Source organism: Actinomadura meyerae, assembly GCF_900188445.1.
GTDB classification, from domain to species: domain Bacteria; phylum Actinomycetota; class Actinomycetes; order Streptosporangiales; family Streptosporangiaceae; genus Spirillospora; species Spirillospora meyerae.
On the sequence record NZ_FZOR01000008.1, the window covers coordinates 55,008 to 111,390 of the forward strand.

The following is a 56,383-nucleotide window of genomic DNA, read 5'->3' on the forward strand; positions in this document are numbered from 1 at the left end:
CCGCCCGGGGCGTCCCGCGACGTGCTGGTCAGCGGCCCCGCCCGGTACGCGCTGCGGACCATCGGCGCCTGGGACGACGCGGTCGCGCGCCCGGTCGGAACGCTCGACCTGCGGTTCGGTGCCCGCACCCGGCGCGTGATCGACGACGCCGGGATGGCCGTGTGCGATCGCGACCGGCTGGCGGGCCTCCTGCACCGCGCGGCGACCGAGGCGGGCGCCGTCGCGCTGACCGGGCGGGTGGCGGACCTGCGCCGCGACGAGGACGGGCACCGCGCGACCCTCGCCGACGGGACGGCCGTCACCGCCCGCCACGCCGTCATCGCCACCGGCGCCGATCCCGGCCGCGCGCGGGCACGCGGTGAGGCCGGAGGTGAGGGCGCCGCCTCGGGCGCGCGGTTGCAGTGCGCGCAGCGCTTCACCGGTGTGGCGCCCGGCGACCGGATCACGCTCCAGATGGTCACCCCCGCCGGCAGCGACCCGAAGGCCCAGCCGTCCTGCGTCTGGGTGCTGCCCGGCTCCGGCGGCGCCTGCACGGTCGCCGTCACCGGCGCCGGGCCGGACGCCGGAGCCCTGATGGCCGGGGCGGTCGCCGGGCTCGCCGAGGCCGATCCCCGCTTCGCCGGGGCGCGGCCGGACGGCCCGCTCGCGTGGGGGCCGGTCGACAGCGGGTTCGCCCCGGAGCGCGCGGCGGCCGGCGGGCGCCTCGCGGTCGGCGACGCCGCCGGCCTGGTCAACCCGTTCACGGGCGAAGGGCTGAGCTACGCGGTGCAGAGCGGCCTGCTGGCCGCCGAGTCCATCGCCCGCCACCCCGGCGACCCCGAGCGGGCGGCGCGGTCCTACCGCCGGGCGCTCAGCCGGGCGTTCGTGGGCTACTTCGAGACCGCCCGGCACGCGGCGCGCCGCTACCACCTCGCCTGGCGGGTGCTCGCGGCGACCGCCGAGAGCGACCATCCGTTCTTCGCCAAGGGCCGCCGCGCCGTGCTGCTGCCCGAGGGCATCGCGGGCGTGACCGCCGCCGAGCCCTTCGACCCCGGCCCCCGCGAGTCCCTACTGCTCCGGCCGTTCCTCGCGGGCTGCGACGAGGTGTCGGTCGCCTCCGTGCGGAGCGAATGGCCGTTCATCGCGCGGATGCTCATCACCGGGGCCGGGCCCACGCGGCGCGGGCTGCGGCCGGCGGTGCTGCTGTGCGCCGGGCTCATGAGCACCGGCGCCCACCCCGACATCGGGCACGCCATGACCGGCTCGGCCATCGAGCTCGCGTCGCTGGGCGGGCTGGCCTTCCTCGGCCCCGCGGCGCCCGCGCCGCCCGGCGGGCGGGGCGTCGACTGGGCGTCGGCCACCACCGTCCTCGCCGGGGACTTCCTGCTCGCCCAGGCGTGCGCGCTGGTCGCCGAGCACGCGCCGGAGCTGTCGTGGTCGTTCTCGGACTGGCTCGCCGAGCTGACGGTGCTGCGGGCCCGCTACCTGGACGCGGCACCGGGCACCTCGTCCACCGACGTGTTCGCCGCGATGTTCGAGTACCCGCTGCGGGCCGGCGCGCTGCTGGCGGACGCCCCGCCGGCCACCGTCGCCGCGCTCCGCGAGTTCGGCCGGCACTGCGGTCGCTCCTTCGTCCACGCCGAGGACGTCCTCGCGCTGCGCGGCCTGCGCACCCGGCTCGACACGTCGCTGGACACGCTGATCGAGGGGCGGGTCTCGGCGCTGCCCGAACTGCTCGGCGCGCCCGGCCTCACCGCGGGCCGGCTCGGCGCCGACCCGCGGCTGCGCGCCGAGGCGCTCGCCGCCGCGACCGCCGCCTGCCGGGAGGAGCTGGAACTCGCGCGGAAGGCGGCGGCGGAGGTGGCGGAGGAGATGCCCGCGCGCATCCTGCGCGGCTTCGCCGAGGCGATGGCCGGGCACGTCCTGGACGGGACGCCCCCATGACGGCCGCGTTCGACGCGCCGCACGCGCTCCGCGCGTCCACGTCCGCGGCATGAGCGGCTTCACGACACGGAAGAGACGCCCTCCCGGTGGCCGGGGTCCTGCTCGGGGCGCTCCAGGGCGACCCGGGGCAGGCGCCTGGCCAGCGCCGCCGGGAGCCACCAGGCGTGCCGGCCGAGGAGCCGCATGACGGCCGGGACGATCAGGCAGCGGATGACCACGGCGTCCAGCAGGACGGCGACCGCGAGGCCGAGGCCGAACTGCTGGAGCATGCGGTCCGGGCTCAGGATGAACGCCGCGAACACGACGATCATGATGGCGGCCGCGGCCGTGATGACCCCGCCGGTGGCGGCCAGGCCCTCCCGGACGGCGCGGGACGGGTCCCGGGTGCGCTCCCACTCCTCGTGGATCCGGGAGACGAGGAACACCTCGTAGTCCATGGACAGGCCGAACACGATCGCGAAGATCATCACCGGGATGAACGCCTCGATGGGGCCGCTCTGCGCGCCGAACCGGCCGTCCTGGAACACCAGCGTGATCGCGCCGAGCGCCGCCGAGATGGACAGCAGGTTCAGCAGCGCCGCCTTGACCGGGATGAGCACCGAGCGGAACACCACCATCAGCAGCAGCGCCGACATGCCGACGACGATCGCGACGAACAGCGGCATCCGCGCGGAGACGGCGTCGGAGAAGTCCTGGGTGGCGGCGGTCGGGCCGCCGACCAGGTACTCGGTGCCGGTCCGGGCCGACAGCCCCGGCAGCACGTCGTCGCGCAGGTCGTGCACGAGCGCGGTGGTCGCCGCGTCCTGCGGCGCCGTCTCCGGGTAGGCGATGACGGCGGACACCGCGCCGTCGCGGGACGGGATCGGCGGGCTCGCGTCGGCGATGCCCTCGGTCCCCGTCAGCGTCGCGCGCAGCGGCCCGGCGTCGCCCTTGGCGACCACGATGAGCGGACCGTTGAAGCCGGGCCCGAAGCCCTCGGCCAGCAGGTCGTACGCCTGGCGGCTGGTGGTGGAGGGGGCGTCGTTGCCGGCGTCGGCGAAGCCGAGGCGCATGCCGAGGGCCGGGGCCGACAGGGCGAGCAGGGCCAGCACGGCGACGACCAGCGCGGGGACGGGGCGGCGCTGGACGGCCGCGGCCAGCCGGTGCCAGCGGTCCGGTCCGGTCCGGGCCCTGGCCGCCCGCTTGCGGACCTGCCGCTCGATGCGGCCGCCGAACACGCCGAGCAGCGCGGGCAGCAGCGTCAGCGACGCGGCCATGGTGACCAGCACGGTCAGCGCCACGGCGAGCGCCACGCCCTGCAGGGAGCCGAGGCCGAGCGCGATGAGGCCGAGCAGCGCGATGATCACGGTGCAGCCGGCGAAGAAGACGGTCCGCCCGGCGGCGTCCAGGGCCCGCCGGGTCGCGGTGGCCGGATCGGCGCCCGCGCGCAGCTCCTGCCGGTACCGGTAGAAGATCAGCAGCGCGTAGTCGACGCCGACGCCGAGGCCGATCAGCATCATGATCGGCGGGGTGAAGTCGGCGACGGTGAACGCGTGCGAGGCCAGCGCGATCAGCCCGACCGCGCCGCCCACCGCGAACAGGGCGGTGACCAGGGGCAGCGCCGCGGCGACGAGGGACCCGAACAGCAGCACCAGGATGACCAGGGCGGCCAGCATCCCGGCGCCCTCGGCGCCGCCGCCCCCGCCCTCCTCGGCGCCGCGCACCGGGTCGCCGCCGAGCTCGACCCGCAGCCCGTCCCCGGACGCGGCCCGCGCCGTTTCGATGATCTTCGTGACGTGCTCCGCGGGCACGTCCTCCGCCGACGCGTCGAGGGTGACGGTGGCGTAGCCGATGGTGCCCGCCTTCGACACCGCCAGGTCGCCGACGCCGGCCACCGAGGGCAGGTCCCGGACCCGGTCCAGCATCCGCCCGATGTCCGGGCGGTCGGCGGCGAGGCCGCCGCCGTCCTGCACGACGATCTGGACGGTCGCGCCGGCCTGCTGGGAGCCGTGCTCGGCCATCAGGTCGGCGGCGGCCTGCGAACCGGTGCCGGGCAGCGAGAAGTCGTTGTGGTAGGCGCTGCCGGCGGCCTGCGAGCCCACGGTGATCGCCGCGACCACGGCGGCCCACAGCAGGAGGGCGGCCCAGCGGTGGCGCTGCGACCACGCGGCGAGGCGGCCGAAGCGGCCGGAGGGAGAGGGGCCGGAGGGAGAGGGGCCGGAGGGAGAGAGGCCGGAGGGAGAGGGGACGGTCACGTCAACCTCGGTTCATCCGGCGGGCGCCCACGATGGCGCCCGCGAGGGCGGACAGGACGGGCACGACGACGAAGGCGGCCAGCAGGACGGGCGTGCCGTCCACGTCGAGCGTGCGGTCGAGGACGAAGGTGAAGAACGCGCCCACGGTCTCGGTCAGCAGGAAGCCCGCGGCCCCGCCGCAGACCAGCCCGATGAAGGCGCCTGGAATGCTCATGCCTCCAGCGTCGGCGGAGGGCGCCCCGCCCGGCATCGGCCGGGAGATCGCACCCGGCCCACCCCGGAGGTTGCGGGCCAGGCGGCGCGGCTACGTCCCGGGTCGCATCCAGCGGGGGCTGACCATGCCCGACTCGTAGGCCATGACGACCAGCTGCGCGCGGTCGCGCGCCCCCACCTTCGCCATGATGCGGCTGACGTGCGACTTGACGGTGGCGGTGCTGAGCACGAGCCGCTCGGCGATCTCGTCGTTGCTCCGCCCCGCGGCGACGAGCAGCATGACCTCGCGCTCGCGGCCGGTGAGCGAGCGCAGCCGGGGGCCGGGCTCGGGGGTGTCGACCCGCCCGGCGAACTCGCCGATCAGCCGCCGGGTGACCGACGGGGTGATCAGCGCGTCGCCGCGCGCCGCGACCCGCACGGCGCGGATCATCTCGGCCGGCTCGGTGTCCTTCAGCAGGAAGCCGGTGGCGCCCGCGCGCAGCGCGCCGTACACGTACTCGTCCAGGTCGAACGTGGTGAGGATGACGACGTGCACGCCGTCGAGCCGCGGGTCGGCGGTGATCTCCCGGGCGGCCTCCAGGCCGTCCATCCCCGGCATCCGCACGTCCAGCAGCGCCACGTCGGGGCGCAGCGCGCGGCAGGCGGCGACGGCCTGCTCGCCGTCGGCGGCCTCCCCGGTCACCGTGATGTCGTCCTCGTCGTCGAGGATGGAGCGGAACCCGGCCCGCACGAGGCCCTGGTCGTCCGCGAGCAGCACCTCGATCATCGGCCGGACGCTCCGTTCCCGTAGGGCAGCCGGGCCCGGACGACGAAGCCGCCGTCCGGGCCGGGACCGGCGGTCAGCTCGCCGCCGAGGGCGCGGGCCCGCTCCCGCATGCCGTCCAGCCCGCTGCCCGGCGCGCCGCCCGGCGCCGCCGCGCGGCCGGGGCCGTCGTCGGCGACCTCGACGCGGAGCTCGCCCGCGCCGCGCTCGACGCTGACGGCGACCTCCGCGCCGGCCGCGTGCCGCGTCGCGTTGGTGAGGGACTCCTGGACGATCCGGTAGGCGGCCAGCCCGACCTCGGTGGGCGGGTCGGCGGCGCCGGAGACGCTGCTGCGCACGGTGAGCCCCGCCGCCCGCGCCGACGCGACCAGCTCGCCGATGCGGTCCAGGCCGGGCGCGGGCGCGGTCGGCGCCTCCTCGTCGGCCTGCCGCAGCACGCCGAGCGTCGCGCGCAGGTCGCGCAGCGCCTCCCCGCTGGACTGCTTGATGGCGGCGAGGGCCGCCTCGCCCTGCGCCGGGTCGCGGTGGAAGCGGTGCAGGGACGTCCCGGCCTGGACGTTGATGAGCGAGAGGTGGTGGCCGACGACGTCGTGGACCTCGCGGGCGATGCGCAGCCGCTCCTCGGTCGCGGCCTGCCGCCCGGCCTCCCGCAGGAACTCCGCGCGGCTGTGCCGGACCCAGCCGAGCGCGACCATCGCCACCACCCATCCCGTCAGCATGAACACGGCGATGCCGTTGACGTCGTCGTTGCCGAGCAGCGTCCCGGTGCCGGTGGCGATCACGGTGATCGCGGCCAGCGCCACGGCCGCCTCGATCCGCCCCTCCGCCGCGACCACGTACAGCGCCACGATCACCGCGATCATCAGGCCGCCGTCGTGGACGCTGGTGACGTAGTACACGCCGGTCGCGACGAGGACGAAGGCGGCGACGGCCACCGGGAACCGCCGGGCGAGGTACAGCGACCCGCACGTGAGCAGGATCAGCGCCCAGCCGGCCGCCGTGCGCGCCCACGGCTCCCGCCAGGCGTCGCCGATGACCGAGTTCAGGCTGCTGACCGAGACCACCGCCAGCACGCCGCCGGCGAGGGCGGCGTCGCGGAGCCGGCCGCTCGGCCCGCGGGGACTGCGCAGACCACCCATGCGAGCACCCTAACCGGGCCGCCGCCCCGGCCCCGTCCGCCGCGCGGCCGAAGCCGACCGGACGGGCCCGCAACCGCGGGTGTAGGCCCGGGGCGCCGGGATGCGACCGGGGGATGACCCCGGTCCCGCCGCGGGACTCGGTCGCCGCCGCGGGACTCAGCCGTCGTAGCCGTGCACGAAGCGGGCGAGGAGGCGGGCGAACTCGGCGCGCTCGGCGTCCGTCCAGTCGCCCATGGCCTTGGCGAAGTGCTCCTGGCGGGTCTGCCGGGTGGCCTCGACGACGCGCCGCCCGGCGTCGGTGAGCTCGAGGTGGATGCGGCGGCCGTCCTCCTGGGACGCGACGCGCCGCACGTAGCCGGACTTGACCGCCTCGGCGACGATGCGGCTGCCGCGCGAGGCGTCCACGCCCAGGCGGGCGGCGACCAGGCCGACGCTCATCTCCTGGCCGGGGTCGTCGGGGCCCTCGTCGATCACGTCCACGACGTGCAGGACCTGCACGTCCACGGGCAGGTTGTGCTCCCGGACGGCGGCCTTCCCGAGCCGCTGCCGCGACATGCCCCGGCGCAGCCTCACCATGCTCCGCTCGACCGAGTCGAGTGCGTCCTCGCCCATGCCGCCCCAGTCTAGTTGGCTTGCACAGCGCAACCATGTGCTCTTAGCATTCATTTGCTCAAAGCAGATGAATGTGAGGTGCACATGGTTGCGACGATCGCGCCGATGGCCCGCCGGCACCGGCTGGCGGTGTTCGGCGGGCTGCTGCTCGCCGGGCTGATGTCCTCGCTGGACGCGACGGTGCTCGGCACCGCGCTGCCGGCCATCGTCGGGGACCTCGGCGGGCTCGACCGGATCGCCTGGGTGTCCACGGCCTACGTGCTGGCCACCAGCGTCACCGTCCCGCTGTCGGGCCGCCTCGGCGACCTGTTCGGCCGCCGCGCGGTCCTGCTGACCGGGCTCCTCGGCTTCCTGGCCGGGTCGGCGGCCTGCGGGGCCGCCCCCACCATGACCTGGCTGATCGCGTTCCGGGCGGTGCAGGGCGCCGCCGCCGGCTGCCTGATGAGCTCGATGTTCGCGCTCACCGGCGACCTGTTCGAGCCGCGCGAGCGCGCGAAGTACCAGGGCTACTCGGCGGTGGTCTTCGCGGTGTCGAGCATCGCGGGGCCGCTGCTCGGCGGGTTCCTCACCGACCACGCCTCGTGGCGGTGGGTGTTCTACGTCAACCTGCCCCTCGGCCTCGCCGCAACGGCCACCACCGTGCTGTTCCTGCGGCTGCCCCGGCCCGGGGGCAGGCCGCGCGTCGACTACCCCGGCATCGTGCTGCTCGGCGCGGCCGTCACCTGCTTCACCCTGTTCACCAGCTGGGCCGGGACGCGGTACACCTGGGACTCGCCGGCCGTGCTCGCGCCGGCGGCCGGCTCGGCCGCGCTGTTCGCCGCGTGGGTGCTCGCCGAGCGGCGCGCCGCCGAGCCGATCGTCCCGCCGCGCCTGTTCCGCGACCGGTCGTTCGCCGTCGCGAGCGCCGTGGCGGCCGTCGGCGGCGCCACCGGTTTCGGGCTCGCCACGTACCTGCCGATGTTCTTCCAGGTCGTCGGGGGAGTGGACGCCACCCGCTCGGGACTGCTGCTCCTGCCGATGATGGGCGCGCTGCTGGCCGCCTCGGTCGCCGCGGGCCGCTACATCCACCGCACCGGCCGCTACCACCGGCTGCCGGCGGCGAGCATGGCGGTCAGCGGGGCGGGCATCGCGCTGCTCGCCACCATGGACACCGGGACGGGAGTGGCGACAGCCGGCTGCTACATGGCCGTCCTCGGCTTCGGTGCCGGGCTGTCGCAGCAGGTCGTGATGCTGATCGCGCAGAACGCGGCGCCGCGCCGCGACCTCGGCGCGGCGAGCTCCGGGGTGTTCGCCGCCCGGATGCTCGGCACCGCCGCCGGGATGGCCGTCTTCGGTGCGATCGTGGCGAACCGGTTCGCCGAGGAGGTCGTCCGGCGCGCCCCGGACGGGCGGGTCCCCGCGTTCGCCGACGCCGTCCGCCCCGAGGTCCTGGCCGCCCTCCCCGCGCCCGTGCGGGGCGCCGTCGCCGCCGCCTTCGCGGACGCGTTCTCCACCGTGTTCCTCGCCGCGCTCCCCGTCGTCGCGGTGGGGCTGGCGGCGGCGCTGGCGCTGCGGCACGTCCCGCTGGCGCCGCGCGGCCCCCGGCCCGCCGGCGATGAGGAGCCCGGTGCCGGTGAGCGGGGCGGCGAACGCTAGTCGTCGAGGGCGGCGTCGTGGACGAGGAGCGCGATCTGCACCCGGTTGTTCAGGTCGAGCTTGGTCAGCAGCCGCGACACGTACGCCTTCACCGTGGCGACGCTGAGCGACAGCTCCCGGCCGATCTCGCTGTTGGTCCGGCCCTGCCCGACGAGCGCCGCCACGGCCCGCTCGCCGTCGGTGAGCCGGGCCAGCAGCTCGCGGGCGCGGTCGCGGCGCGGGTCGCCGCCGCGCTCGGCCAGGTACGCCATCATCTTGCGCAGCACCGCCGGCGACATCATCGGCTCGCCCGCCGCGACCTGCCGGATCGCCCGGACGATCTCCGGCGGCGGGGTGTGCTTCAGCAGGAAGCCGCTCGCGCCCGCCCGCATCGCCCGCAGGATGTGGTCGTCGGTGTCGAACGTCGTCAGGATGATGATCTCCGGCGGCTCGCGCCGGGAGCGCAGCAGCTCCGTGGCCGCGAGCCCGTCCACCCGCGGCATCCGGATGTCCATCAGGACGACGTCGGGCCGGTGCTCGTTGACGGCGGAGACGACCTCGGCGCCGTCGGCGACGTCGGCGACCACCTCGACGCCGGCGGCGCTCGCCAGCATCATCGACAGGCCGGCCCGGACGAGCGCGTCGTCGTCGACGATCAGCACCCGGATGGGAGGGGAGTCCATCCGATCACCCTATTGGCCGGTCAGGGCCGGCGCAGGCGGCGCCCGCTGACCTCGTGGGCCGACAGCCGGAACCACTCGTCGCGGTCGCCGCCCGGCCACGGCCGCACCTGGGCGGTCTCCGCCCGCTCCTGCTCGGTCAGGTGGTGGGTGCCGCCGCGCAGCAGCACGCTCCACCCGAGGTGGTCGGTCTCGTCGAAGCGGTCGACCTGGAACGCCGCCCGGACCTCCCCGCCCACCACCGAGGTCAGCAGGCTGCGGTTCATCCGGCCGGACGACGACGTCCGGAAGACCACCGCGTCGCCGTCGACGGCGTAGTTCACCGGGATCACCGTGGGACCCTCGCCGTCGTCGAACGCGACCCGGCCGATGACGCCGCCCTCGAGGAGCCGCATGCACTCGTCGCGGTCGAGTTCTTCCAGGACGGGCTGGTCAGAGGAGTTGGCTGCCATGCACCTCACCCTTCCCGCCGGCCTCGGCGGCATGCGCGGCCCGGAGCGGCAGCCGGGCGCGCAGCCGGAACCGGCCGTCGCCGGTGCGGCCGTGCTCCAGCGTCCCGCCGAGCAGCGCCACCCGCTCGGCGAGGCCGACGAGGCCCGCCCCCGCGCCCGGCAGCGCCCGCGGCAGCGCCGCCGGAGGCGGCCCCGGCGGGAGTCCGTTGACGATCTCGATGTCCAGGTCGTCGCCGGCGGCGAGGACGACCCGGACGTCCGCGCCCGGCGCGTGCTTGCGCGCGTTGGTCAGCCCCTCCTGGACGATCCGGTAGGCGTGCCGCCCGACCCGGTCGGGGACCGCCCCGGGGTCGGGGACGCCGTCCTCCAGCACCACGCGGGCACCGGCGCGCCGCGACTCGCGGACGAGCTCCGCCACGTCGGCGAGCGTCGGCTGCGGCCGGTCGGGCTCGGCGCCGGCCGCGTCGTCGCGCAGCACGCCGATCACCTGCCGCAGGTCCTCCATCGCCTCGTAGGCGCCGCGGCGGATGATCCCGGCGGCCTCGCGCTGGTCGGCGGGCGCGTCCGGGCGGTACTCCAGCGCCCCCGCGTGCACGGCCAGCAGCGAGATGCGGTGCGCGAGGACGTCGTGCATCTCCCGGGCGATCCGCTCCCGCTCCAGCAGCCGGGCCTCCTCCACCCGCAGCCGCTGCTCGGTCTCCGCGGCGCGGGCCCGCTCCTCCATCGACGCGATGAGCTGCCGCCGGGACCGCACCAGCATCCCCGCCGTGATCAGCACCGCGTACATCAGCGCGAACGTGACGATGCCCTCGCGGAACTGGTGCCAGGTGGAGGTGACCCAGAACAGCGCGGCGATGACCGCCATGTTCGCGGCGGCGATCGGCAGGGCCTTCTGCCACGGGCGCAGCATCGCCAGCGAGTACACCGCGATCGCGGCCGCGCCGAGCGCCGACGTCGCCGTCCACTGGGCGAAGATCATCGTGACCGCGACGCCGACCGGGTGGCGGCGCCGGAACAGCAGCAGGAACAGCAGGGAGAGCGAGCCGACCGCGAGGTCCCGGGGCACCGAGATCTCCGCCTCGGGGGGCGGGTCGTCCACCGTGCCGAGGAGCAGCAGGACGCCCAGCACGGCCGCGGCGGCGGTCAGGCCCGCGTCGCCCAGCCATTCGCCCCTTGAGCGCCGGAACAGATTCACCCGGCCCACGGTAGCCGCGCCGCCCGCCCGCGGCGTTCGCCTAGTATTTACATGTAACATTGTCAGAAATAGATGCCGGGGGCGAGTGGAGACGAGGAGCGCGCCGTGACCTATGTGATCGCCGAACCGTGCGTCGACGTCAAGGACCGGGCGTGCGTCGACGAGTGCCCGGTCGACTGCATCTACGAGGGGCGGCGGTCCCTGTACATCCATCCGGACGAATGCGTCGACTGCGGCGCGTGCGAACCGGTGTGCCCGGTCGAGGCGATCTACTACGAGGACGACGTCCCGGACCGCTGGAAGGACTTCACCCGGGCCAACGCCGAGTTCTTCGACGACCTCGGCTCGCCCGGCGGCGCGGCCAAGCTCGGCGCGCTGGACCGCGACCATCCGCTGGTCGCCGCGCTGCCGCCGGCGGGAGAGGGCTGAGATGAGCGCTGAACGCTCCCGCCGCGAGGAGGTCCTGGACATCCTGCGCGACGCCGGTACCGCGCTGGGCGTCGCGGAGGTCGCCGAGCGGCTCGGCGTCCACGCCAACACCGCGCGCTTCCACCTGGACGCCCTGACCGCCGAGGGCGCCGTCGAGCGCACCGCCGAGCAGCCGTCCGGTCCCGGCCGCCCCCGCACCGTCTACGCCCCGCGCCCCGGCATGGACCGCGGCGGAGCCCGCGGCTACCGCCTGCTCGCCCAGATCCTGCTCAGTCGGCTCGCCTCGGAGGGGCCCGCCGCCCGCGAGAGCGCCACGCGCGCGGGCCGCGAGTGGGGCCGCTACCTGGTCGACCGGCCGCCGCCGTTCCAGCGGCTGAGCGCCGAGGAGGCGACCGACCGGCTCACCGCCCTGCTGGACGACCTGGACTTCGCCCCCCGGCAGGGCGGCGACCTCATCCGGCTGCGGCACTGCCCGTTCCTGGAGCTCGCCGAGGAGTACGGGCCCCTGGTCTGCGACGTCCACCTCGGCCTCATGCAGGGCGCGCTGAAGGAGCTGGACGCGCCGGTCGAGGCCGACCGGCTGGAGCCCTTCGCCGAGCCCGGCGCCTGCCTCGCGCACCTGCGCCGCGACTGACCCGGGGCCCGGGGCGCGGGCGTCAGCCCACCTTGGCGACGGTGAGCAGGACCGCCGCGTCCTCCACCGCCTCCAGGCTGTGCCGCTCGTCCGGGACGATCAGCAGGTCGCCGGACATCCCGTCCCACGAGTTCTCCCCGGCGATCAGCCGGACCCGCCCGTGCAGGACGTGGATGGTCGCCTCGCCGGGGTTCTCGTGCTCCGACAGGGTGGTGCCCGCCGTCAGGGCCACCAGCGTCTGGCGCAGGACGCGCTCATGGCCGCCGTAGACGGTGTCCGCGCTGCGCCCGGTCGAGCCGGCCGCGGCCCGCTTCAGATGGTCACGTACCTGTGCGTCCAACGAGAGCTTCTGCATGGCCTCAAGTCTGCCCCTGATCGCGCCGGGCACACGGGACGCGGGGCATCTGAGACGCCGCGCACACGGGCCTTCGCGCCCACGGGACCACACGGGCGCGCGGTCAGCCGAGCGGGAGGCCCGTCACCGGCTTGCCGGTCGCGCTGCCCGCCAGCCAGCCGTCCCAGTCCTTCGCCCACGGCGTCGGGCCGTTGCCGAACTGGAGCTGCCGGGACGTGCCGGTCACCTTCACGATGTCGCCCCGGTTCGTGAAGTTGTAGAACCACTTGGCGTCGGACGGGGAGGCGTTCACGCACCCGTGGCTGACGTTGTCGTTGCCCTGCGCGTCGGTCGACCACGGCGCCGAGTGGACGAACGTCCCGCTGTAGGTGAGGCGGACGTTCCACTTCGTCGGGATCCGGTACTCGCCGGGGTCGCCGGTCGTCGCCGAGTCCATGACGATGTCGGCGTTCTTCTCCTGCGCGATCATCGTCCCGCTGTAGCTGTCGTGGCCCGGCTTGCCGAGGCTGACCCTCATCGTCCGGACGGTCCGGCCGCCGTCGGTCACCGTCGCCCTGTGCTTCTTGGCGTCGATCGTGGTGACGTGCCGCGCGCCCACGGTGAAGCTCGCGCTGCGGTCCTTCGCCCCGTAGACGCCCTCGCCGACCTTCAGCCCCGCCAGGTGCGCGATGACCTTCACCTTCTGCCCGGACGGCCAGTACTCGCGGGGCCGGAAGTCGACCTCCTTGTCGCTGATCCAGTACCAGGCGCCCTCGACCGGCTTGGACATCCGCACTTCGAGTGCCTTCTCGACCGCGACCCTGCCCGCCTTGGTGCTCACCGGCCGGGACAGCAGCAGCTGCACCGGCATGCCGACGCCGACGGTCTCGCCGTCCAGCGGCGACATGCCCGCCGTCAGCTTCTTCCGCGGCGTCAGCGTCGTGAACGTCGACGTCGCCGTGACGGTCTTGCCGTCCTTGCCGGTGCCCGTCGCGGTGACCGTGTACGTCGTGGACGGCCGCAGCGTCCACGACGACTTCCACGACGTGCCGTCCGCGGCGAGCTTCCCCTCGGCCTTGGCGTTCTTCTTGCCGTAGGTGAGCGTGACGCCGGTGAGCCTGCCGTTGCCGGCGGTGACGGTTACGGGCTGGTCGGGCGGCGCCTGACGCGTCCCGGTGGCGGGCGTGATCGCCAGCTTCACCGCGTCCGCGTCCTTGCCGCCGCCGTCTCCGCCCTTGCCGCCGTCGCCGCCGGAGGAGCAGCCGGCGACGGCGACGAGCACCGCCCCGGCGACCGCCGCGATCGCCGTCCGGGTCCGACCCTTGCGCACCAGAGAACTCCTCACGCTCGCCTGCCGAGCCCGTTGCGCGGGTCATCCCGCGTTCAAGGCCCGCACAAGGTATTCACGTGCTCAGGTTATGCGCGGTTCAGTGCGACCCATGAGGCGACGCGGACAGTCTTCGGTGTTCTCTCAGCCGGGCAGTTCCGCCGCGGCGGCCGTGTCCAGCAGGAACAGGGTCCGGTCCCGGCCGCGCGCGCCGGCCGCCGGGGCGCGGGCGACGTCGGTCCCCTCCGCGAGCGCGAACCGGACGGCCTCCGCCTTCGACGCGCCCGCCGCCAGCACCCACACCTCGCGGGCGGCGCGCAGCGACGGGAACGTCAGCGAGATCCGGGTCGGCGGCGGTTTGGGGGAGTCCCGCACCGCGACCGCGGGGCGCTCGTCGCGCAGCCCCGGCATGCCGGGGAACAGCGACGCGACGTGCGCGTCCGGGCCGATGCCGAGCATCAGCACGTCGAACTCCGGGACCGCGCCGCCCGTCCCGGCGGCGGCGCGCAGCTCCGCGGCGTACCGCTCGGCCGCCGCGTCGGGGTCGTCGCCGTCCGGGCCGTCCGGGCCGGGCATCACGTGCACCCGCGCCGGGTCGACCGGGACGTGGTCGAGCAGCGCCGCCCGCGCCCCGGTCTCGTTGCGCTCGGGGTCGCCGGCGGGGCGGAACCGCTCGTCGCCCCACCACACCTCCACGCGGGCCCAGTCGACCGCGTCGCGGGCGGGGGAGGCGGCGACGGCCGCCAGCACCGCGGTGCCGGCCCCGCCGCCGGTCAGCACGACCGACGCCGTGCCGCGCGCCGCCTGGGCGTCGGCGATCCGGGTCAGCAGCCGCGCCGCCGCGGCGGCGGCGAGCAGGTCCTGGTCGCGGTGGACCAGGACCACGGGGCCGCTCACGCCTGCCCCTCGGCGTCGTGTCCCTCGGCCTCGCGCCCTTCGGCCGCGCGCCGCTCGGCCTCGTGCCGCTCCGCCGCGTGCCGCTTGGCGGGGCCGGTCGTCGCCGCCGCGTCCGTCGCCGACACCGGCTCGTCCGCCACGCCCGGCCGCGCCGTCCCGTGGGCGAGGTCCTTGGCGAACCGGGACGCGGCCTCGCGGTACACCTCGTCGGGATCGAGCCGGCGCAGCTCCTCGGCCAGCAGGTCGGCCATCGGGCGGCGCAGCAGCGACACCTGCCGGTCGGGCTGCCCCGGCCGGCACAGCGTCGCGACCCGCCCGTCCGGGCGGTCGATGACGATGTCGCCGCCGGTCGTCGTCAGCCGGACGCCGGTGATCCCGGGCCCCTCGGACACGGTCCGGTGCAGCGGCACGCCGAGCCGGACCGACAGCCACGCCGCCAGCAGCTCCGCGCTCGGGCTGTCGGGCTCGGCGGACACCTCGCCGGACACGATGTCGTCGTGCTCCTGGTCGAGCGCGGCGGCCAGCAGCGACCGCCACGACGTCAGCCGCGTCCAGGTGAAGTCGGTGTCGCCCGGCCGGTAGCCGTGCGCGAGCTGGGCGAGGGTGCCGAGCCGGTCGCGGGCCGCGTAGGCGTCGGTCACCCGGCGCTGCGCCAGCGCGCCGAGCGGGTCCTTCGCCGGCACCTTCGGCACCTTGCCGCCCGGCCACCACGTCACCACGGGGGTGTCGGGCATCAGCAGCGGGACGACCACGGAGTCGGCGTGCTCGGCGAGCGGCCCGTACATGCGCAGCAGCACGGTCTCGCCCGGCCCGGTCTCGCCCATCCGGATCTCGGCGTCCAGCCGCGACGAGCCGCCGCGCGGGTCGCGGGAGATGACGGTGAGCACCCGGCAGGGGTGCTCGCGCGCCGCCTCCGTCGCGGCGCGGACCGCGTCGTACTGCGCCGACTCGTCGGTCACGATGATCAGCGTCAGCACCATGCCGACCGCCGGACCGCCCATCAGGTGCCGGGACTGCGTCAGCGCGTCCTGGATCTTGCGGGTGGTGGTCCCGGTGAGATCGATGTTCATCAGAGCCGCCTCCAGGTGCGCCCGTCCCGCGCCATCAGCTCGTCGGCGCTGTCGGGCCCGTAGCCGCCGGACTTGTACTGGTCGAGGCCGCCGCGGCTCGCCCAGAACTCGGTGATCGGGTCGAGGATCCGCCAGGACAGCTCGACCTCCTCCTGCCGGGGGAACAGCGGGGGGTCGCCGATCAGCACGTCCAGCAGCAGCCGCTCGTAGGCCTCGGGGGAGGTCTCGGTGAACGACTCGCCGTAGGCGAAGTCCATGTTGACGTCGCGGATCTCCATCGAGGTGCCGGGCACCTTCGAGCCGAACCGGACCGTGATGCCCTCGTCCGGCTGCACCCGCATCACCAGGGCGTTCTGCCCGAGCTCCTCGGTGTCGGTCTGCGAGAACGGCAGGTGCGGCGCCTTCTGGAACACCATCGCGACCTCGGTCACGCGGCGGCTGAGCCGCTTGCCGGTGCGCAGGTAGAACGGGACGCCCGCCCAGCGCCGGTTCTCGATCTCCAGCTTGACCGCCGCGTAGGTCTCGGTACGGGAGTCGGCGGGGATGCCGTCCTCCTCCAGGTACCCGCGGACGCTCACGCCGCCCTGCCAGCCCGCCGCGTACTGGCCGCGCGCGGTCGACTCGGCGAGGTCGCCCGGCACCCGCACCGAGGACAGGATCTTGGCCTTCTCGGCGCGGACCGCCTCGGCGCGGAACGAGGTCGGCTCCTCCATCGCCGTCAGCGCGAGCAGCTGCAGCAGGTGGTTCTGGATGACGTCGCGGGCGGCGCCGATGCCGTCGTAGTAGCCGGCCCGGCCGCCGATCCCGATGTCCTCGGCCATCGTGATCTGCACGTGGTCGACGAACGAGCGGTTCCAGATCGGCTCGAACATCGTGTTGGCGAACCGCAGCGCCAGGATGTTCTGCACCGTCTCCTTGCCGAGGTAGTGGTCGATCCGGAAGATCGACTCCTCGGGGAAGACGCGGTGCACGGTGTCGTTCAGCTCCAGCGCCGTCTTCAGGTCCCGGCCGAACGGCTTCTCGATCACCACCCGGCGCCAGGCGCCCTCCTTGCGGTCGGCCAGCCCGCTGCGCTGCAGCTGCTCGACGACCTGCGGGAAGAACTTCGGCGGGATCGACAGGTAGAAGGCGTAGTTGCCGCCGGTGCCGCGGGACGCGTCCAGCTCCTTGACCGCCATCGACAGCGCGTCGAACGCGCCCGGGTCGGAGAACTCGCCGGGGACGAAGTGCATGCCCTCCGACAGGTGCGTCCAGACGTCCTCGCGGAACGGGGTCCGCGCGTGCGCCTTCACCGACTCGTAGGCGATCTGCCGGAAGTCCTCGTTCTCCCAGTCCCGGCGCGCGAAGCCGACCAGCGCGAAGCCCGGCGGCAGCAGCCCCCGGTTCGCCAGGTCGTAGATCGCAGGGAGCAGCTTCTTGCGGGACAGGTCGCCGGTGACCCCGAACAGCACGAGCACGCACGGCCCGGCCACCCGCGGCAGGCGCTTGTCCCGCGGGTCGCGGAGCGGATTGGCTGGGTTGGTCACGTGGCCCCCTCTGCTTGGACTGCGCCTTCTCGTCTTACCGCTGCAACTCGTCTTACCGCTGCAAGCATCCTGCCCCCACTCGTGTCACGGGCCCCCACTTCCTGGAACGGGCGCCGTCCGCGCGGGGCCTCATCGCCCCGCGCCGGCGGCGTCGAGCAGCCGGGCGAGCCCCGCCCAGCGGTTCTGCAGGTGCAGCCGCACCACCGCGCGCCCCGCCGCGCGCGCGTCGCGGGCGTCCCCGAGCGCCCGCGCGAGCTGCAGCATGGCCAGCCGGTGGTGCCGGCCCGGGACCGGGACGTCGCGGACGACGTTCCCGGTCACCAACAGGTATACGCCTCCGCCGGATTGATCATTCCCGGCCGCGCGGGGCCGTCCCGCCCAGCCGGTCCGCACCGGCCGGCCGCAGCGCGCGGCGAGCAGCGCGGCGAGGCGGCGCACCTGCGCGCCCTGCCCGCGCGCCTCGTCGGGGTCGAGGTGGGCGGCGAGGTCGAGGTGCCCGGCCGGGCCGACCTCGGCGGCCATCGCGTCCAGCAGCGCGGGCAGGCCGGACGCGCCGAGCAGCGCGGGCACCGTCGTGTGCGCCTCCACCGCGCGGCCGGGGTCGCCGTCGGCGAACAGCGGGTCGCCGGTCCCGTCGTCCACCGTCATCGCGGCGGGCCGCGCGGGCGGGGCGAGCGGGTCGGCCTCCAGCAGGTAGGCGGCGACGGCCGCGGCGTACTCCCACACCACGAGCTGCGCGGCGAGCGGCCCCGCGACCGTGGCGTCGTCCTGGTGCGGGCGGCCCCCGAAGGTGACCAGGAACAGGTCGGGGGCGGGCGCCAGCGGCAGGCCGCCGTCCTGGACGACCGGGACCAGCCGCCCGCCGGTCGCGTCGTCCAGCAGGTCCGCCGCCCAGCGGGCGAGGCCCGGCAGGCCGGCCGCGTAGCCGCCGAGGACCGCCGTGCGGCGGCCCGCGCGGGCCGCCCCGCCGAGGACGGCGCCGAGGACGAGCCCCGGGTTGTCCTCCGGCCGGGTCAGCGCGGGCAGCACCGCGGTGGCCTCCTCCAGCAGGGCCCGGACGTCGGCGCCGGCGAGCGCGGCGGGCACCAGCGCGTACGGCGACAGCGCCCCGAACGCGGTCGCGGCCGGCGCCTCCACCAGCGGGTGCCCCGCCTCGCCGGCGTGCTTGGCCGCGGCGGTGCCCGGCTCGGCGACGGCGACGAACCGCCGCGCGGTCTCGGCGGGGGACAGGCCGGAGTCCGCCAGCGTCCCGGCGAGCACCGACCGCAGCGTCTCGGTGTCCGGGTCGTCGCCGGTGACGGCGACCAGCGTCCGGCCGAGCCGCTCGGCGTCGTCGCGCAGGCGCAGCAGCGGGCCGGGCTCCAGGCCGTCCAGGACGGTCAGCGGCGCCCCGCCGGCCGCGGCGATCAGCCCGGCGGCGCGGGCGGGCGGGCCGCCGCCCAGCAGCACGACCTCGGTCAGCCCGTCGGCGCGGGCCGCGGCGCGCAGTTCCTCGGCACGGTCCAGGACGGCGCGGCCCGGCCCGGGCTGGCCGGGCCAGCACAGGGGCCGGCCCGCCAACCCCGCGGTGGCCGCGGACGGCCACAGCGACGCGTCCTCGGACGCCAGCCGGACCGGCACCTGGTCGATCCACAGCCGGCCGAGGACCCGCTCGGCGGCCTCCTTCAGCGGGCCGCGGGCGGTGATGGCCGTCTCCCCCGAGACGACGGCGGTGAAGCTCACGGCCTGCGCGCCCCCGCCACCGCGCGGACCGCCTCGGTCAGCCGGCCGGCGCCGTCGACCGGGTCGCGCAGGTGCAGCCGGATCACCGGCAGGCGGCGCTGCCGCAGCGCCCGCAACTCGCCGAGCGCGCGCGCCAGCCGCAGTTGCGCCAGGCTGTAGGGGCGGCCGGGCACCGGGTGCGCGGCCAGCTCGTCGCCCGGCGCCGGGTCGCCGGTGATGATGAGGAACGCGCCGTTGCCGGGGCCGTCCTTGTGCACCGGGCCGGTCGCGTGCGGGTAGCCGGGGCCCGGCCCGTAGGCGACGGGGCGCCCGGACGCCCGCGCCAGCGACGGCGCAAGGTACCGCCCGGAGAAGTCGCCCGACAGGTACGTCATCACCGACAGGTAGCCGTCGGAGGGCACCGAGGCGACCAGCCCGCCGAGGACGGTCCGCAACTCCGCGCCGGGCGGCCACGGGAAGTCGGCGTGCACCTCGATGCCGTCCTCGACGTACACCGGCTGCTCGGCCGTCAGCGACCCCGACGCCGCGCCGCGCAGCAGCATCGCCGCGTCGTCCTCCGCCTCCTGCACGACCGTGCTGCCGGCCTCGAACGGGTTCACGCCGAGCAGCCACCCGGCGACGGCCGTCGCGTACTCCCACAGCAGGAACTGCGCGCCGAGCGGCGCCCACACCGAGGTGTCGGCGTCGTCCTGCGCCGCCGACCGCGGGTTGATCGACACGCCGTGCACGTCGGGGAACTCGCCGCGCCCGCCGGACGGCTCGAACGCCAGCACCCCGCGGCCCCGCTTGCCGGTGCCGACGGCCAGCAGCTGGGAGATCCACGCGCTCAGCGCGCCCGGGCCGCCGGGCTCGCGCAGCAGCACCTTGTCGCGGGCGAGGCCGCCCTCCGGCTGCTGCGCGCAGCCGCCGATGACCGCGCCGAGCAGCAGGCCCGGGTTGTCCTCGTCCTTGGACAGCGACGGCACCAGCGACGCCGCCTCGTCCAGCAGCCGGTCGGCGTCCGCGCCCGCCAGCACCGCCGGGACCAGCCCGTACGCCGACAGCGCGCCGTAGTGCCCCGGCAGGTAGGGGTCGGTCAGCCCGATCCGGTAGCCGCACTGCCGGGCGAAGTCGTGCAGCGGGCTCCCGTGGTCGGTGATGACCAGGAACCGGCCCGCGATCTCCCGCTCCGACATGCCCCGCTCGCGGAACGCCGCGGCGAAGATGCGCCGGTAGGCGTCGCCCTCCAGCGACACGCCCGCCTTGCTCGCCAGGACGACCAGCGTCCGGTCGAGCCGCTCCATCGCGAACGCCAGCGCGGCGGTGTCGCCGCCGTCCAGCACGGTCAGCTCGCCGGTCGTGCGCTCGCCGCCGGCCGGGGGCGCGGCGGCGGGACCGCCGGCGCCGGCCAGCGCCGGCGCGTGCGCCTCCACGATCGCCTGCGCGGCGAGGCTCTCCGCGCCGACCCCGATCAGCACGATGTGGTCGAGGCCCGAGTAGCGCGCCTCCGACACGAGCCCGCCGACCTGGTTCAGCAGCCCGCGGGAGGCGAACGGCAGGTCGAGCCAGCCGAGCCTGCTGTGGTCCACCGCGCGCCGCCCCCACAGCCGCGGGTCCTTGGCGGCCAGCGCGCCGGGGACGCCGCAGCTCACGAGGTAGTCCCGTGCCTGCAGCGCCGAGTCCAGCACGTCGCCGCGCGTCAGTACGTCGAATCCGGACACCGTTCCCTCCTGCCCCCCATCGTTTCAGGAGAGAACGGGCATTCGCGACCATCTCCATCGATCTTCTTTGTCGCGTCCCGGATTCGCGCCGTCGCCCTGCGTCCCGGCGGGGTGGGACCGGCGGGACGCAGGGACCCGGCGGCGGGCCGTCAGCCGAGCGCGGCGGCGAGCTGCGCGATGCCCTCGGCCCGGTCCCGCAGGTGCAGCCGGACCGCCGGGCGGCCGAGCGAGCGCAGCACCCGCAGGTCGCCGAACGCCTGCGCGAGCTGCAGCTCGCCCAGCGTGTACGGCTTGCCCGGCACCGGCACGTCCGTCTCGACCGCCCCGGTCATCTGCAGGAACACCCCGTTCAGCGGCCCGCCCTTGTGGTACTGGCCGGCCGTGTGCAGGTAGCGCGGGCCCCAGCCGAACGTGACCGGCGCCGGGGTCCGGCGGACGGCGTCGCCGCGCGCGGCCAGCAGCGGCCGCAGCCCCGCCGCCGCCGCGTCGCCGGAGCGGTCAAGGTAGGCGAGCACCGCGAGGTAGCCGCCGCCGGGGACGTCCGCGAGGACGTTCTCCAGCGCCTCGGCGAGGGTCCTGGCGCCGCGCAGGGCGTCCTCGGGGGCGTGGACCTCGACCGCGCCCTCGACCAGCTCCGGCGGGCGCCGCACCACCGTCGGAGCGGTGCCCTCCTCCGAGCGCAGCAGCGCGGCCGTGCTCTCCTCGGACTGGCCCGTGTCCGGCTCCCCGAACGGGTTCACCCCGATCACCCGGGCCGCGACCGCGACCGCGTACTCCCACAGCAGGAACTGCGCCCCGAGCGGGCCCGCGACGCTCACCCCCGCCTCGCGGCCGGGGCCCGGCTCGTCCGGGCGGCGGCCCAGGATGACCCGCCGCAGGTCGCCGGCCAGCGCGAAGCCGGGCGCGTCGACGCCCTCCACCACGACCGGCAGCAGCCCCTTGCCGTCCTTGCCGAGCGCGCCGCCGACCAGCTGCTCCGCCCATCCGGCGAAGCCGTCCAGGCCGGAGCCGTGGTCGGCGATCACCAGCTTGTCGCGGACGCCGAGCGCCGACGAGCCGAGCGCCGCGCCGAGCGCCAGCGCGGGATTGTCGTAGGGCTGCCGCAGCGCGGCGGCGAGCGCGGACGCCTCGTCCAGCAGCGCCCCCGCGTCCGCGCCCGCGAGCACCGCCGGGACCAGCGCGCGGGCCCCGAGCGCCCCGAACCGGTCGTCGGTGTCGGGCTCGGCCGGGACGAGGTGGTGGCCGACCTCCGCGGCGGCGCGGGCGGGCGCGGAGCCTTCCTCGGCCACCACGACGAACCGGCGCGCCAGCTCCGCGCCCTTCAGACCGGCCTCGGCGAACGCCCGCCCGAACACCCGGCGCAGCGACTCGGCCTCCATGCTCTCGCCGGCCACGACCACGAGCGTCCGCTCCAGGCCGCCGGCCAGCACGCGCCCCACCTCGTGCGGGTCGGTGGTGTCGAGGACGGTCAGGCCGGCGCCGGCGACCCGGCACATCGCCTCGGCGGCGAGCGCCGTGCCCCCGGTGGCGACCAGCACGACCCGGTCGAGCCCGGCGTCGCGGGCGGCGCCCGCCGGGCCGGCCAGCCGGCCCGGCAGGGACCGCGAGGTCTCCGGCAGGTCCAGCCAGCCGAGCCGGCGGGCGGCCAGCGGGGCCGCGTCGGGCCCCCACAGCTTGGCGCTCCCGGACGCGAGCGAGCCCGGCACGCCGTCGGAGACGAGACGGTCCAGGACCGTCTCGCCCTCGTCGACGACGGCGCCGCGGATGGTGACCGAGATCCCCCCGGCGGTCACCACCGAGGTCACGCGCCGGCCCTCTTGGACTCCAGCTCGCCGGTGATGGTGTCGAGCAGGCCCTTCCACGAGGCCGCGAACTTCTCCACGCCCTCGTCCTCCAGGACGCGCACGACGTCGTCGTAGTCCACGCCGACCTCCTTCAGCGCCGCCATGTGCGCGCGGGCGTCGTCGTAGGAGCCCCGGACGGTGTCGCCGCGGACCTGGCCGTGGTCGGCCTCGGCCACGAGCGTCGCCTCCGGCATCGTGTTGACCGTGCCGGGCGCGACCAGCTCGTCCACGTACAGCGTGTCGTTGAGGTTCGGGTCCTTCACGCCGGTGGACGCCCACAGCGGCCGCTGGGGACGGGCCCCGGCGTCCTTGAGCGCCTTCCACCGGTCGGTGGCGAACTTCTCCTCGTACAGCGCGTACGCGAGCCGGGCGTTGGCGAGCCCCGCCTTGGAGCGCAGCGCCTTCGCCTCGTCCGAGCCGATCTTGTCGAGCCGCTTGTCGATCTCGGTGTCCACCCGGCTGACGAAGAACGAGGCCACCGACGCCAGCGTCGACAGGTCGTGGCCGTTCTCGCGCGCCCGCTCCAGGCCGGCGAAGAACGCGTCGATCACCTCGCCGTAGCGCTCCAGCGAGAAGATCAGCGTCACGTTCACGCTGATGCCCTGCGCCAGCGTCTCGGTGATCGCGGCCAGCCCCTCCCGCGTCGCGGGGATCTTGATGAACAGGTTGGGCCGGTCCACCAGCCACCACAGCATCCGCGCCTCGGCGACCGTCTTGGCCGTCTCGCGGGCCAGCCGCGGGTCGACCTCGATCGACACGCGCCCGTCGACGCCGTCGGTCCGGTCGTAGACCGGGCGCAGCACGTCGCAGCCCCACCGGATGTCGCGGGTGGTGATCGCGCGGGACGCCTCCTCGACGTCCACGCCCAGCAGGGCCAGGTCGCGGACCTGGTCGTCGTAGGCGTCGCCCTTGCTCAGCGCCTTGGCGAAGATCGTCGGGTTGGAGGTGACGCCCACCACGTGGCGCTCCTTGACCAGCTCGGCCAGGTTGCCCGTGCGCAGCCGCTCCCGGCTGATGTCGTCCAGCCAGATCGACACGCCCTCGTCCGAGAGCTCCTTCAGGATGTCGCTCATCGCTCTCCTCCTAGTTGCCGGTGGTCTCGCCGCGCCCGGCGCCGTGCACGCCGGCCTTGATCAGGCTCGCCTTGGCGGCCGCGACGACCCGCTCCGCGGTGATGCCGAACTGCAGGAACAGCGTCTTGTAGTCGGCGGACGCGCCGAAGTGCTCCAGGCTCACCGACTCGCCGTCGTCGCCGACGTAGTTCCGCCAGCCGAGCGCGACGCCCGCCTCGACCGACACGCGGGCCTTCACGCCGCGCGGGAGGACCTCCTGCCGGTAGGCGTCGGTCTGCTGCTCGAACCACTCCACGCACGGCATCGACACCACCCGGGTCGGCGTGCCCTCGGCCTGCAGCGCGGTCCGCGCCTCCAGGGCGAGCTGGACCTCGCTGCCGGTCGCGATGATGATGACCTCGGGCCGCCCGCCGTCGGCGTCGGCCAGCACGTAGCCGCCCTTGGCGGTGCCCTCCGCGGACGCCAGCTCGCCGCCGCGCTCCAGCGTCGGCAGCTTCTGCCGGGTCAGCGCCAGGCCCGCCGGCCGGTCGGTGTGCTGCAGGATCGTCCGCCACGCCACGGCCGTCTCGTTGGCGTCGGCCGGCCGGACGACGTCCAGGCCCGGGATGGCGCGCAGCGCCCACAGGTGCTCGACCGGCTGGTGCGTCGGGCCGTCCTCGCCGAGGCCGATCGAGTCGTGCGTCCACACGTAGGTGACCGGCAGCTTCATCAGCGCCGCCAGCCGGACCGCCGGGCGCATGTAGTCGCTGAAGATCAGGAACGTGCCGCCGTAGGGCCGGGTGCCGCCGTGCAGCGCGATGCCGTTGCAGATCGCGCCCATCGCGTGCTCGCGGACGCCGAAGTGCAGCGTCCGGCCGTAGCGGTGCCCGGGGAACTCCTTGGTCTGGAACTCCTCGGGGATGAAGGACGGCTCGCCCTTCATCGTGGTGTTGTTGCTCTCGGCGAGGTCGGCGGAACCGCCCCACAGCTCCGGCAGCACCGGCGCCAGCGACGCCAGGATCTCGCCGGACGCGGCGCGGGTGGCGATGTCCTTGCCGGCCTCGAACGACGGCAGCGCCTCCTCCCAGCCGGGCGGGGGCGTGCGCGTGGAGATCCGGTCGTACTCGGCGGCGCGGGCGGGGTTCGCCGACCGCCACGCCTCGAACGCCTCGTCCCAGGCGGCGTGCTCGGCGCGGCCCCGCTCCGACACGTGCCGCGCGTGCGCCAGCACGTCCTCGGGGACGTGGAAGGTCTCCGCCGGGTCCAGGCCGAGGATCCGCTTGGTCGCGGCGACCTCGTCGGCGCCGAGCGCCGAGCCGTGGATCTTTCCGGTGTTCTTCTTGTTCGGCGCCGGCCAGCCGATGATCGTGCGCAGCGCGATGAACGACGGGCGGGACGTCTCGGCCTTCGCCGCGGCGAACGCCGCCGCGAGCGCTTCGACGTTCTCCTCGTAGTCGCCGTTCTCGGTCCAGTCGACGTGGTGGACGTCCCAGCCGTAGGCCGCGTACCGGGCCCGCACGTCCTCCGACAGCGCGATCGCGGTGTCGTCCTCGATCGAGATCTTGTTGTCGTCGTAGAGCAGCACGAGGTTGCCGAGGCGCTGGTGGCCCGCCAGGGCGGACGCCTCGTGGCTGATGCCCTCCTCGATGTCGCCGTCCGACGCGAACGCCCAGATGGTGTGGTCGAACGGGGAGGCGCCCTCGGGCGCGTCCGGGTCGAACAGGCCGCGCTCGCGGCGCGCCGCCATCGCCATGCCGACCGCGTTGGCGATGCCCTGCCCGAGCGGCCCCGTGGTGGTCTCCACCCCGGCGGTGTGCCCGTGCTCCGGGTGCCCGGGGGTGAGGCTGCCCCACTTGCGCAGCGCCTTCAGGTCGTCCAGCGTCATCGGGTAGCCCGACAGGTACAGCTGGATGTAGAGGGTCAGGCTGGAGTGGCCGCAGGAGAGCACGAACCTGTCGCGCCCGGCCCAGTTCGGGTCCGTCGGGTCGTGCCGGAGGAAGCGCTGGAAGAGAAGGTAGGCGGCGGGCGCGAGGCTCATCGCCGTGCCGGGGTGGCCCGAGCCCGCCTCCTCGACCGCGTCCATGGCGAGGGCGCGGATCACGTCCACCGCGCGCCGGTCCTGGTCGGACCACTCAAACGTGCTGTTGTCCCTGCTCACGGAACGCCAGGCTCCTCTCGAACCGATGTCAAGATGACTGTGCAGATGTCGTGCGCCGCAGCCCCGCGCCGCCCGGCCACGGGCCCCGATGGCCGTAACGCCGGGCGGCCCGGCGCGCTTCCCCGTGCCCCGTTCCGCCGCCGGCCGGCGGCGGGCGAAGATCATGTCGCGCCCCAGGCGAGCCTATCGCGCGGGAGGGCCGCCGCAGGCGGGGACGGGAGCGCGCCGGGGGACGCGCGTCCGGGGCCCGCACCGCGTGCGGCGCCTTCATGCACCCTTGCCCGGACGCCTCCCGGACTAACCCCCCACGCGGGGGAACCGGGGGGTGATCCCGGACGCGTCCGGGCGGGGGTGCGCCGGGGGTGCGCGGCCGGGAGGCGAGGCGTCCGCCGCGGCCGGGCGGTCCCGTCCGCCGGGCCCGGCGATCACGGCCCCGGCGCGTCCGGCGACCCGGTGCACGGCCTCGGGAGGGGTCGGACTACAGTGATGGCGCGGCCGACGGAAAGCGGCCGCCGCAACAAGACCAGCCGAAGTCGCATCAACCGGAGGCCGGCCCGGAACGCGGGGGCACCGCCGAGGTGGACCGATTTCTCATCCCTAGTTGGACGTGGACCCGATTGTGACGGTGCTCAGCAACAAGCGCGGGATCGAGCTCGACGAGGTGCCGGGGGCGCTCGCGCCCGCCCTCCTGCCGGACCCCGCCGAAAGCGCCGCCCGCCGCTCGGTGGGGGCGAGCGTGCGCGCCTACGTGGCGCTCACGAAGCCACGCGTCATCGAACTGCTGTTGATCACCACGATCCCGGTGATGTTCCTGGCGGCCGGCGGCGTCCCGCCGCTGTCCACCGTGCTGCTCACGCTGGCGTTCGGGACGATGTCCGCCGGATCCGCCAACGCGATCAACTGCTACATCGACCGCGACATCGACGCCAAGATGCGCCGCACCCGGCGCCGCCCGCTGGCCCGCCACCAGGTCACCCCGGCCCGCGCCCTGGTCTTCGGGGTGACGCTGGCCGTGCTGTCCACGGCCGGGTTCCTGCTCGCGGTCAACCCCGTCGCGGCCGCCGGGTCGCTGTTCGCGATCCTGTTCTACGTCTTCGTGTACTCGCTGCTGCTCAAGCGGCGCACCTCGCAGAACGTCGTGTGGGGCGGCATCGCCGGGTGCATGCCCGTCCTCATCGGCTGGGCCGCGATCACCGGCTCCGTCGCCTGGACGCCGTTCGTGCTGTTCATGGTGGTGTTCCTGTGGACGCCTCCGCACACGTGGACGCTCGCGATGCGCTACCGCGAGGACTACGCCGTCGCCAAGGTCCCGATGCTGCCGGTCGTCGCGTCCGAGCGCCGCGTCGTCACCGAGAGCCTCGCCTACACCTACGCCACCGTCGCGGCCTCGCTGGCGCTGTGGCCGGTCGCCGGGATGAGCCCGGTGTACGGCGCCGTCGCCGTCGTGCTCGGCCTGGTGTTCCTCGCCGAGGGCCACCGGCTGCTGAAGGCCGTCCGGGCCGGCGTCACCGGCGTCCACCTGCGGCCGATGCGCTTCTTCCACCTGTCCAACGTGTACCTGGCGCTGCTGTTCACCGCCGTGGCGATCGACCCGCTGCTGCACTGACGCGCCCCGTGCGGTCACGCTCCGCGACACTCCCGGCTTAGCGGTTCGCCCGACCTGCCGTTACCCTCACGACATGGCGCGCATGGACCCGAAGGCGGTGCTCGAAGGCAGGGTGCCCGGACGCCCCCCGGTCGGCCTCATCGTCGGGCTGACCGTGTCCGGGCTCTGCATCCTGGTCGCGTTCGGCGCCGACGCCGCGTTCGGCGGCGCGGGCTTCTGGGTCGGCGTGGTGCTCGCCATCCTGCCGATCCCGGTGCTGGTGGCCCTCGCGCTCACCCTCGACCGGCTGGAGCCCGAGCCGCCGCGCGCGCTCGTGTTCTCGTTCATGTGGGGCGCCGGGATCGCGGTGCTCGGCGCGCTCGTCCTCAACACCGCCGGGCTGCTCTACGTCACCGTGCCCATCTTCGGGGAGACCGAGGGCCACTTCGTCAGCGCCACCTTCGGCGCGCCGGTCATCGAGGAGACGCTGAAGGGCGCCGTCCTGTTCGGGATGCTGTGGTTCCGCCGCAACGAGATCGACGGGTTCGCCGACGGCATCATCTACGCCGCCATGGTCGGCCTCGGCTTCGCCATGATGGAGAACATCACCTACTACATGCGGGCGTTCGAGGACGGCGGTGCCCAGCAGTTGCAGGCGGTGTTCATCCTGCGCGGCCTCATCGCCCCGCTCAGCCACCCGCTGTTCACCTCCATGACCGGCCTCGGCGTCGCCTACGCCGCCACCCACCGGCGCGGCCAGGTCGCCGCGCCGCTGCTCGGGCTGCTCGGCGCGATGGTCCTGCACGGGCTGTGGAACGGCGCCGCCGGCGCGTTCGGCCTCCCCGGGCTCGGCATCGTCTACCTGCTGGACTTCGGCGTCCTGGTGGCGCTGATCGTCATCGTCTTCGTCGAGCGGCGCGGCACCGTCCGCCGCATCGAGACGTACCTGCCGCGGTACGCCGGGACGGGCCTGGTGACGCCGCAGGACGTGCGGATGCTGCGCTCCATCCCGTCCCGCCGGGCCGCCCGCCGGTGGGCCCGGTCCGTCGGCGGCCCGGCCGCCGCGCGCGCCATGACCGACTACCAGCTCGCCGCGACCGAGCTGGCGCTGCTGCACAAGCGCGCCGACCGGGGGGTGGCCGACGAGCGCTGGTTCGTCGCCCGCCGCGACGCGCTGCTGGGGCTGATGGCGCTGGCCCGGCAGGCGTTCCTGCGCACCCCGCCGCGCCCCGGGTCGAACTGGCCCGCGGGCCCGCCCTGGGCGGCGCAGGGGCCGTCGGGGTTCCTGCCGCCGCGCCCGCCCGGCCCCTACGGCCCCTACGGCCCCTACGGCGGGTAACCGGGGGGCGGGTCCGGGCGTCCGGGACCCGGCCATACGATGGGGCCGTGGCAGAGCGACCCTCGTCCAACCTCCCGGCCCGGGCCTGGAACGCCGTATGGCGTCCCACCCCCGGTTCGCTGCGGCTGCTCGCGCTGCTCGGCGTCCTCGGCAACGTGCTGATCGTCGTCAGCGGCGGGGCCGTGCGGGTCACCGAGTCCGGGCTCGGCTGCCCCGACTGGCCGCGCTGCAGCGGCGACAGCCTCGTCCCCACGCACAACCCCGAGCACCACTGGCTGAACATGTCGATCGAGTTCGGCAACCGGCTGATCACCTTCGTGGTGCTCGGCGTCGGCGTCCTGGTGTTCGTCGCGGCACTGCGGCTCGTCCCGCGCCGCAAGGACCTCGTGTGGTGGGCGCTCGCGCAGCCGATGAGCGTGGTCGCGCAGGCCGTCATCGGCGGCATCGTCGTCCTCACCGAGCTGCACCCGGCCGCGGTGTCGCTGCACTTCCTCGTCTCGCCCGCGCTGCTGGTCTTCTGCGTGGCCCTGTGGGTCCGCGCGGGCGAGGGCGACGCGCCGCCGCGCCGGCTCACCGGGCCGTGGACGCGCGGCCTCGCCGCCGCGCTGCTGGCCGCGTCCGCCGCCGTGCTCGTCGCGGGCACCGTCGTCACCGGCACCGGCCCCCACGCGGGCGACGCCGAGTCCCGCCGCTACGGCTTCGACATCACCGACGTCGCCCGCATCCACGGCGAGCTGGCCTGGCTCACCATCGCGCTGACGGTGGCCGTCATCATCGCCCTCTACCGCGCCGGCGGCCCCGGCCTGCGGCGCGCGCGCCTGCGTGCGCTGGAGCTGGTGGGGCTCCTCGTCGTCCAGGGCGCGATCGGCTACACCCAGTACTTCCTCGGCGTCCCCGCCTGGCTGGTGCTCCTGCACATGCTCGGCGCGGTGCTGATGTGGATCGCGGCGTTCCGGCTCTTCTTCGCCCTCCGCGACCGCGGCCCCGTCCCCGCCGCGGCGGCGCCCGCCCCGGCCGCCGTGGCCCAGAGCGAGGCGCCGCAACCCGCCTGACCGGCCCGCGCCGCTACGGCTTCTTCTTGAGGAACTCGCGCAGGCGGGGCAGCGGCCAGGTGTTGATGACGTCGTCGGGCGTCAGCCAGCCGCGCTGGGCGGTGCCGATCCCGTAGCGGATGTTGCGGTGGTGCGCGAGGGAGTGCGCGTCGGTGTCGACGGAGAACTTCACGCCGAACCGCTTCGCGCGGCGGATCAGGTCGGCGGGCAGGTCGAGCCGGTCGGGGAAGGAGTCGATCTCCATCGCGGTGCCGGTGCGGGCGGCGGCGCGGAACACCTCGTCCCAGTCGGCGTCCACCGGCGGGCGGCGGCCGATGCTGCGCGCCGTCGGGTGGCCGATCACGTGCACGTGCGGGTTCTCGCAGGCCCGGACGAGCCGCCGGGTCATGGCCGCCTGGTCCTGGGTGAAGTGGGAGTGGATCGAGGCGACGCACACGTCGAAGCCGGACAGGAAGTCGGCGTCCCAGTCGACGCCGCCGTCGGGGTCGATGTTCAGCTCGGTGCCGTGCAGGAGGACGAGGTCGTCGTAGCGCTTCTGGAGCTCGGCGACCTCGGCGCGCTGGGCGAGCATCTTCTCGTCCGTCATGCGCTGCATCACCAGGTTCGGCGCGTGGTCGGTGATCGCGTAGTACTCCAGGCCGCGGGCGTGCGCGGCGGCGGCCATGTCGGCCAGGGACGCGATGCCGTCGGTGAGGTCGGTGTGGCTGTGCAGGTCGCCGCGCAGGTCGCCGACGGTGACGAGGCGGGGCAGCTCGTCCTTCAGGGCGGCCTCGATCTCGCCGGTGTCCTCGCGGAGCGCGGGATGTATCCACGGCAGGCCGAGGCGCTCGTAGACCTCCTCCTCGGTCTCCGACACGATCAGCTCGTCGGTCCCGGCGTCGAAGAGGCCGTACTCCGACAGCTTGAGGCCCGCCTTCACGGCGATCTCGCGGGTGCGGATGTTGTGCGCCTGGGAACCGGTGAAGTACTGCAGCGCGGCGCCCCACGACTCGGGCGGGACCACCCGCAGGTCGACCTGCAGGCCCTTGGCGGTGCGGATCGAGGTCTTCTTCTCGCCGCTCGCGATGACCTCCGCCACGAACGGCAGCGCGGTGAACGCGGCCATGATCGGGCGCGGGTCGCGGGACGCCGCGAGGACGTCGACGTCGCCGATCGTCTCGCGCATCCGGCGCAGCGACCCGGCGTGGGCGCAGCGCTCCACCTGCGGCAGCTCCGACAGCGCGGCGACGACCTCGTCGGCGACCCCGGCGGCGGCGTCGACCAGCACCCGCTCCCCGGAGCTGCGCAGCAGCTCGATGCCGCGCAGGATGTTCTCCTCGGTCTTGGCGCCGAAGCCCTTGAGGCCGCGCAGCCGCCCCTCCCCGATGGCGGCGGCCAGCTCGTCGACCGAGGAGACGCCGAGCTCCTCGTAGACGGCGAGGGCCTTCTTCGGGCCGAGCGTGGGGATCTCGGTGAGCGCGCGGACCCCGGCCGGGATCTTCGCGCGCAGCTCCTCCACCTGCCGGATCGTGCCCGTCGTCGTGTAGTCGAGGACCTTCTTGGCGATCGCCTCGCCCACGGCCGGGATGGCGCGCAGCCCGGCCAGGTCGAGGTCCGCGATGTCGTCGGGGTACCCGGCGATCGCCCGCGCCGCCTTCTCGTACGCCCTGATCTTGAAGGCGTCACCACCGGTGATGGACAGCAGGTCGGCCAGCTCCTGGATGAGCGCGGCGGCCTCGTCGTTAGCGCGTGCCATACGGCCGAGTCTAGGCGGGGGGTACGACGTTTCCCGTGCTCAGCCCGGCGCCCGCACGGGACCCGGCGCGGTGCCGTCCGGTGTTCAGCGCAGGGGCGCGGTCGGCCCGCCGGGGCTGTCCATCCGGCCGCGGACGACCTCGTCGGCGATCGCGGAGACCTGGTCCTCGGGCAGGCGCCGGTAGCCGTCGCCGGTGACGACCGCGACCGTCGGGTAGATCCGCCGGGACGGGTCGGGCCCGCCGGTGGCGGTGTCGTCGTCGGCCGCGTCGTACAGGGCCTGGACGCACACGGTGGCGGCGTCCTCCAGGGACAGGTCGCGCCGGTACAGCTTCTTCAGCGCCCCCAGCGCGTAGGGGGAGCCGGACCCGTCCGCGTGGAAGTCGCGGGCCTCCTGCGGGGCGCCGGTGATGTCGTAGGTGTAGATGCGGCTCTCGGCCGTGTCGGGGTCGTAGCCGGCGAACAGCGGCACGACGGCGAGGCCCTGCAGCGCCTGCGCGAGGTTGGCCTGGATGACGGCGCCCAGCCGGCGGGCCTTGCCCGGCAGCGACAGCGGGACGGTCTCCATCTTCTCGTAGTGCTCGAGCTCGACCTGGAACAGCCGCACCATCTCCAGCGCCAGCCCGACCGTCCCGGCGAACGCGACCGCGGAGTACTCGTCGGCGCGCTGCACCTTGTCGAGCTCCCGGTAGGCGATGCGGTTGCCCTGCGTCGCTCGCCGGTCGCCGGCCATCATGACGCCGCCCGGGAACTCCAGTGCGAGGACGGTCGTGCCGTGCGGCAGCTCCGGGGCGTCGCCCTCCGGCACCCGGTTGACCGGGAGCAGCTCGGGGGAGTGGACGCTCAGGAAGTCGACGAACGAGGCCGAGCCCGCCTCGAAGAACTCCGGCGGGATGCCCTGGTCCTCGGTCCGGCCGATCACGGCGGCTCCTCTCGGTTCGGTCTGTCCACCTGATCTTTCCACCCTGCCACACGCGCCCGCCACCGCTCAGGCCTCCGGCGCCTCCGGCGGATCCTTCCGCCCGCGGGTCGCCCCGGCGCACGCGACGATGACGCAGCCGACCGCGACCCACTGCCGCGCGGACAGGACCTCGCCGAGCACCACCAGCCCGACGAGCGCCGCGACGGCGGGCTCCAGGCTCATCAGGATCCCGAAGACGCGGGCGGGCACCCGGCGCAGCGCCTCCAGCTCCAGCGAGTACGGGATGACCGACGACAGCAGCCCGACGCCGAGCCCGATCAGCAGCAGCGTCGGGTCGAGCAGCGCGCCGCCGCCCGCGGCGACGCCCGCCGCGAGACCGCCCGGCAGCATCACCAGCGTGCCGACGATGCTCGCCAGCGCGAGCCCGGTGGTGCCGGGGATGCGCCGCCCGGTGGCGGCGGTGAGCAGGATGTAGGCGGCCCAGCCGATGGCGGCGAGCAGCGCGAACCCGATGCCGATGAGGTCCAGGTCGCCGCCGCCGCGGGCGAGCATGAGCACCCCGGCCGCCGCGAGCGCCACCCAGACCAGGTCGCGGGGGCGCCGGGAGCCGGCGATGGCGACCGACAGCGGGCCGAGGAACTCGATCGTCACCGCCACGCCCAGCGGGATCCGCGACAGCGACTGGTAGAACGCGAAGTTCATCCCGGCCAGGGAGACGCCGTAGCCGGCGACGACCGCCAGGCTCGTCCACGAGTGCCCGCGCAGCACCGGCAGCAGCGCCCGGCGGGCCAGGAAGCCCAGCACGAGCGCCGAGGCCAGCAGCCGGATCGACACCACCGACGTCGGCGGCAGCCGCTCGAACAGGTGCTTGGCCAGCCCGGCCCCGACCTGCACCGACACGATGCCGAGCAGGATCAGCGCGGGCGGCGGGACCGAGGCCGGGGACAGCGCGCGGACGAGGCCGTGCGCGCGGCCCGCGCCGCCGATCGAGCCGGGCGCCTCAGCGAGTGCCAACGATCACTCCCAGCGGAAGAAGCGGGCGGCGAGGGCGAGTCCGGCGACGGCCCACACCGCGAGGACGAGCAGGGGCTGCCCGGGGAGCGCGGCGCCGTCCCGCAGGACGTCGCGCAGCCCGCCCGCGAGCGCCGAGATCGGCAGCAGTTCCAGGGCGTCGCGGACCGGGCCGGGGAACTTGTCCAGCGGGAACACCACGCCGCCGACGGCGAGCAGCAGGACGTAGACCAGGTTCGCGGCGGCGAGGGTGGCCTCGGCGCGCAGCGTCCCGGCCATGAGCAGCCCGAACCCGGAGAACGCGGCGGTGCCGAGCAGCAGCAGGACGACCACCGAGCCGGGGTCGCCGTGCGGGCTCCAGCCGAGCGCCAGCGCCACCGCGCAGATCACCGCGGCCTGCGCCGCCTCGACGGCGAGGACGGCGGCGGTCTTGGCGGCGATCAGCCCGCCGCGCGGCAGCGGGGTGGCGCCGAGCCGCTTGAGCACGCCGTAGCGCCGCTCGAACCCGGTGCCGATCGCCTGCCCGGTGAACGCCGTGGACATCACCGCGAGCGCGAGGATGCCGGGGGTGAGGAAGTCGACCCGGCGGCCCGCGCCGAGGTCGAGCAGGGACGTGGCGCCGAACAGGACGAGCAGCACCACCGGGATGATCAGCGTCAGCAGCAGCTGCTCGCCGTTGCGCAGCACGGTGCGGACCTCGTAGCGCGCCTGCGACAGGACCATCCGCGGCAGCGGCACGGTCCCCGGCGCGGGGGACAGGTCCAGCGGTGCGGTCATGCGCGCAGCTCCCGTCCGGTCAGTTCGAGGAAGACGTCCTCCAGGGTGCGGCGCTCGATCCGCAGGTCCTCGGTCATGACGCCGTGCGAGGCGCACCAGGCGGTGACGGTGGCGAGCAGCTCGGGCCGCACGTCGGCCTCGATCAGGTAGTGCCCGGCGGGCGACTCCTTGGCGGCGCTCCCGGCGGGCAGCGCCGCGAGCAGCTCGTCGAGGCCGAGGCCGGGCCGGGCGCGGAACCGCAGCTGCCGCTCGGCGCCGGTCAGCACCTCGGGGGCGCCCTCGGCGACGACCTTGCCGTGGTCGACGATGACGACGTGGTCGGAGAGGCGCTCGGCCTCCTCCATGTTGTGGGTGGTGAGGACCACCGACACCCCGGCGGCGCGCAGGTCGCCGATGAGGTCCCAGGTGGCGTGCCGCGCCTGCGGGTCGAGGCCGGTGGTGGGCTCGTCGAGGAACACCAGCTCGGGCCGCCCGACGATGGCGACGGCGAGGGAGAGCCGCTGCTGCTGCCCGCCGGACATGCGGCGGAACGGGGTGCGGGCGTGCTCGGTGAGGCCGAGCCGCTCCAGCAGCGCGCCGGTGCCGAGCGGCGTCGCGTGGAAGGAGGCGACGAGGTCCAGGAACTCCCCGGCGCGGGCCGTGCCCGGCACGCCGCCCGACTGCGGCATCACGCCGACGCGGGGCTTCAGCGCCCGCGCGTCGGCGGCCGGGTCGAGCCCGAGGACGCGGACGGTGCCCGAGTCGGCCCGCCGGAACCCCTCGCAGATCTCGATCGTGGTGGTCTTGCCCGCGCCGTTCGGGCCGAGCAGCGCGGTCACGGCGCCCCGGGCGGCGTTGAAGGACAGCCCGTCCACGGCCCGCCGCTCCCGGCCGGCCGTCCCGTAGCGCTTCACCAGCGAGCGCAGCTCGACGGCGTCGTCCCTGCCGCCTCCCGGGGGTGTCATGCGGACGAGTCTAGGTCCGGGGCCCGGCAGCTTCGCGCGGGCCCCCGGCGGCCGGGCGGGTGAAGGTCGGGTAAAGCCCGCGGGTCGGAGCGGGCCGAGTTTCGCGAGGCCGAGCGCGGGAATCGCGGACCTGTCGCCGGCCGGGTCCGGCGGCCGGGGGGCGCGCGGCACGGGGGCCGCGCTCGGCGGAGGTGCGGATGTTCCACGTTGACTCGGAGGCCGGCCGGCTCCGGGAGGTGCTGCTGCACCGGCCCGAGCTGTCGCTGAAGCGGCTCACCCCGTCCAATGCCGCGGGGCTGCTGTTCGACGACGTGCTGTGGGTGCGGCGCGCGGTCGAGGAGCACGAGGAGTTCGAGGACGTCCTGCGGGCCGAGGGCGTACGCACCCACCTGCTGAACGACCTGCTGAGCGAGACGGTCGGCATCCCGGAGGCGCGCAAGCACATCCTGGACGCCGTCATCGACCCGCGCTGGTTCGGCCCGCTCGCCACCGACGCCATCCGCAACCTCCTCGACGCGATGGAGGTCGACGAGCTGGCGTCCTACCTCATCGGCGGCATCACCAAGCGCGAGATGCTGGAGCGGATGCCCGCGCCGGCGTCCATCGCGTTCCACTCCATCCCGATGGACGGGTTCATCCTGTCGCCGCTGCCGAACCACCTGTTCACCCGCGACACCTCCTGCTGGATCTACGACGGCGTCTCGATCAACACCATGCGCAAGAAGGCGCGCATGCGCGAGACGGTGCACATGGAGGCGGTCTACCGCTGGCACCCGCTGTTCGCCGCCGGCTACGACCGGCCCGCCGAGGGCGGCTTCCACGTGTGGAGCGGCGGGAGGGCCATGGCCCCGGCGACGCTGGAGGGCGGCGACGTCCTGGTCATCGGGAACGGCGCCGTGCTGGTCGGGATGAGCGAGCGGACGCAGCCGCAGGCCGTCGAGATGCTCGCGCAGTCGCTGTTCGCCGCCGGGTCGTGCACCCGGATCGTGGCGCTGCGGATGCCGCACCGGCGGGCGTTCATGCACCTGGACACGGTCATGACGATGGTCGACCACGGCGTGTTCACCGCCTACGCCGGGATGGGCATGCTGCCGTCGCACACCGTCGAGCCCGGCGACACCGAGAAGGAGCTGAAGATCACCGATCACCCGGCGGAGGACATGCACCGGGCGATCGCCGCCGCGCTCGGGCTGGACGACATCAAGGTCATCGTCCCGAAGCAGGACGTGTTCTCCGCCGAGCGCGAGCAGTGGGACGACGGCGCGAACGTGCTCGCCGTCGCGCCCGGCGTCGTCGTCGCCTACGAGCGCAACGCGACGAGCAACAACGAGCTGAGCCGGCACGGCGTCCAGGTCATCACGATCCGCGGGAGCGAGCTCGGCCGGGGCCGCGGCGGCCCGCGCTGCATGACCTGCCCGCTCGTCCGGGACGCCTGACGACCACCGCCTGACGACCACCGTACGCACGCCGCCCGCGGCACGACCCTCGGAGACCGGAATTGGCGCTCGACCTGCGCGGCCGCAGCCTCATCAGGGAGCTCGACCTCACGCCGGAGGAGTTCGGGTCCCTGCTCGGCCTGGCCGCCGAGCTGAAGGCCGCCAAGCGCGCCGGCACCGAGACCCCGGCGCTGACCGGGCGGAACATCGCGCTGATCTTCGAGAAGACCTCCACCCGGACGCGCTGCGCGTTCGAGGTCGCCGCGCACGACCAGGGCGCCCTCGTCACCTACCTCGACCCCAGCGGCGCCCAGATCGGCCACAAGGAGTCGATGAAGGACACCGCCCGCGTCCTGGGGCGGATGTACGACGGCATCGAGTACCGGGGGTCGAGCCAGAGGCTCGTCGAAGAACTCGCCGAGTACGCGGGCGTCCCCGTGTGGAACGGGCTGACCGACGAGTGGCACCCCACGCAGATGCTCGCGGACATGCTCACCATGCGCGAGCACAGCGACAAGCCCCTGCGGGACGTCACCTACGCCTACCTGGGCGACGCGCGCAACAACATGGGCCACAGCTACGTGGCCGCGGGCGCGCTGCTCGGCATGAACGTGCGGATCGTGGCGCCGTACGCCCTGTGGCCGGACGAGGAGACGGTCGTCCGGCCGTCGATGGCCGTGGCGGCCGGTACGGGGGCGGACATCGTCCTCACCGAGGACGTCGCCGAGGGCGTCCGGGGCGCCGACTTCGTCCTCACCGACGTGTGGGTGTCGATGGGCGAGCCCAAGGAGGTGTGGGACGAGCGCATCGCGCTGCTCACGCCCTACCAGGTGAACGCCGAGGTCATGCGGGCCACCGGCAACCCCCGCGCCAAGTTCATGCACTGCCTCCCCGCCTTCCACAACAGGGAGACCGCGGTGGGGGAGGAGATCTACCGGAAGACCGGCCTGGCGGAGCTGGAGGTCACCGAGGAGGTGTTCGAGTCCGCCGCCTCGATCGTCTTCGACGAGGCCGAGAACCGGATGCACACCATCAAGGCGGTCATGGTCGCGACGCTCGGGGGGCCGGGCGGGTGAGGGGGAGCGGATGCGCGTGGTCGTCGCGCTCGGGGGGAACGCGCTGGTGCGGCGGGGGGAGACGCCCGACGCCGCGCCGCAGCGCGCCAACGTGGACCGCGCGGTGCGGTCGCTGGCGCCGCTGGCCCGCACGCACGAGCTGATCGTCACGCACGGGAACGGCCCGCAGGTCGGGGTGCTGTCGCTGGAGAGCGTCAACGACCCGGGCCTGACCCGGCCGTACCCGCTGGACACCATCGGCGCCGAGACCCAGGGCATGATCGGCTACTGGATGCTCCAGTCGCTGCAGAACGCGCTGCCGGGCCGCCAGGTCGTCGCGATGATCAACCAGACGCTGGTGTCGGCGGTGGACCCGGCCTTCGCGGACCCGGCCAAGTTCGTCGGGCAGGTCTACGACCGGGACGAGGCGGAGAAGCTCGCCGCCGAGTACGGCTGGACCGTCCGCCAGGACGGGGACGGCTGGCGCCGCGTCGTGCCGTCCCCGCGCCCGCAGCGGGTGATCGAGACCCGGCTGATCAGGGAGCTGGTGCGGCTCGGCACCGTGGTGGTCTGCGCGGGCGGCGGCGGTGTGCCGGTGGTCCGCAACGACGTCGGGCGGCTGGAGGGCGTCGAGGCGGTGATCGACAAGGACCTCACCGCGTCGCTCCTCGCCGAGAGCATGGACGCCGACGCGCTGCTGATCCTCACCGACGTGCCCCGGGTGATGCGCGGCTACGGCACCCCGGAGCAGGAGGAGATCGCCCACACCACCCCGCACGAGCTGCGCGCCGAGGACTTCCCGGCCGGGTCCATGGGCCCCAAGGTGGCGGCGGCCGCGAGCTTCGTGGAGCGGACCGGCGACATGGCCGCGATCGGGCTGCTGGACCAGTGCGTGGAGATCCTGGAGGGCACCGCGGGCACCATCGTCACCCCCAACGCCACCTGGCCCTTGGAGAGCACGCTGTGACCGGGGAGGAGCCGTGACGGCCGGAACGGCGCCGGAGGCGCCGTCGTTCGCCCGCAGCCTGCTGCGGACCAAGCCCGTCGACCGGATCGTCGCCGAGGGCGGGCAGGGCGAGGGCGGCGAGCTGAAGCGCACGATGAGCCTGCTCCAGCTCACCTTCTTCAGCGTCGGCGCGACCCTCGGCACCGGCATCTTCGTCGTCCTCGGCGAGGCGGTGCCGCTGGCCGGCCCGGCGGTCGTGCTGTCCTTCGTCCTCGCCGCCGTCACCGCGCTGTTCTCCGCCCTGTCGTACGCGGAGCTGGCCGGGACGATCCCGGTGTCCGGCTCGTCCTACTCCTACTCCTACGCCACGCTCGGCGAGCTGGTCGCGTGGGTGTGCGGCTGGTGCCTGCTGCTGGAGTACGCGGTGTCGGTGTCGGCGGTCGCGGTCGGCTGGGGCTCCTACCTCAACGCGTTCTTCGACGCCGCGTTCGGGTTCACGATCCCCGACGCCGTCAGCGGCCCGCCGGGGGAGGGCGGCCTCGTCAACATCCCCGCCGTCGTCGTGGTCGTGCTCGCCACGCTGCTGCTCCTGCGCGGCACCTCGGAGAGCGCCACCGCCAACACGGTCATGGTCTTCCTGAAGATCGGCGTGCTGCTGTTCTTCTGCGCGGTCGCCTTCACCGCGTTCGAGTCGGGCAACCTCAGCGCGTTCACGCCCATGGGCTGGGCCGGGATCAGCGCCGCGGGCGGCAAGGTGTTCTTCTCCTACATCGGCTTCGACGCCGCCTCCACCGCCGGCGAGGAGGCCAGGAACCCGCGCCGCGACCTGCCCCTCGCGATCGTCCTGTCGCTGCTGATCGTCACGGTGCTCTACGTGCTGGTGGGGCTCGCGGCCGTCGCCGCCATGCACTGGGAGAGGTTCGAGGTCAGCGGCGCGGAGGCGTCCCTCGCCGAGGTGCTGGACGTGGCGACTGGGAAGTCCTGGCCGTCGATGGTCCTCGCGCTGGGCGCCGTGATCGCGATCGCCAGCGTCGTGCTGACCGTCATGTACGGGCAGACCCGCATCCTGTTCGCGATGTCGCGGGACGGGCTCGTCCCGGACGTCTTCCAGAAGGTCAGCCCCGCCCGCCGGGTGCCCGTCGCCAACACCCTGATCGTGGCGGTGTTCATCGGGGTCCTGGCCGCCGTGGTCCCCCTCGGCCGGCTCGTCGATGCCACCAGCATCGGCACGCTGTTCGCGTTCGCGCTGGTCAGCGTCGGCGTCATCGTGCTGCGCCGCACCCAACCCGACCTGCCGCGCAGCTTCCGGACCCCGCTGTTCCCGGTGACGCCGCTGCTCGGCGTCGGGTTCTGCGTGTACCTGATGGTCGGCCTCGGCGGGGTGACGTGGACGGTGTTCGCCCTGTGGACCGCCGTGGGCCTGGCCGCCTACTTCCTGTACGGGCGCCGCCATTCCCGCCTGGCGGCCGGACCGCCCCGCGACCCCGCCCGAAAGGGGCTCTGATGAACGCTCGTGAGAACGCCGCCGACGGCATGCGGGTGCTGGTGGGCTACGCGCCGGACGAGCGCGGTGACGACGCGCTCGCGCTGGCGGCCCTGCTCGCCCGGACCATGAGGGCGCCGCTGACGGCCGTGCACGTGCACCCGCCGCCGTGGCCCACCCCCGGGCCGGGCGCGGTGGACGCCGAATGGGTCGCCTACCTCAAGGGTCAGGCGGACGAGGCCCTCGACGCGGCCCTGGCGCGGCTGGCGGAGTTCGGCGTCCCGCGGCGGGACGTCACCCCGCGGGTCCACGCCCACCGGGGCAGCGGCCGCGGCCTGATCGAGGTCGCCAAGGACACCGGCGCCGACCTCATCGTGGCGGGCTCGGCGCCGCGCGGCCGGCGCGGCAGGGTCGCCGTCGGCAGCACCGCCGACCAGCTGCTGCACGGCTCGCCCGTCCCGGTCATGCTGGCGCCGCGCGGCTACGCGGCGCACCCGCCGCGCCGGTTCTCCCGGATGACGGTCGCCTACCTGCGGCGCCGGGGCGCCGACGGGCCGCCGGACGCCGAGGGGCCGCTGTCGGCCGCCGCCGCGATCGCCGAGCGGCTGGGCGTGGAGCTGCGGCTGCTCACCCTCGTGCTGAGGCCGCCCGGCCTCGCGGCCCGGTTCCGGGTGCCCGGCGGCGTCCTGGACCGCCAGCTCGCCCAGGCCGAGGAGGACCTGCGCTACGCCGCCGGGCTGTTCGGCGGCGGGACGCCGGTGGAGCGGGTCACGGCGATCGGGACCGACATCGCCAAGACGCTCGGCACCGTCGATATGCTGCACGGCGAGATACTGACCTGCCTGTCCGGCCACGACGCGCCGCTGCGCAAGGTCTTCCTGGGGGAGAGCTCCGGCAAGATCCTGCGGGCCGCGCCGTGCCCGGTGCTGCTGCTGCCGCGCGGGGCGGCGGTTCCGGTCAGCGGCGAGAAACCGCAGGTTAGGTAAGGCTTACCTGCGTGAGCTACGACATCGGCGATCCGGTGTTTCGGGGGAAGTAATTACGGCACACTGATGTTGTGAAATACGTGAGCGAGGATCAGACGAGCGCCCGGACCGCCCCCGCGCGGCCTTCCGGCGTGCCGTCGTCCGCCGGTCACACCGAGCGCGACACGCGCGCCCGGGTGGCCCGGCTGATCCTCGAGCACGGCCCGGTCACGGCGTCCACGCTGGGCGAACGCGTCGGCCTCACGCCGGCCGCGATCCGCCGGCATCTGGACGCGCTGCTGGCCGAGGGGATGATCGAGGTCCGCAAGGCGCGGGTGCCGCAGACCCGGCGCGGCCGGGGCCGGCCCGCCAAGTGGTTCGCCATCACCGACGCCGGGCGCAGCGCGTTCGTGCACGCCTACGACGACCTGGCGACCAGCGCGCTGCGGTTCATCGCCGACACGGCGGGCGAGCACGCGGTCGCCGAGTTCGCCCGGCGGCAGATCGCCGACCTGGAGCGGCGCTACCGCCCCGTCGTGCAGGACGCGCCGCCGCAGCAGCGGGTCCGCACGCTCGCCGAGGCGCTGTCGGGCGACGGCTACGCGGCCGCCGCCGCGAAGGCGCCCCAGCCGGGCGGCGGCGAGCAGCTGTGCCAGCACCACTGCCCGGTCGCGCACGTCGCCGCGGAGTTCCCGCAGCTGTGCGAGGCCGAGACGGAGGCGTTCAGCCGCCTGCTCGGCACCCCCGTGCAGCGGCTGGCCACGATCGCCCACGGCGACGGGATCTGCACCACCCACGTCAGCTCCCGCTCCCTGTGCGGGGCGGACGGGGACGGCGGTCCCGCCGCGGGCACCGCCCCCGGCGGCGGCGCGGGGGACGCGGGGAACGCGGGGGACGCCCCCGAGCACACACAGATCAGTGACGAGGAGTCCGGAGGGACCTCCCTATGACTACGGCAGCCCACCCCGAACTCGAGGGGCTGGACAGGTACAAGTTCGGCTGGGCCGACCCCGACGAGGCCGGCGCCTCGGCGCGACGCGGCCTGAACGAGGACGTCGTCCGCGACATCTCGGGCAAGAAGGACGAGCCCGAGTGGATGCTCGACCTCCGCCTCAAGGGGCTGCGGCTGTTCAGCAAGAAGCCGATGCCCACCTGGGGCTCGGACCTGTCGGACATCGACTTCGACAACATCAAGTACTTCGTGCGCTCCACCGAGCAGCAGGCCGCGTCCTGGGAGGAACTGCCCGAGGACATCAAGAACACCTACGACAAGCTCGGCATCCCCGAGGCGGAGAAGCAGCGCCTCATCGCCGGCGTCGCCGCGCAGTACGAGTCGGAGGTCGTCTACCACAAGATCCGCGAGGACCTTGAGGAGAAGGGCGTCATCTTCGTCGACACCGACACCGGCCTGCGCGAGCACCCGGAGATCTTCCAGGAGTACTTCGGCTCGGTGATCCCGGTCGGCGACAACAAGTTCGCCGCGCTCAACACCGCGGTCTGGTCGGGCGGCTCGTTCATCTACGTCCCGCCGGGCGTGCACGTCGAGATCCCGCTGCAGGCCTACTTCCGGATCAACACCGAGAACATGGGCCAGTTCGAGCGGACGCTGATCATCGCCGACGAGGGCTCCTACGTCCACTACGTCGAGGGCTGCACCGCCCCGATCTACAAGTCGGACTCGCTGCACTCCGCCGTCGTGGAGATCGTCGTGAAGAAGGACGCCCGCGTCCGCTACACGACCATCCAGAACTGGTCCAACAACGTCTACAACCTGGTGACCAAGCGCGCCGTCGCCTACGAGGGCGCCACCATGGAGTGGGTCGACGGCAACATCGGCTCCAAGGTCACCATGAAGTACCCGGCCGTCTACCTGCTCGGCGAGCACGCCAAGGGCGAGACCCTGTCGATCGCGTTCGCCGGCGAGGATCAGCACCAGGACGCCGGCGCCAAGATGGTGCACGCCGCGCCGAACACCTCCAGCAGCATCATCTCCAAGTCGGTGGCGCGCGGCGGCGGCCGCACGTCCTACCGCGGGCTGGTGCAGATCCAGGAGGGCGCCGAGCACAGCAAGTCCACCGTCAAGTGCGACGCGCTGCTGGTCGACCAGATCAGCCGGTCCGACACCTACCCCTACGTCGACGTCCGCGAGGACGACGTGGAGATGGGCCACGAGGCCACCGTCTCCAAGGTGTCGGAGCAGCAGCTGTTCTACCTGATGAGCCGCGGGCTCACCGAGGACGAGGCGATGGCGATGATCGTGCGCGGGTTCGTCGAGCCCATCGCGCGGGAGCTGCCGATGGAGTACGCCCTCGAGCTGAACCGGCTGATCGAGCTGCAGATGGAAGGAGCCGTCGGCTGATGGGGCTCGACACCAGGCCTCTCTCGACGCTGCACGAGAAGGCGTCCTACGACGTCGCCGACTTCGACGTGCCGACCGGCCGCGAGGAGGAGTGGCGGTTCACCCCGCTGCGCCGCCTGCGCGGCCTGCACAAGGGCACCGCCGAGGAGGGCGGCAAGGTCGTCACGGAGGCCGAGGCGGCCCCCGAGGTCACCGTGGAGACCGTCGGCCGCGACGACCCGCGGATCGGCAAGTCCTACGTGCCCGCCGACCGGGTCAGCGCCCAGGCGTGGAACTCCTTCACCGAGGCCGTCGTCGTGACCGTCCCGAAGGAGGCCGTCGCCTCGGCGCCGACCGTCCTGCGGCGCCGCGGCGAGGACGGCTCCGCCGCCGCCTACGGGCACACCACCGTCATCGTGGAGCCGTTCGCCGAGGCGACCGTCGTGCTCACCCACCGCGGCCCGGCGACCTACGCCGACAACGTCGAGTTCGTCGTCGGCGACGGCGCCCGGCTCTCGGTGATCAGCCTGCAGGACTGGGCCGACGGCGCCGTGCACGTGTCGCACCAGCACGCCCGGCTCGGCCGCGACGCCCGGTTCGTCTCGCACAACATCTCGCTCGGCGGCGACGTCGTGCGGATCTCGCCGTCGGTGTCCTACGACGGGCCCGGCGGCGACGCCGAGCTGTACGGCGTGTACTTCGTCGACGGCGGCCAGCACCTGGAGCACCGCCTCCTCGTCGACCACACCGTGCCGCACTGCCGCAGCCGCGTCGACTACCGCGGCGCCCTGCAGGACCAGGACGCGCACGCCGTCTGGATCGGCGACGTGATCATTCGCGCGGAGGCGGAGGGCACCGACACCTACGAGCTGAACCGCAACCTCGTCCTCACCGACGGCACGCGGGTCGACTCGGTGCCGAACCTGGAGATCCTTACCGGCGAGGTCGCCGGCGCCGGGCACGCCTCGGCGTCCGGCCGGCTGGACGACGAGCACCTGTTCTACCTCCAGGCGCGCGGCATCACCTTCGACGACGCGCGCCGCATGGTCGTGCGGGGCTTCCTCGGCCAGCTCGTCGACCGGATCGAGGTCGCCGAGGTCCGCGACAAGGTCCGCGAGGCCATCGAGGAGGAGCTGGACGTCAGGGCGGGCGAGCGATGACCGCGCCCGCGACGCCCGGAGGGCAGGGGTTCGTCAAGGTGTGCGCGCTGGAGGAGGTCCCGGCCGACGGGGCCCTCGGCGTCGAGATCGACGACACGCCGGTCGCCATCGTGCGCAGCGGCGAGGACGTCTACGCGCTGAACGACATCTGCTCGCACGCCGAGGTCTCGCTCTCCGAGGGCGAGGTCTACAACGGCACCATCGAGTGCTGGCTGCACGGGTCCTGCTTCGACCTGCGCAGCGGCAAGCCCACCAACCCGCCGGCCACGCAGCCGGTCGCCACCTACAAGGTCAAGGTCGAGGGCGGGGACGTCTACGTCTCGCTCGGCGACGCCTGACCCCATTACGAAGGACTACACGCACTATGGCCACGCTAGAGATCCGCGACCTCCACGTCTCCGTCGGCGACGGCTCCGACGGGGCGAAGGAGATCCTGCGCGGGGTCGACCTGACCGTGAAGGCCGGCGAGACCCACGCCATCATGGGGCCGAACGGCTCGGGCAAGTCCACCCTGGCCTACGCGGTCGCCGGGCACCCCAAGTACGAGGTGACGTCGGGCACCGTCACGCTGGACGGCGAGGACGTCCTCGCCATGTCCGTGGACGAGCGCGCCCGCGCCGGGCTGTTCCTGGCGATGCAGTACCCGGTCGAGGTGCCGGGCGTGTCGGTGTCGAACTTCCTGCGCTCGGCCGTGACCGCCGTCCGCGGCGAGGCGCCGAAGCTCCGCGAGTTCTCCAAGGAGATGAAGCAGGCGATGGACGCGCTGTCCATCGACCCGGCGTTCGCGCAGCGCAGCCTGAACGAGGGCTTCTCCGGCGGTGAGAAGAAGCGGCACGAGATCCTGCAGCTGGAGATGCTCAAGCCGAAGGTCGCCGTCCTGGACGAGACCGACTCCGGCCTGGACGTCGACGCCCTCAAGGTCGTCTCCGAGGGCGTGAACCGGTTCGCCTCCGGCGACACCGGCGTCCTGCTGATCACCCACTACACCCGCATCCTGCGGTACGTGAAGCCCGACTTCGTGCACGTGTTCGCCGCCGGCCGCGTCGTCGCCGAGGGCGGCCCCGAGCTCGCCGACGAGCTCGAGGAGCAGGGCTACGAGAAGTACGTGAAGGCGGGCGCTTCGCTATGACCGCGAGCGAAGCGGGCCGGGGGACCGCCGCGCCGCGGGGAGCGGCCCTGCTGCCCGAGGAGCTGAAGAAGGACTTCCCGCTGCTGCGGCGCACGGTCCGCGGCGGGCGCCCCCTGGTGTACCTCGACTCCGGCGCGACGTCGCAGAAGCCCGTCCGGGTGCTGGACGCCGAGCGGGAGTTCTACGAGCGGCACAACGCGGCCCCGCACCGCGGGGCGCACCTGCTCGCCGAGGAGGCGACGGAGGCGTACGAGAGCGCCCGCGCGTCGATCGCCCGGTTCATCGGCGCGACGCCGGCCGAGATCGTGTTCACCAAGAACGCCACCGAGGGCATCAACCTCGTCGCGTACGCGATGAGCAACGCGGCGACCGCCGGCCCGGAGGCCGAGCGGTTCGCGGTGGGCCCCGGCGACGAGGTCGTGGTGTCGGAGATGGAGCACCACGCCAACCTCGTCCCGTGGCAGGAGCTGTGCCGCCGGACCGGGGCCACGCTGCGCTGGTTCGGCATCACCGACGAGGGCCGCCTCGACCTGGCCGGCCTCGACGACCTGGTGAACGAGCGCACCAAGATCGTCGCGCTGACGCACCAGTCGAACGTGCTCGGCACCGTCCCGCCGGTGAAGCGGATCATCGAGCGGGCGCACGCCGTGGGCGCGCTCGTCCTGCTGGACGCCGCGCAGTCGGTGCCGCACCAGCCGGTCGACGTCGCCGACCTCGGCGCCGACTTCCTGGCGTTCTCCGGCCACAAGATGCTCGGCCCGACCGGCATCGGCGTACTGTGGGGGCGCGGCGAGCTGCTGGAGGCCATGCCGCCGTTCATCACCGGCGGGTCCATGATCGAGGTCGTCCGCATGGAGGGCACCACGTTCATGCCGCCGCCGCAGCGGTTCGAGGCGGGCGTGCCGATGACGGCGCAGGCCGTCGGGCTCGGCGCCGCCTGCGAGTACCTCGCCGAGATCGGCATGGACCGGGTGCACGCCCACGAGGAGGCCCTGGTGGCCTACTCGCTGGAGCGGCTCGGCGAGATCCCGGGGGTGCGCGTCATCGGCCCCGGCACCACCGAGGCGCGCGGCGGCGCGGTGTCGTTCACCGTCGAGGACATCCACCCGCACGACGTCGGCCAGGTCCTGGACGACCTGGGCGTGGAGGTCCGCGTCGGCCACCACTGCGCGTGGCCGATCTGCCGGCGCTTCGGCATCCCGGCGACCACCCGCGCGACGTTCTACCTCTACAACACCCTCGCCGACGTGGACGCGCTCGCCGACGGGGTACGGCACGCCCAGAAGTTCTTCGGAACACACTGAGCGGCGGGCCGGTTGTAGGCAGAAAAGGCTTGGAAGGGACGACATGCAGCTGGAGGCGATGTACCAGGAGGTCATCCTGGACCACTACCGCAACCCCCACCACAAGGGGCTGCGGGAGCCGTTCGAGGGCGAGGCCCACCACGTCAACCCGACCTGCGGTGACGAGGTGACGCTGCGCGTCCACCTGGACGGCGACGGCCAGGACGCCACGGTCGCCGACGTGTCCTACGACGCCATGGGCTGCTCGATCAGCCAGGCCAGCGCATCGGTGATGTCGGACCTGATCATCGGGAAGTCCGTGAAGGAGGCGATGGCGGTCGGCGAGGAGTTCCTGGCGCTGATGCAGTCCCGCGGCCGGGACGTCGAGCCGGACGAGGACGTCCTGGAGGACGCCATCGCCTTCGCCGGGGTGTCCAAGTACCCCGCCAGGATCAAATGCGCCCTGCTCGCCTGGATGGCGTGGAAGGACGCGACCGCACGCGCACTGGGAGAGGCATCATGACCGACACCCCCGCGACCGCCGGGACCACCCCGCAGGAGGAGGAGGTCCTGGAGGCGCTCAAGGACGTCGTCGACCCCGAGCTCGGCATCAACGTCGTCGACCTCGGCCTGGTCTACGGCGTGAACCTCGACGACGAGACCGCCACCCTGGACATGACGCTCACCAGCGCCGCCTGCCCGCTCACCGACGTGATCGAGGACCAGGCCCACAGCGCGCTGGAGGGCCTGGTCAAGGACGTCAAGATCAACTGGGTCTGGCTGCCGCCGTGGGGCCCGGACAAGATCACCGACGACGGGCGCGACCAGCTGCGCGCCCTCGGCTTCAACGTCTGACGGTCCCGGGCCGCACGCGACGGCCGCGCCCCGCCCGGGGCGCGGCCGTCGCGCGTTCCCCGGCGACTGGACGCTCCTGCGGCGGCCGCGCCTCACCCTCACGGCGCGCGGTCTTCGCGCACCTTCGGCTTCGCGGGCCAGAGGGTGTAGCTCACCGGCCAGATCGACCAGATCGCCAGGACGACGCCCAGGCGCCCCAGCCAGGCGTTGAGTGCCTCGGTGCGGCCGGGGTCGCCCACAATGACGATCATCGCGAGGAGGAGGCCGCAGGCGATGGCGGTCGCGAGGGCGGCCTTGCCGAACTCGCGCCACTCGTAGCGGGTGCGCGCGCCGCCGTACCGCGGCTTGCCGCGCGGCGGCGGGCCTCCGGCGAAGCGGTGCGCGAACCGCTCGTCCGCCCAGCGGACCATGCTGTGGCCGAACGCGACGGAGTAGCCGAGGTAGGCGGCGGCGAGGCCGTGGGCGGTGCCGGCCGTCGCCCCGCCGCGCAGGTCGACCGCCGTCGCGGCCAGCAGGACCAGATCGACCAGCGGGACGCACAGCAGCAGGGCCGCGCCGGTGCGGCGCAGGCGGAGCGGGTAGCGGGCGAGCAGCCCGGCGGCGAGGACGATCCAGAATCCGATCTCGCAGCCGGCGATGACGGCGATGAGCACGGTGTCCATCCTGCTCGCGGCGGTGCCGCCGAACGTCGTCTGCGGTGAGGGTTTCGCGCGTCGTCCGAAGGATGTACGCGGCATCCTCACCCGGATGGACGAGGCGGTGCCGCGGGGATGCTGAGATGGGTCCGTGCACCGGATCCGACGGCTGACCACGCGCCAGGACGCCCTGATCGCCGTGCTGTCGCTGGCCGGCGGGCTGCTGATGCTCGCGGCGCACGGCTACTCGACGTGGGAGGGCGGCTGGGACCCGTCGCGCTGGGTCCGCCTCGTCCCGCTGGTGGGGCTGTGCGCGGCGATGCCGCTGCGCCGCACCGCACCGCTCACCGGGCTCGCGCTGGCCACCCCGTTCAACTTCGCCGACGTGGCGTTCGGCCCGAGCCTCGCCACCGCGATGATCTTCGGGGACGCGCTGTACGCCGCGAGCCTGTACGGCCGGCGCCGGACGGCCGAGTGGCTGCTCGGCGCGACCGCGGCCGCGTCGCTGCTGGTCGCGCTCGGGGCCGGGATCGCGCTGGACGGCGTCGCGACCGGCGTGGTGGCGGGCGCGGTCGCCGGGCTGGTCTGGGTCGCGCCGGTGCTGACCGCGATGGCGGTCCGCGAGCACCGGTACCGGGCGGAGGCCGAGCGCCGGCGGGCGGAGGCCGAGCGGCGGCGCGCGGAGGCCGAGCACCGGCGGGCCGAGCAGGTGGCGCGGCTGGCCGAGCTGGACCGGCGCGCCGCGGTGAACGCCGAGCGGGCCCGGATGGCCCGCGAGCTGCACGACGTGATCGCCAACCATCTCAGCGCGGTGGCGCTGCACTCCTCGGCGGTGCTGCGGGTGCGGGACCTGGACCGGTCGGAGATCGAGCGGTCCATGGAGGTCATCCGGGAGAACAGCGTGCGCGGCCTCGCCGAGATGCGGCGGATGATCGGGCTGCTGCGCGACGGCGGCGAGGACCCGGCCGCCCGCCCGCGGCTCACCGAGCTGGACCGGCTCGTCCGGCACACCGGCCGCGCGGACCTGGCGGCGTCGCTCGAGGTCGCGGGGGAGCCGGCGGAGCTGCCCGCGGCGGTGGAGCTGGCCGCCTACCGGATCGTCCAGGAGTCGCTGACCAACGCGCTCAAGCACGGCGGGCCGGGCCGCGCCGAGGTCCGGGTGCGGTACGGCCCGCGGCTGGTGATCGACGTGCTCAGCCCGCTCGGCCGGGACGGGTCCCGGCTGCCGGGCAGCGGCAGCGGCCTGGTCGGGATGCGCGAGCGCGCGGTGATGCTGGCCGGGGAGTTCGAGGCCGGGCCGGACGGCGCCCGCTGGCGGGTGCACGCCGAGCTGCCGGTGGAACCGGAGAGGACGTCATGATCGAGGTGCTGGTCGCCGACGACCAGGCGGCGGTGCGCGCGGGCCTGGTGCTCATCCTGCGCGGCGCCCCGGAGGTGCGGGTCGTCGGCGAGGCCGCGGACGGGGCGCGGGCGGTGGAACTGGCCCGCGAGCTGCGCCCCGACGTGGTGCTGATGGACGTGCGCATGCCCGTCCTGGACGGCATCAGCGCCACCCGGGAGATTGCCGGGTTCACCGACGTCCTGGTGCTGACCACGTTCGACATGGACGAGTACGTGTTCGGCGCGCTGCGGGCGGGCGCCGCCGGGTTCCTGCTCAAGGACGTGGACGCCGACCGGCTGGTGGAGGCGGTCCGGACGGTCGCGGCGGGGGAGGGCATCATCGCCCCGCGCGTGACCCGGCGGCTGATCGGCGCGTTCGCGTCCCGCCCGGCGGCCCCGGCGGAGGCGCCCGGCCTGGCGGAGCTGACGCCCAGGGAGCGCGAGGTGTTCGCGTGCCTGGGGGAGGGCCTGTCGAACGGGCAGATCGCGGCGCGCCTCGACATGGCGGAGACGACGACCAAGACGCACGTGAGCCGTATCCTCGGCAAGCTCGGGCTGGCCAGCCGGGTGCAGGCGGCCATCCTCGCCCAGGAAACGGTCCTCGGCGGACTTTCCGGGCGTGATCCGCATGATGGCGGCCCAGGCCCGCACTGACCCCTCAGCGCGGCTCTCAGCGCGACCCTCGGTGAGGCGCCCGCGGCCGCCCGGTCCGCGCGGCCGGATCCGGCCGGGCCCGGCGGGTCAGAGGCTGCGGGTCCCGGCGAGGGCGGACAGCAGGTACGTCACGCCGGCGACGCCCGCGAGCCAGGCGTAGGCGGTGATGTCGGAGCCGCGCAGCGCCTGGACGACCAGGCCGCCGACCACCGCGACGGTCAGCACGTCGCCGGTCATCGCGGCGGCGCGCAGGTGCGCGCGGGCCCGGGTGCCGGACCCGAACCCGTCGCTGACCGGCAGCGCGGGCTCGTTGCGCCGGTAGCCCAGGTAACCGGCGTATCCCGTGAGCGCGGCCAGCGCGACGAGGGCCGTCCCGGACCGCCCGTCGGCGGCGAGCACGGCCCCGACCACCACGCCGGCGGCCAGGACGAGACCCGGCACGGCCCACCGGCTGAGACTGCGGCGTTCCGGAGCGATCCACATGGTGCCCATCCTTCCGGATGCGCGCACGAGCGGGACCGGCAACGCGCCGGGCGGTATCTTCTCGCTTCGTGGCGCAATTTCGATTGAACGGCTCGAAGGTGCTCGCCGTCGACCTCGCCGGCGAGACCATCCGGGCGCTGAACGGCTCCATGGTCGCCTACGAGGGCCAGATGGCGTTCAAGAGGCAGGGCATGACGGGCGGCGAGGGGCTGCGCGGGGCCCTCAAGCGGCGGATCGCCGGCGAGGGCATGACCCTCATGGAGATCACCGGCCAGGGGACGGTCTACCTGGCCAGCGAGGCGACCGAGGTCACGCTCGTCCAGCTCACCGGCGACACCCTGTACGTGGAGTCCGAGAGCCTGCTGGCGCTCGACGGCGCCCTGCAGACCGGCGTCCAGTTCGTGGGGCTGCGCGGCATGGGCACCGGCCAGGGCCTCGCCACCACGAAGGTGGACGGGCACGGCACGGTCGCGGTCCTGTCCGAAGGCCCGGCGATCGCGCTGGAGGTGACCCCGCAGACGCCGCTGTGCGTCGACCCGCACGCCTACGTGTGCCATCACGGGCAGCTCCAGCAGGACGTGGTCACCGACGTCAACTGGCGGACGGTGATCGGCCAGGGATCGGGGGAGAGCGTGCAGTTCCGGTACCAGGGGCACGGGCTGGTGTACGTCCAGCCCGCCGAGCGCGGCGGGGTTCTGGAGATCTGATGCCTGGTTACCAGCAGATCAATTCCAAGATGCTCCAGGTGCCGATCGGGCCGGGGCGGGAGGTCTACAGCAAGCGCGGCGCCATGCTCGCCTACACCGGGCCGGTGTCGTTCGCGCCGTCCACCACGGCGGGGCAGGGCATCGGCGGCACCATCGGCCGCGCCGTCGCGGGCGAGCGCAGCGCGATGATGCACGTCACCGGGCAGGGCAGCGTCATGTTCGGGCACGGCGGCCTTGAGGTCACCGTCATCGACCTGAACGGCGCCGACACCCTGTACGCCGAGGCCGACCGCCTCCTCGTGCACGACGCGACCCTCCAGGTCGGGACGATGTTCATGGGGGAGCAGGGCGGCGTGCGCGGCATCGTGCGGGGCGCGGTCACCGGGCAGGGCCTGTTCACCACCACGCTGACCGGGCACGGCGCGTGCGCGCTGCTGTCGCACGGCGGCGTGATCGAGCTGCCGATCACGCCGCAGCGGCCCGTCCACGTCGACCCGCAGGCGTACGTGGCGCACCGCGGCCAGGTGCAGAACAAGCTCACCACGGCGGTGGGCCTGCGCGACCTCGTCGGGCGCGGCTCCGGCGAGGGCTTCCAGCTGGAGCTGAGCGGGTCCGGCGTCGTCTACGTCCAGGCCAGCGAGAGGAAGATCTGACCAGTGAGCACGTTCGGCACGCGGACCTGGAACCCGCACAGCCTCCCGTCCAACGACAACGTCAACCCCTACGCCTTCAGCGTCGACCTCAACGGGCAGTGGTTCGCGCAGAAGGGCAAGATGATCGCCTACTACGGGCAGATCAGGTTCGAGGCGCTGTCGGCGGGCCCGCTGGACTCCCTGGTCGCGCACACGTTCAACTCCCCGCTGTACGCCCAGGACTGGATCGTCGCGCAGGGGCAGGGCAAGCTGCTGCTCGCCGACCGGGGCTTCGACGTCAACTCCTTCGACCTGGAGGAGGGGAACCTCACCGTCCGCGCCGGGAACCTGCTGGCGTTCGAGCCGGGCCTGGAGCTGAAGCAGTCGATCATCCCCGGGTTCCTGACGCTGATCGGCACGGGCCGGTTCGTGGCGGCCTCCAACGGGCCCGTCCACTTCGTCGAGCCGCCGATCCGCGTCGACCCGCAGGCGCTGCTCGGCTGGGCCGACTGCCCCTCGCCCTGCCACCACTACGACCACTCCTACCTGCGCGGCGCGTTCGGCGCGGCCCGGATGGTGTTCGGGATCGGCGGCCAGTCCGGCGAGGAGCACCAGTTCGACTTCACCGGCCAGGGCACCGTGCTGATGCAGTCGTCCGAGGCCGTGATGAACGAGGACGTCCTGCTGCGCGACCTCGAAGGCCAGATCGGCCTGGTCGGCACGTCCGGGCTGCAGCGGCTGCACCACACGATCGGGCAGCGGCTGGCCGCCGAGCGCCAGAGCTGAGCCGGCCGGTCTCCGGGGGCCCGCGCGGGCGGGCCCCCGGAGGGCGGTCACGACGCGGGCTCGGGCGCCGGCCTCATCACGTTGAAGGGCACCCCGAACGGGTCGCGGACGGAGGCCGTCCGGCCGTACGGGGTGTCGGCCGGCTCGGAGTCGACCGTGCCGCCGCCCGCCCGGACCTTGCGGACCGCCTCGTCGGCGTCCGCGACCGCGAAGTACGTCGTCCAGGACGGGACCTCCGCGCTGCCGCCGCCGACCACGACGCCGGACCCGCCGGCGATGCCGCCGATGTAGCGGCCGTCGGGGCGCTTCAGGACGGTGTAGTCCATATCGCCGGGCATGGGCTCCAGGTCGTAGCCGAACAGCGTCCGGTAGAACGCGCCCGCGGCGCCGGAGTCGGGCGTCGCGAGGTCGTTCCACACGAACGACCCGGGCTCGTTGACGATCTGGGAGCCGGGGTGGGCGCGGCCCTGCCACAGGCCGAACTGGGCGCCCTGCGGGTCCTTGAGGATGGCCATGCGGCCGAGGTCCATCACGTCCATGGCGGGGACGACGACCTCGCCGCCCGCGTCGGCTGCCCGCTTGACGAGGCCGTCGCAGTCGTCCGCGGCGAAGTAGACGCACCACCAGTACTCGTCGGGCTGGTCGTCGGGATTGCGCATCATCCCGGCGACGTTCTGCCCGCGCACCTGGCACAGGTTGTAGTGGCCCGCGTCCGGGCCGGCGTCCAGGAACTGCCAGCCGAAGAGCGTCCCGTAGAACGTCTTCGCGCGCTCGAGGTCGGGGACGCCGATGTCGAGCCAGTTAGGCGTCCCCTCCGGCGCGGTTCCGGTGACCTGGGTCATCCGACTCACACTCCTTCGTGCCGGGACCGCCGGGCCCCGGTGCCGTTCCGCCGCACGCCGCCACCCTCATCCTGGCCCCGCACGGAGCGTTCACACATGGTGACGCCGAGAAGGCCCGTGGCCGGGACCGGCCCCGGCCCTCCGGGCGCCCGTCCGCCGCCGTCCGCGCGACGGGCTCCGCTCCGGAGGTCCCGTACACTGAGGGGATGGTTCCGCTCCCGAACTGACAGTGCGCCCGGCGCGCCCACGGTCGATGGACCGCGCGGCGCGCCGTTTCGTGCGCCTGTCCACCGAGCCGTCCGTCAGGGGAGCCCTGTCACTGTGATCATCGCGAAAGACATCGAGCTGCGCGCCGGGTCCCGGCTGCTGATCGAGGCCGCCTCGTTCCGGGTCAACCCCGGCGACCGGGTGGGCTTCGTCGGCCGCAACGGCGCCGGCAAGACCACCCTCACCAAGGTCCTGGCGGGGGAGGCGCTGCCCGCGCAGGGCGCCGTGACGTCCTCCGGCACGATCGGCTACCTCCCGCAGGACCCGCGCGGCGTCGACCTCGGCGAGCTGGCGCGCGACCGCATCCTGTCCGCCCGCGGGCTGGACGAGGTGATCCGCGACCTGCGCGCCGCCGAGGACGCCATGGCGGCCGCGTCGGGCGCCGAGCGGGACAAGGCCGTCCGCCGGTACGGGCGGCTGGAGGAGCGGCTGCACGTGCTCGGCGGCTACAGCGCGGAGGCGGAGGCGGCCTCGATCGCGTCCAGCCTCGGCCTGCCCGACCGGGTGCTGACCCAGCCGCTCGGCACGCTGTCGGGCGGCCAGCGGCGCCGCGTCGAGCTGGCCCGCATCCTGTTCTCCGGCGCCGACACCCTGCTGCTGGACGAGCCGACCAACCACCTGGACGCCGACTCGATCGTGTGGCTGCGCGACTTCCTCAAGGGCCACCAGGGCGGCCTGGTGGTGATCAGCCACGACGTGGAGCTGCTGGACGCCGTCGTCAACCGGGTGTTCCACCTGGACGCCAACCGCAGCGTGATCGACATCTACAACGTCGGCTGGAAGAAGTACCTCGACCAGCGGGAGACCGACGAGCGGCGCCGCAAGCGCGAGTCGGCCAACGCGCAGCGGCAGGCGTCGGCGCTGCTGTCGCAGGCCGACAAGATGCGCGCCAAGGCGACCAAGGCGAAGGCGGCCCAGCAGATGGACCGGCGCGCCCGGCAGCTGCTGGCGGGCGTGGAGGGCGAGCGGCAGGCCGACAAGGTCGCCAAGATCCGCTTCCCGGACCCGGCGCCGTGCGGCAGGACCCCCCTGACCGCGGAGGGTTTGTCGAAATCGTACGGATCTTTGGAGATTTTCACCGACGTGGACCTGGCCGTCGACCGGGGCAGCCGCGTCGTCGTCCTCGGGCTGAACGGCGCGGGCAAGACCACGCTCCTGCGCCTGCTGGCGGGCGTGGACGAGCCTGACACCGGCCGGGTGGTGCCGGGCCACGGCCTGCGGATCGGCTACTACGCGCAGGAGCACGAGACCCTCGACGTCGACCGGTCCGTCCTGGAGAACATGCAGTCGGCCGCGCCCGGCATGGCGCCGGTGGAGGTCCGCAAGATCCTCGGTTCGTTCCTGTTCTCCGGCGACGACGTCGACAAGCCCGCCGGGGTCCTGTCCGGCGGTGAGAAGACCCGGCTGGCGCTGGCGATGCTGGTGGTGTCGAGCGCGAACGTGCTGCTGCTGGACGAGCCCACCAACAACCTCGACCCGGCGAGCCGCGAGGAGATCCTCGGCGCCCTGCGGACGTTCGCCGGAGCCATCGTCCTGGTCACCCACGACGAGGGCGCCGTGGAGGCGCTCGCGCCGGAAAGAGTGATTTTGCTGCCGGATGGTGTGGAAGACATCTGGAGTGACGAGTTTGCCGATCTGGTGGCGCTCGCGTGACCTGCACGGTGACTTCCGCAGATCTTTTCTGGCCGAGTGGGTAGCCGAACAGCCGGGAATGACTGATCATGGCGGGGGATAACGCAGCGGTCACCACATCACTACGGGAGGTACTCGTGGCCGAGACCCTTAAGAAGGGCACCCGCGTGACCGGTGCCGAGCGCGACAAGCTGGCGGCGGACCTGAAGAAGAGGTACGACTCCGGTGAGAGCATCCGCGCCCTGGCAGCCGCCACCGGCCGCTCGTACGGTTTCATCCACCGGATTCTGACCGAGTCCGGCGTCAACCTGCGCGGTCGCGGCGGCGCGACCCGGGGCAAGAAGTCCTGACCGGACACCGGCCCCCGGATGAGCGCACCGCCTGATCCGGCGCCGCGGCCGACCGAGTAGGGTTCGGTCGCGGCGGTGGACGGGCGAGCGGGTCCCGCCCCGTGGACGGCGGGGCGGGCCCGCCATGCCCCCGCCGATCCGGCGGGGGCACGCTCATCGAAAGGAAAGACCTGTGGGGGACGCGACAGCGGCCGGACGGCCGGAAACGGTCACGGCGGGCGACGCGGCGGCGACGCCGGGCCCGTCCGGGACGGACCCGGCCGGAGCGGATCTGGCCGGAGCGGATCTGGCCGGAGCGGATCTGGCCGGAGCGGATCTGGCCGGAGCGGATCTGGCCAAGGCCGGGCTCCGCCTGGAGGTGGACGGCGCCGTCGCGACCGTCACCCTGAACCGGCCCGAGCGGCGCAACGCCATGACGTTCGACACATGGCGAGGCCTGGCCGCGATCGGGCGATCCCTGCCCGCGGGCGTGCGCGTCGTCGT

54 protein-coding genes and 1 pseudogene (2 of these 55 only partly in view) are annotated in these 56,383 nt (G+C 74.2%); 29 read left to right on the plus strand and 26 right to left on the minus strand.

Going from position 1 to position 56,383, the window contains the following annotated elements; translation table 11 throughout:
* Positions 1-1,923 carry the 3' portion of a lycopene cyclase family protein gene (locus CHF16_RS10990; protein ID WP_179271480.1) on the plus strand. Its footprint begins 108 nt before the window's first position, so only the last 1,923 of its 2,031 coding nucleotides appear in the window; its start codon lies off the left edge, out of view; it ends in the stop codon at positions 1,921-1,923.
* A gap of 59 nt (positions 1,924-1,982) precedes the next feature.
* On the opposite strand, the gene CHF16_RS10995 is transcribed toward CHF16_RS10990, so the two are convergent.
* The 5 genes from CHF16_RS10995 to CHF16_RS11015 form a co-directional block, all read right to left on the minus strand.
* On the minus strand, positions 1,983-4,157 hold the full coding sequence (locus CHF16_RS10995) for an MMPL family transporter (protein WP_089325866.1): 2,175 nt from the start codon (positions 4,155-4,157) through the stop codon (positions 1,983-1,985).
* Between the two features lies 1 nt (position 4,158).
* Positions 4,159-4,371, minus strand: coding sequence for a hypothetical protein (locus tag CHF16_RS11000; protein ID WP_089325867.1), 213 nt, complete (start codon positions 4,369-4,371; stop codon positions 4,159-4,161).
* 90 nt (positions 4,372-4,461) lie between these two features.
* On the minus strand, positions 4,462-5,136 hold the full coding sequence (locus CHF16_RS11005; RefSeq protein ID WP_089325868.1) for a response regulator: 675 nt from the start codon (positions 5,134-5,136) through the stop codon (positions 4,462-4,464).
* A complete protein-coding gene (locus tag CHF16_RS11010) occupies positions 5,133-6,272 on the minus strand; it encodes a sensor histidine kinase (RefSeq protein ID WP_089325869.1) in 1,140 nt (379 codons plus the stop codon). The genes CHF16_RS11005 and CHF16_RS11010 overlap by 4 nt, the downstream gene beginning before the upstream one ends.
* A gap of 156 nt (positions 6,273-6,428) precedes the next feature.
* Entirely contained in the window at positions 6,429-6,884 is a 456-nt protein-coding gene (locus CHF16_RS11015; RefSeq protein ID WP_089325870.1) for a MarR family winged helix-turn-helix transcriptional regulator, read from the minus strand.
* Positions 6,885-6,968: 84 nt separating this feature from the next.
* Between CHF16_RS11015 and CHF16_RS11020 the strand changes: the two genes are divergently transcribed.
* Entirely contained in the window at positions 6,969-8,519 is a 1,551-nt protein-coding gene (locus CHF16_RS11020; protein ID WP_089325871.1) for an MDR family MFS transporter, read from the plus strand.
* Here the strand turns inward: CHF16_RS11020 and CHF16_RS11025 are convergent.
* Genes CHF16_RS11025 through CHF16_RS11035 form a run of 3 tightly spaced genes read right to left on the minus strand, consistent with a single transcriptional unit; the run spans position 8,516 to position 10,825 of the window.
* A complete protein-coding gene (locus CHF16_RS11025; RefSeq protein WP_089325872.1) occupies positions 8,516-9,181 on the minus strand; it encodes a response regulator transcription factor in 666 nt (221 codons plus the stop codon). The two genes, CHF16_RS11020 and CHF16_RS11025, sit on opposite strands and share 4 nt — an antisense overlap.
* A 20-nt stretch (positions 9,182-9,201) precedes the next feature.
* Entirely contained in the window at positions 9,202-9,630 is a 429-nt protein-coding gene (locus CHF16_RS11030; RefSeq protein ID WP_089325873.1) for a pyridoxamine 5'-phosphate oxidase family protein, read from the minus strand.
* Positions 9,611-10,825: a sensor histidine kinase gene (locus tag CHF16_RS11035; protein WP_143227944.1), complete on the minus strand. Its 1,215-nt coding sequence runs from the start codon at positions 10,823-10,825 to the stop codon at positions 9,611-9,613. Before CHF16_RS11035 ends, CHF16_RS11030 begins: the two co-directional genes overlap by 20 nt.
* A gap of 105 nt (positions 10,826-10,930) precedes the next feature.
* Between CHF16_RS11035 and fdxA the strand changes: the two genes are divergently transcribed.
* Both fdxA and CHF16_RS11045 read left to right on the plus strand, forming a co-directional pair.
* A complete protein-coding gene (gene fdxA / locus CHF16_RS11040; protein ID WP_089325875.1) occupies positions 10,931-11,254 on the plus strand; it encodes a ferredoxin in 324 nt (107 codons plus the stop codon).
* Position 11,255: 1 nt separating this feature from the next.
* A complete protein-coding gene (locus tag CHF16_RS11045; protein ID WP_089325876.1) occupies positions 11,256-11,888 on the plus strand; it encodes a helix-turn-helix transcriptional regulator in 633 nt (210 codons plus the stop codon).
* A gap of 22 nt (positions 11,889-11,910) precedes the next feature.
* On the opposite strand, the gene CHF16_RS11050 is transcribed toward CHF16_RS11045, so the two are convergent.
* The 10 genes and pseudogenes from CHF16_RS11050 to tkt form a co-directional block, all read right to left on the minus strand.
* Positions 11,911-12,243: a cupin domain-containing protein gene (locus CHF16_RS11050; RefSeq protein ID WP_089325877.1), complete on the minus strand. Its 333-nt coding sequence runs from the start codon at positions 12,241-12,243 to the stop codon at positions 11,911-11,913.
* A gap of 103 nt (positions 12,244-12,346) precedes the next feature.
* Entirely contained in the window at positions 12,347-13,552 is a 1,206-nt protein-coding gene (locus CHF16_RS11055) for a L,D-transpeptidase (protein WP_089325878.1), read from the minus strand.
* Positions 13,553-13,693: 141 nt separating this feature from the next.
* Positions 13,694-14,446 (minus strand): 6-phosphogluconolactonase, encoded by a 753-nt coding sequence (gene pgl / locus CHF16_RS11060; protein WP_089325879.1) that lies wholly within the window; start codon positions 14,444-14,446, stop codon positions 13,694-13,696.
* Positions 14,447-14,607: 161 nt separating this feature from the next.
* A pseudogene (locus tag CHF16_RS11065) lies at positions 14,608-15,516 on the minus strand (glucose-6-phosphate dehydrogenase assembly protein OpcA); the annotation flags it as partial.
* Complete coding sequence (gene zwf / locus CHF16_RS11070) at positions 15,516-17,042, minus strand: glucose-6-phosphate dehydrogenase (protein ID WP_089325881.1); 1,527 nt, start codon at positions 17,040-17,042, stop codon at positions 15,516-15,518. The pseudogene CHF16_RS11065 and the gene zwf, both read right to left, overlap by 1 nt.
* Before the next feature lie 129 nt (positions 17,043-17,171).
* Positions 17,172-18,764: a hypothetical protein gene (locus tag CHF16_RS40205; protein WP_089325882.1), complete on the minus strand. Its 1,593-nt coding sequence runs from the start codon at positions 18,762-18,764 to the stop codon at positions 17,172-17,174.
* Entirely contained in the window at positions 18,761-20,464 is a 1,704-nt protein-coding gene (locus tag CHF16_RS11080) for a phosphoheptose isomerase (protein ID WP_089325883.1), read from the minus strand. The genes CHF16_RS40205 and CHF16_RS11080 overlap by 4 nt, the downstream gene beginning before the upstream one ends.
* A gap of 149 nt (positions 20,465-20,613) precedes the next feature.
* On the minus strand, positions 20,614-22,269 hold the full coding sequence (locus CHF16_RS11085) for a glucose-6-phosphate isomerase (RefSeq protein WP_089325884.1): 1,656 nt from the start codon (positions 22,267-22,269) through the stop codon (positions 20,614-20,616).
* The gene (gene tal, locus CHF16_RS11090; protein ID WP_089325885.1) at positions 22,266-23,381 is read right to left on the minus strand and encodes a transaldolase; all 1,116 of its coding nucleotides are present in this window, start codon (positions 23,379-23,381) and stop codon (positions 22,266-22,268) included. Before tal ends, CHF16_RS11085 begins: the two co-directional genes overlap by 4 nt.
* A 10-nt stretch (positions 23,382-23,391) precedes the next feature.
* On the minus strand, positions 23,392-25,443 hold the full coding sequence (gene tkt, locus CHF16_RS11095; protein WP_245868384.1) for a transketolase: 2,052 nt from the start codon (positions 25,441-25,443) through the stop codon (positions 23,392-23,394).
* A 736-nt stretch (positions 25,444-26,179) separates the two neighbouring features.
* On the opposite strand from tkt, the gene CHF16_RS11100 reads away from it, so the two are divergent.
* From CHF16_RS11100 to CHF16_RS11110, 3 genes are all read left to right on the plus strand, one after another.
* Positions 26,180-27,124, plus strand: coding sequence for a heme o synthase (locus CHF16_RS11100; RefSeq protein WP_089326009.1), 945 nt, complete (start codon positions 26,180-26,182; stop codon positions 27,122-27,124).
* Positions 27,125-27,197: 73 nt separating this feature from the next.
* On the plus strand, positions 27,198-28,442 hold the full coding sequence (locus CHF16_RS11105; RefSeq protein WP_089325887.1) for a PrsW family intramembrane metalloprotease: 1,245 nt from the start codon (positions 27,198-27,200) through the stop codon (positions 28,440-28,442).
* Positions 28,443-28,489: 47 nt separating this feature from the next.
* The gene (locus CHF16_RS11110; protein WP_089325888.1) at positions 28,490-29,494 is read left to right on the plus strand and encodes a COX15/CtaA family protein; all 1,005 of its coding nucleotides are present in this window, start codon (positions 28,490-28,492) and stop codon (positions 29,492-29,494) included.
* A gap of 13 nt (positions 29,495-29,507) precedes the next feature.
* Here the strand turns inward: CHF16_RS11110 and polX are convergent, their stop codons facing one another.
* The 5 genes from polX to CHF16_RS11135 all read right to left on the minus strand — a co-directional run bounded on the left by polX (position 29,508) and on the right by CHF16_RS11135 (position 34,882).
* A complete protein-coding gene (gene polX / locus CHF16_RS11115; protein ID WP_089325889.1) occupies positions 29,508-31,229 on the minus strand; it encodes a DNA polymerase/3'-5' exonuclease PolX in 1,722 nt (573 codons plus the stop codon).
* A gap of 84 nt (positions 31,230-31,313) precedes the next feature.
* Positions 31,314-32,150 carry a proteasome subunit beta gene (gene prcB / locus CHF16_RS11120; RefSeq protein ID WP_089325890.1) on the minus strand — a complete coding sequence of 279 codons (837 nt, stop codon included), beginning with the start codon at positions 32,148-32,150 and terminating at the stop codon, positions 31,314-31,316.
* Positions 32,151-32,216: 66 nt separating this feature from the next.
* Positions 32,217-33,164: an EamA family transporter gene (locus tag CHF16_RS11125; RefSeq protein ID WP_089325891.1), complete on the minus strand. Its 948-nt coding sequence runs from the start codon at positions 33,162-33,164 to the stop codon at positions 32,217-32,219.
* 3 nt (positions 33,165-33,167) lie between these two features.
* The gene (locus tag CHF16_RS11130) at positions 33,168-33,938 is read right to left on the minus strand and encodes an ABC transporter permease (RefSeq protein WP_089325892.1); all 771 of its coding nucleotides are present in this window, start codon (positions 33,936-33,938) and stop codon (positions 33,168-33,170) included.
* Positions 33,935-34,882: an ABC transporter ATP-binding protein gene (locus CHF16_RS11135; protein WP_089325893.1), complete on the minus strand. Its 948-nt coding sequence runs from the start codon at positions 34,880-34,882 to the stop codon at positions 33,935-33,937. The genes CHF16_RS11130 and CHF16_RS11135 overlap by 4 nt, the downstream gene beginning before the upstream one ends.
* Positions 34,883-35,079: 197 nt before the next feature.
* Between CHF16_RS11135 and CHF16_RS11140 the strand changes: the two genes are divergently transcribed.
* The 13 genes from CHF16_RS11140 (at position 35,080) to CHF16_RS11200 (ending at position 47,532) form a co-directional block, all read left to right on the plus strand.
* Entirely contained in the window at positions 35,080-36,318 is a 1,239-nt protein-coding gene (locus CHF16_RS11140; RefSeq protein ID WP_089325894.1) for an arginine deiminase, read from the plus strand.
* Positions 36,319-36,380: 62 nt separating this feature from the next.
* Entirely contained in the window at positions 36,381-37,394 is a 1,014-nt protein-coding gene (gene argF / locus CHF16_RS11145; protein WP_089325895.1) for an ornithine carbamoyltransferase, read from the plus strand.
* Between the two features lie 10 nt (positions 37,395-37,404).
* A complete protein-coding gene (gene arcC / locus CHF16_RS11150; protein ID WP_089325896.1) occupies positions 37,405-38,340 on the plus strand; it encodes a carbamate kinase in 936 nt (311 codons plus the stop codon).
* Between the two features lie 13 nt (positions 38,341-38,353).
* Entirely contained in the window at positions 38,354-39,823 is a 1,470-nt protein-coding gene (locus CHF16_RS11155) for an amino acid permease (RefSeq protein WP_089325897.1), read from the plus strand.
* Complete coding sequence (locus CHF16_RS11160) at positions 39,823-40,788, plus strand: universal stress protein (protein WP_245868358.1); 966 nt, start codon at positions 39,823-39,825, stop codon at positions 40,786-40,788. Before CHF16_RS11155 ends, CHF16_RS11160 begins: the two co-directional genes overlap by 1 nt.
* A gap of 71 nt (positions 40,789-40,859) precedes the next feature.
* Complete coding sequence (locus tag CHF16_RS11165) at positions 40,860-41,717, plus strand: helix-turn-helix transcriptional regulator (protein ID WP_425427486.1); 858 nt, start codon at positions 40,860-40,862, stop codon at positions 41,715-41,717.
* Positions 41,714-43,126 (plus strand): Fe-S cluster assembly protein SufB, encoded by a 1,413-nt coding sequence (sufB, locus tag CHF16_RS11170; RefSeq protein WP_089325898.1) that lies wholly within the window; start codon positions 41,714-41,716, stop codon positions 43,124-43,126. Before CHF16_RS11165 ends, sufB begins: the two co-directional genes overlap by 4 nt.
* A complete protein-coding gene (gene sufD / locus CHF16_RS11175) occupies positions 43,126-44,265 on the plus strand; it encodes a Fe-S cluster assembly protein SufD (RefSeq protein WP_089325899.1) in 1,140 nt (379 codons plus the stop codon). Before sufB ends, sufD begins: the two co-directional genes overlap by 1 nt.
* A complete protein-coding gene (locus CHF16_RS11180) occupies positions 44,262-44,603 on the plus strand; it encodes a non-heme iron oxygenase ferredoxin subunit (protein ID WP_089325900.1) in 342 nt (113 codons plus the stop codon). The genes sufD and CHF16_RS11180 overlap by 4 nt, the downstream gene beginning before the upstream one ends.
* Before the next feature lie 26 nt (positions 44,604-44,629).
* A complete protein-coding gene (gene sufC / locus CHF16_RS11185; RefSeq protein ID WP_089325901.1) occupies positions 44,630-45,394 on the plus strand; it encodes a Fe-S cluster assembly ATPase SufC in 765 nt (254 codons plus the stop codon).
* Positions 45,391-46,698 carry a cysteine desulfurase gene (locus tag CHF16_RS11190; protein WP_089325902.1) on the plus strand — a complete coding sequence of 436 codons (1,308 nt, stop codon included), beginning with the start codon at positions 45,391-45,393 and terminating at the stop codon, positions 46,696-46,698. Before sufC ends, CHF16_RS11190 begins: the two co-directional genes overlap by 4 nt.
* A 43-nt stretch (positions 46,699-46,741) precedes the next feature.
* Positions 46,742-47,200 carry a Fe-S cluster assembly sulfur transfer protein SufU gene (sufU, locus tag CHF16_RS11195; protein WP_089325903.1) on the plus strand — a complete coding sequence of 153 codons (459 nt, stop codon included), beginning with the start codon at positions 46,742-46,744 and terminating at the stop codon, positions 47,198-47,200.
* Complete coding sequence (locus CHF16_RS11200; RefSeq protein ID WP_089325904.1) at positions 47,197-47,532, plus strand: metal-sulfur cluster assembly factor; 336 nt, start codon at positions 47,197-47,199, stop codon at positions 47,530-47,532. The genes sufU and CHF16_RS11200 overlap by 4 nt, the downstream gene beginning before the upstream one ends.
* A gap of 98 nt (positions 47,533-47,630) precedes the next feature.
* Here CHF16_RS11200 and CHF16_RS11205 read toward each other — a convergent pair whose 3' ends face one another.
* Entirely contained in the window at positions 47,631-48,185 is a 555-nt protein-coding gene (locus CHF16_RS11205; protein ID WP_089325905.1) for a hypothetical protein, read from the minus strand.
* 1 nt (position 48,186) lies between these two features.
* Between CHF16_RS11205 and CHF16_RS41830 the strand changes: the two genes are divergently transcribed.
* From CHF16_RS41830 to CHF16_RS11215, 3 genes are read left to right on the plus strand one after another with little or no spacing between them, the layout of a single operon-like run.
* The gene (locus tag CHF16_RS41830; protein WP_281259339.1) at positions 48,187-48,309 is read left to right on the plus strand and encodes a hypothetical protein; all 123 of its coding nucleotides are present in this window, start codon (positions 48,187-48,189) and stop codon (positions 48,307-48,309) included.
* A gap of 9 nt (positions 48,310-48,318) precedes the next feature.
* On the plus strand, positions 48,319-49,527 hold the full coding sequence (locus CHF16_RS11210; RefSeq protein ID WP_245868360.1) for a sensor histidine kinase: 1,209 nt from the start codon (positions 48,319-48,321) through the stop codon (positions 49,525-49,527).
* Positions 49,524-50,201: a response regulator gene (locus CHF16_RS11215; protein ID WP_089325906.1), complete on the plus strand. Its 678-nt coding sequence runs from the start codon at positions 49,524-49,526 to the stop codon at positions 50,199-50,201. Before CHF16_RS11210 ends, CHF16_RS11215 begins: the two co-directional genes overlap by 4 nt.
* An 87-nt stretch (positions 50,202-50,288) precedes the next feature.
* Here the strand turns inward: CHF16_RS11215 and CHF16_RS11220 are convergent, their stop codons facing one another.
* Positions 50,289-50,684 carry an ABC transporter permease gene (locus CHF16_RS11220; protein WP_089325907.1) on the minus strand — a complete coding sequence of 132 codons (396 nt, stop codon included), beginning with the start codon at positions 50,682-50,684 and terminating at the stop codon, positions 50,289-50,291.
* 68 nt (positions 50,685-50,752) lie between these two features.
* Here CHF16_RS11220 and CHF16_RS11225 point away from each other — a divergent pair, with 68 nt between their 5' ends.
* The 3 genes from CHF16_RS11225 to CHF16_RS11235 are packed head-to-tail and all read left to right on the plus strand — an operon-like array spanning position 50,753 to position 52,809.
* A complete protein-coding gene (locus CHF16_RS11225) occupies positions 50,753-51,391 on the plus strand; it encodes an AIM24 family protein (RefSeq protein WP_245868361.1) in 639 nt (212 codons plus the stop codon).
* Complete coding sequence (locus CHF16_RS11230; RefSeq protein ID WP_089325909.1) at positions 51,391-52,044, plus strand: AIM24 family protein; 654 nt, start codon at positions 51,391-51,393, stop codon at positions 52,042-52,044. Before CHF16_RS11225 ends, CHF16_RS11230 begins: the two co-directional genes overlap by 1 nt.
* A 3-nt stretch (positions 52,045-52,047) precedes the next feature.
* Entirely contained in the window at positions 52,048-52,809 is a 762-nt protein-coding gene (locus CHF16_RS11235; protein WP_089325910.1) for an AIM24 family protein, read from the plus strand.
* A gap of 47 nt (positions 52,810-52,856) precedes the next feature.
* Here CHF16_RS11235 and CHF16_RS11240 read toward each other — a convergent pair whose 3' ends face one another.
* A complete protein-coding gene (locus CHF16_RS11240) occupies positions 52,857-53,651 on the minus strand; it encodes a VOC family protein (RefSeq protein WP_089325911.1) in 795 nt (264 codons plus the stop codon).
* 321 nt (positions 53,652-53,972) lie between these two features.
* On the opposite strand from CHF16_RS11240, the gene CHF16_RS11245 reads away from it, so the two are divergent.
* From CHF16_RS11245 to CHF16_RS11255, 3 genes are all read left to right on the plus strand, one after another.
* Positions 53,973-55,571, plus strand: a complete 1,599-nt coding sequence (locus CHF16_RS11245; RefSeq protein ID WP_089325912.1) for an ABC-F family ATP-binding cassette domain-containing protein — start codon at positions 53,973-53,975, stop codon at positions 55,569-55,571.
* A gap of 116 nt (positions 55,572-55,687) precedes the next feature.
* Positions 55,688-55,900, plus strand: a complete 213-nt coding sequence (locus CHF16_RS11250; protein ID WP_021596738.1) for a helix-turn-helix domain-containing protein — start codon at positions 55,688-55,690, stop codon at positions 55,898-55,900.
* Positions 55,901-56,186: 286 nt separating this feature from the next.
* A protein-coding gene (locus CHF16_RS11255; RefSeq protein WP_425427488.1) for an enoyl-CoA hydratase/isomerase family protein crosses the window boundary here: on the plus strand, positions 56,187-56,383 show its 5' portion. Its footprint extends 595 nt past the window's final position; only the first 197 of its 792 coding nucleotides appear in the window; it begins with the start codon at positions 56,187-56,189; its stop codon lies beyond the right edge, outside the window.

Bases quoted from the DNA above. Each gene is read 5' to 3' on its own strand.
- CHF16_RS11000 (WP_089325867.1), bottom strand. From the start codon at position 4,371: ATGAGCATTCCAGGCGCCTTCATCGGGCTGGTCTGCGGCGGGGCCGCG.
- CHF16_RS11005 (WP_089325868.1), bottom strand. From the start codon at position 5,136: ATGATCGAGGTGCTGCTCGCGGACGACCAGGGCCTCGTGCGGGCCGGG.
- CHF16_RS11010 (WP_089325869.1), bottom strand. From the start codon at position 6,272: ATGGGTGGTCTGCGCAGTCCCCGCGGGCCGAGCGGCCGGCTCCGCGAC.
- CHF16_RS11015 (WP_089325870.1), bottom strand. From the start codon at position 6,884: ATGGGCGAGGACGCACTCGACTCGGTCGAGCGGAGCATGGTGAGGCTG.
- CHF16_RS11020 (WP_089325871.1), top strand. From the start codon at position 6,969: ATGGTTGCGACGATCGCGCCGATGGCCCGCCGGCACCGGCTGGCGGTG.
- CHF16_RS11025 (WP_089325872.1), bottom strand. From the start codon at position 9,181: ATGGACTCCCCTCCCATCCGGGTGCTGATCGTCGACGACGACGCGCTC.
- CHF16_RS11030 (WP_089325873.1), bottom strand. From the start codon at position 9,630: ATGGCAGCCAACTCCTCTGACCAGCCCGTCCTGGAAGAACTCGACCGC.
- CHF16_RS11045 (WP_089325876.1), top strand. From the start codon at position 11,256: ATGAGCGCTGAACGCTCCCGCCGCGAGGAGGTCCTGGACATCCTGCGC.
- CHF16_RS11050 (WP_089325877.1), bottom strand. From the start codon at position 12,243: ATGCAGAAGCTCTCGTTGGACGCACAGGTACGTGACCATCTGAAGCGG.
- tal (WP_089325885.1), bottom strand. From the start codon at position 23,381: ATGAGCGACATCCTGAAGGAGCTCTCGGACGAGGGCGTGTCGATCTGG.
- tkt (WP_245868384.1), bottom strand. From the start codon at position 25,443: ATGGACGCGGTCGAGGAGGCGGGCTCGGGCCACCCCGGCACGGCGATG.
- CHF16_RS11105 (WP_089325887.1), top strand. From the start codon at position 27,198: ATGGCGCGCATGGACCCGAAGGCGGTGCTCGAAGGCAGGGTGCCCGGA.
- polX (WP_089325889.1), bottom strand. From the start codon at position 31,229: ATGGCACGCGCTAACGACGAGGCCGCCGCGCTCATCCAGGAGCTGGCC.
- CHF16_RS11130 (WP_089325892.1), bottom strand. From the start codon at position 33,938: ATGACCGCACCGCTGGACCTGTCCCCCGCGCCGGGGACCGTGCCGCTG.
- CHF16_RS11135 (WP_089325893.1), bottom strand. From the start codon at position 34,882: ATGACACCCCCGGGAGGCGGCAGGGACGACGCCGTCGAGCTGCGCTCG.
- CHF16_RS11140 (WP_089325894.1), top strand. From the start codon at position 35,080: ATGTTCCACGTTGACTCGGAGGCCGGCCGGCTCCGGGAGGTGCTGCTG.
- arcC (WP_089325896.1), top strand. From the start codon at position 37,405: ATGCGCGTGGTCGTCGCGCTCGGGGGGAACGCGCTGGTGCGGCGGGGG.
- CHF16_RS11160 (WP_245868358.1), top strand. From the start codon at position 39,823: ATGAACGCTCGTGAGAACGCCGCCGACGGCATGCGGGTGCTGGTGGGC.
- sufB (WP_089325898.1), top strand. From the start codon at position 41,714: ATGACTACGGCAGCCCACCCCGAACTCGAGGGGCTGGACAGGTACAAG.
- sufD (WP_089325899.1), top strand. From the start codon at position 43,126: ATGGGGCTCGACACCAGGCCTCTCTCGACGCTGCACGAGAAGGCGTCC.
- CHF16_RS11180 (WP_089325900.1), top strand. From the start codon at position 44,262: ATGACCGCGCCCGCGACGCCCGGAGGGCAGGGGTTCGTCAAGGTGTGC.
- sufC (WP_089325901.1), top strand. From the start codon at position 44,630: ATGGCCACGCTAGAGATCCGCGACCTCCACGTCTCCGTCGGCGACGGC.
- CHF16_RS11190 (WP_089325902.1), top strand. From the start codon at position 45,391: ATGACCGCGAGCGAAGCGGGCCGGGGGACCGCCGCGCCGCGGGGAGCG.
- sufU (WP_089325903.1), top strand. From the start codon at position 46,742: ATGCAGCTGGAGGCGATGTACCAGGAGGTCATCCTGGACCACTACCGC.
- CHF16_RS11200 (WP_089325904.1), top strand. From the start codon at position 47,197: ATGACCGACACCCCCGCGACCGCCGGGACCACCCCGCAGGAGGAGGAG.
- CHF16_RS11215 (WP_089325906.1), top strand. From the start codon at position 49,524: ATGATCGAGGTGCTGGTCGCCGACGACCAGGCGGCGGTGCGCGCGGGC.
- CHF16_RS11220 (WP_089325907.1), bottom strand. From the start codon at position 50,684: ATGTGGATCGCTCCGGAACGCCGCAGTCTCAGCCGGTGGGCCGTGCCG.
- CHF16_RS11230 (WP_089325909.1), top strand. From the start codon at position 51,391: ATGCCTGGTTACCAGCAGATCAATTCCAAGATGCTCCAGGTGCCGATC.
- CHF16_RS11240 (WP_089325911.1), bottom strand. From the start codon at position 53,651: ATGACCCAGGTCACCGGAACCGCGCCGGAGGGGACGCCTAACTGGCTC.